The sequence below is a fragment of the Fructilactobacillus florum DSM 22689 = JCM 16035 genome (assembly GCF_001436645.1).
In the GTDB taxonomy this organism is placed as follows: Bacteria; Bacillota; Bacilli; order Lactobacillales; family Lactobacillaceae; genus Fructilactobacillus; species Fructilactobacillus florum.
In genome coordinates this window covers 1-57,671 of sequence record NZ_AYZI01000001.1, presented here as the reverse complement: position 1 = coordinate 57,671, position 57,671 = coordinate 1, and the positions used below count along the sequence as shown (strand labels likewise).

The window sequence follows — 57,671 nt, the reverse complement described above, 5'->3', positions numbered from 1 at the left end:
ACTAGTAGGCGGGCAACCGCATTCAAGCCAGTTGCTCCAATCATAATGAGATCAGTTTGCATTTGCTTAGGCAGATCCTTGGCGATAATCGTTTTAGGAGCACCATACTCAATCGAATAATCAACTTGCTGGATCCCAGCAGCATGGGCTTCTTTTACATATTTTTCTAAACGTTCTTTGCTTTCGCTAGTGACATCGTTGATAATTTCGGTGTCGAAACTAGAAATATCCTGAAAAGTTCTTGTATCGATGGCATGGACAATGTGTAAATGAGCATTGTTACGTTTTGCCACGGCGATGGCTTTTTCAAAAGCAGCTTCAGCGCCGTAAGAACCATCAACAGGAACCAAGATGTTCGCGTATTCTTGTAACATGATTAATCACCTCACTATTTAATACCATCAGTGTAATGCAAATTTCGTTGCTTTACCACAATTATTTTTTGTTCATAAATTGAATAATTAAAAGTTCCGGAACCACACAACCAATACAGCCCAGGATCAAGACAATGAGAGTTAAACTGGTACTCTGCAATAGGGCAGCCAAAATTCCAATGACAGCAATCAGCAAGAGGGCACTGCCACTGATTTTTAAAATTTGTTGGAGGGCTGGCTGGTTCTGCGGATAGAATAATAAAAATGATTTGTTTTGGTGAGTAAGAAAAAAGATGCCGTTAGCGGCTAATAAAAATGAAAATAAAAACACAAGAGCATTTAAAGCCATCTCTCTATTCCTTTCGCTGAGCTGCTCGCAATTTTTGATATTGAAGCGCTAATGCTTGTTCAAATTTACCATTTTGTTTTGGTTTGTAGTACTGATCGTTTTTGATGCGGTCAGGTAGGTACTGTTGGGCGACCCAGTCGTTTGGAAAATCATGGGGATATTGATAACCGACATGTCCCAACTGCTTAGCGCCCTGAAAGTGCGTGTCTCGCAGATGAGCGGGAATCTCACCGTAGTCCCCATGCTTAATGCGCTCGGTGGCTGCTTGAATCGCTTGGATCCCAGAGTTTGATTTTGGTGACAAGCAGAGTTCAATAATGGTGTCTGCAATTGGAATCCGAGCTTCTGGTAATCCAATCCGATCACAGGTGGTAACTGCTGAGACGGTCCTTGCAGCCGCAGCGGGATTGGCCAGACCAATATCTTCATATGCGATCACTAACAGCCGTCTAGTAAGGGAGTTGATGTCGCCAGACTCTAATAACCGAGCGGCATAATGTAAAGCAGCATTGACATCGGAGCCGCGAATTGATTTTTGAAGAGCTGACAAAACATTATAGTGAGCATCTCCATTTTTATCTTGGGTTAGGGCTTTTTTCTGTAGGCAAGCTTCGATATCTGCCAATTGCAGATGAATTTTTCCAGTGTTTGTTTTAGGGGTTGATTTAGCCGCTAATTCAAGGGCATTTAGAGCGCTACGGAGATCGCCGTTAGTACTGTGAGTCAAAAAATTTAGAGCCGCTTGATCTAACTGGATCGGTTCTTGACCAAGCCCTTTTTCCTTATCGTGGAGGGCGCGCATGACTGCTGTTTCAATGTCGTGGCTTTCAAGCGGATGAACTTGAAAAATTTGAGTACGGGAACGAATGGCGGGACTAATATTGATGTAGGGATTTTCAGTCGTTGCGCCAATCAAGATGATTTGACCGCTTTCTAATAAGGGTAATAAAAAATCTTGCTTCGCTTTATCTAATCGATGAATTTCATCAAGCATTAAAACCACCGTACCACTGAGTTTTGCCTCTTCAGCAACGATCTGTAGATCTTTTTTAGTGTCAGTGGCAGCATTTAAGATGCGAAAGGCATACTTTGATGAACCGGCAATGGCACTAGCAATACTAGTTTTTCCCGTTCCAGGTGGTCCATACAAAATCATGGAAGACAGTAATTTAGCGGTGACCATCCGATTAATAATTTTACCAGGCGCCACTAAGTCTTTTTGACCGACGATTTCTTCTATCTTGTTAGGTCGCATGCGGTAGGCAAGGGGTTGTTGCATAAAAGTCCTTTCTTATTTATGAAATAAACGTTGCCAAATTGATTTATGGGTAGCAGGTTGCGCCGAAGCCGTTGTGGTAGCGGAAGCTTTAAAGGCAACTTCAGCTAGATTAATGGCATGATCTGCAGCAATTACAATTGCATTTTTATCAGGAGCAATTGCATAAATTTGATCAGTTTTGAGGGTGAATTTAACGTTATGCGTTGTTGCTAATTTCAGGTAGGGGGATTGCTGCTCAGGGGAAAGGTTTCCATTGATGAGCATGACATAGTCTGGATGATCATTAATTACCTGTTCAGCGGCGGCTAAGGCTTGGGGATTGGTTATCTGACTGACTGTAATTGTGAGAGCAACCCGTTCTCGAAAAGTTCCCAGATAGGTTCGCTGCTCGTCGGGATTGATTTTGGGAGTTGTCCCATTCATTGATTGTTCTAACCGATTTTGAACTTCATCTGCGTCTGCCATAATTATTAAGCTCCTTTGAGGTGGTTTTCTTAATTGTATCATTAACAACAAAAAAAGCGGACTCGATTGAGAGCCGCTTTTTTGCTGAGTTCGACTTACCGGTTGTAGAATTCAACCACTAGCGAAGTATCAATATTAGCGTTAAGTTCATCAGGCTGAGGGAAGCGAGTCAATGAACCTTCGAGCTTATCAGCATCGAAAGAAACAAAGGCAGGGCGACTAATAACGTCCTTAACTGCTTCTTGGATGATGTTAAGAGTCTTGGATTTTTCTCGAACGCCGATAACTTGGCCAATCTTCACTTCATAAGAAGGAATATCAACTCGTTGACCATCGACGGTAATGTGACCGTGGTTTACCAACTGTCGTGCTTGACGACGAGTAGTTGCTAATCCCAAACGATAGACAACGTTATCTAAACGCCGTTCCAACATAATCTCAAAGTTATCACCATGTCGGCCTTCTCGAATCTTACCAGCAGTTAAGAATAGAGAGTAAAACTGCCGTTCGGTTAAACCGTACATGTAACGCATCTTTTGCTTTTCCCGAAGTTGTAAACCGTATTCGGAAATGTTTTGGCGCCGACCTTGACCATGAACACCAGGAGCATAAGGACGACGTTGTAATTCTTTTCCAGTACCTGAAAGTGAGATACCTAATCGCCGAGAAATTCTCCAGCTTGGACCTGTATAACGAGACATAAAAAAATCCTCCAATAAATAATTTGGAGTAAAATAATCAATGTACACTTAGTATTCGTGCATATCGCTTGGGATGTTCACCACAGCAGCCGATGTGGGTACTAATCAAACTATCGGGTTGGATAGCAACGACATGTTGACGACCTTACCATGTACTGCTGCATTATTTTACACATTTATAATTTTATAATTACAAACAATAAAAGTCAAATAAGGGCTTAAAAACCGAGTTGATTTAAAACTATCCGCTGGTTGACGGCGGATTTATGATATAATCGGCATTAAAGTAGTAACTCAATATCTTTATTAAGTAAGGTTGGGAAAACATGCTAAATGTAATTATTGGGATTCTAGTGATTATTGTCATTATTTACCTAGCAGTTGTGATCTATCAGCGTCGTTCTCTGAAGCAGGTAACGGCAATGGAAGGGGAACTGAATCGGTTGCGCAAGTCACCGGTTGTTCACGCCCTTCATCATGGACAGCAACTGGGATTAACCGGTCCAGCCGCTCAACAAGTTCAACAGGAGATGGTCCGATACGAACAGCTATCAAAAAAACAGTTCCCTAAGATTAAACAAGAGCTAGCTCGCACACAGCGGGCAACGCGTGGTCTCAATATTTTGCAGACGCGTGATGACTTGGAGCTAGTTCGTGGCGACTTGGAGCAGGCAGCTCATGAATTAGACGAGATTCAGGCCACGGTTACGCAGATAGAAGCAATTCACGAAAAGCACCGCCAAGCGGTATCTGATTTAGAGCAACGCTATCAAAAGCTTCGCAAAGAGTTATTAACTAAAAATGCTGCGTTTGGTCCGGCCATTGATGCACTGGAGGGTAAACTATCGCAGCTGGAAACAGCCTTTTCTGATTTTTCCCAATTAGCTCGGGATGGTGAACAGGAGGAGGCTGAGCCCAAACTTAACACGTTGGAAACGGAGACAAGTGAGCTAGAAGAGCTTGTTAAGCAGTTGCCGGCGTTGTATCAGCTCAATCACGACCAGTTTCCCAAGCAACTAGCAGAGATTTCTGATACTTATCAGCAAATGAAGCAAGCTGGATTTGCCTTTGTGGATGATGATTTTTTGGCAACCATCCAATCACTCCGACAGTTGATTGCAGAAAACAATGAGAATATCAAGCACGTGGATCTTGAAGTGATTAAAGATCAGGATGATGAGCTTGAAAATGCAATTAATAGTCTGTACGATCGTTTGAGTGTTGAGTTGGATGCCAAACAAATAGTTGATCAGAAGTCACCAGTACTGACCGATTTTATTGATCATGCTCAAAATCAAAACCAGCTGTTGGTAGCAGAACTGGATAAACTTAGTCATAATTACACTTTAGAGCATGGGGAACAAGCAGCTGCACAAAAGTTTGCACAGCAGTTGCAAGCAATTAGTGATCAGCACCAGCAGGATTTGCAAGCAATCGCTGAAAAGCAGGCGATCTATTCGCAAATTTCAAATCGGTTGGAGCAGGCACAACAGGAGCTCACACAGATTGAAAAACAACAAATTGCCGTGAATGATTCCATTGCGGACTTGAGCCAAGAAGAACGAGATGCGCAACTGGCATTAGATCATTTGACTAATGATTTACATGGGATTCACCGGCGCATTGAAAATTATAATCTTCCGGGGATTCCAGATGATTATATTGATTATTTTACGATGGTTAGTGATGAATTACAGCAGTTAGAACAAACAATGAAGCAGGCTAAGCTCAGCATGGACGATGTTGGTAAACAACTTCAACAAATTCGTAAGGATCGGGACAGTTTACAAGAAAAGACCGATGATTTACTCGACCAAGCCCGATTAGCAGAACAGGTCATGCAGTATGCTAATCGCTACGCTACTAGCCAACCAGACATTGCAGAGGCTCTCAAGCAAGCTAAGCACTTGTTTGAAATTAATTATCGTTATCGCGATAGTTTAGCAACGATGGTAAGTGCACTTGATAAAGTAGAACCGGGAGCTTACCGGCGCTTAGAAAACAATTATTATCGCAACAAGCCAACGACCACCAATAGTTAAGCAAGCCAGGCTGATTAGCCTGGTTTCGTTTTGAAGTGAGGAAAATATGATTTATTTTGATAATAGTGCTACCACCAAAATTGCTCCCGCAGTTCTTCAAACTTATCAGCAAGTTAGTGAAAAGATTTGGGGAAATCCTTCTAGTTTACATGATTTTGGTGAACAAGCTCATCAATTGTTGCAACAGGCTCGGGCTCAGATTTTTGATCAGTTACACCTACATGCAGGTCAAGTGTATTTTACCAGTGGCGGTACGGAGGGAGATAACTGGATTATTAAGGGAACGGCGTTAGCAAAAGCTTCCTTTGGGCGTCATATCATTACAACCCAGGTCGAACATGCAGCAGTTTTAGAATCAATGCACCGATTAGAGCAGTTCGGGTTTGAAGTAACCTACCTTCCGGTTGATAAAACCGGTCGGATTCGACCAGCTGATTTGCAAGCAGCGCTTCGTTCTGACACGATTTTAGTTTCAATTATGGCGGTTAATAATGAGATGGGGGCTGTACAACCGCTACTAAGCGTTGCTAAAATTTTACAGCAGTATCCTAAAGTTCATTTTCATGTGGATGCCGTTCAAGCGCTAGGCAAGCAACTGGATCAGGTGGTCTTTAATGATCGCCTTGATTTCGCCACCTTTTCCGGACATAAGTTTCATGCGCCACGAGGGGTTGGCTTTATCTATGCTCGGAATGGACGGACTCTCGTACCATTACTTGATGGTGGTGGTCAAGAAATGGGGCAGCGCAGTGGCACAGAAAATTTGCCAGCAATTGCGGCATTATCCAAGGCGGTTCGATTGTTAAAAACGAATGAAGCTGTTAAAGTAACACAACAACAAGCAATTCGGACGTGCATTTACCGCCACCTGCAAACCTTTTCTAAAGTGGTTTTGATTTCTGGTTTGTCAGATGAATTTGCACCACACATCTTGTGTTTTGCGATTCGCGGAGTTAAGGGAGAAACGGTTGTACACGCCTTAGAAGAACAAGGTATTTATCTCTCAACCACTAGCGCTTGTTCTTCGAAAAAAGGTCTTCCTTCCACTACCTTAGCAGCAATGCATTTGGATCCGGATGTGATTAACGGTGCCGTTCGGATCTCTCTAAGTGATCAAAATGAACTGGAAGAAGCCCACCAATTTAATCGAGTCTTTGATGGATTGTACCAGCGGTTCGCAGCATTAAGTTAACTAAAAGAAAGGAAGAATTGATTTGAAATACAGTGAGATCATGGTTCGCTACGGTGAATTATCGACGAAGGGAAAAAATCGGCGTGACTTTATTCGGCAGCTGGGTAAAAATACACACCTAGTTTTGCGAAGCTTCCCTACTCTAGAAATCCAACCACGGCGTGACCGTATGCACATTATTTTGCATGATGAACCGGTTAAACCAGTTATGCAAGCCGTAAGCAAAATTTTTGGAATTGAAACATTTTCACCAGTGGTAAAGCTAACTGCGAATGCTTCTTTAGCGCAAATTCAACAAACGGCATTGGAGTTGGTGCAAGCAGAATTTAAACCTGGGAAAACATTTAAGGTTGCTACGATTCGGCAAAATAAAAAATACCCACTAAATACCTATGGGGTCGACGATGGGGTCGGCGGCTACCTAACCGATCAGATTTCCGGATTAAAGGTTGATTTGCACGATCCAGATATTACTGTACGAATCGAAATTCGTTTAAATGGAGTTTACTTATCTTGTCAAACCATTGCTGGAGCGCTAGGATTGCCAGTTGGAACTGGTGGGCGGGGCACCATGATGATGTCTGGTGGCATCGACTCTCCCGTTGCGGCATATATGGCCATGAAGCGGGGCGTTAAGATTGATATGATTCATTTCTATAGCCCGCCGTATACCAGTCCCCAAGCACTAGCTAAAGCTAAAGATTTAACAGTCAAACTAGCCGAATTTGGTGGGACCATTGATTTTATTCAAGTACCATTTACGAAAATTCAAGAAGAGGTTAAAAAAGCAGTTCCAGCCGGGTATCTGATGACCATTCAAAGACGGTTAATGTTAAAGCTAGCAGCAGCTATTACAATTGATCGCCATTGTAATGCAGTTTTTACTGGTGAGTCACTAGGACAAGTTGCTTCTCAAACGATTGAGAGCATGCGGGTAATTAATGAGGTTACTAATCTACCAGTGTTGCGACCATTGCTGTCGTTAGATAAAACAGAAATCATAAAAATTGCTCGAACAATCGATACGTATGATTTATCCATTCTTCCATTTGAAGACTGTTGTACAATTTTCACGCCACCAGCCCCCAAAACCAAGCCAGATTTAACTAAGACTTTGGAATATGAGCAACGGTTAGATCTTGATGGACTGCTTTCTGAGGCGTTAGCTGGGATTGAAATCAAAAAAATCAACGTGGGTGATGACTATTTGAATGGTGAACAGGATGTTTTTGCAGAACTCTTATAGTAGTTGACACTGAACGTTAATTTGCGTATATTTAGAACAGATTAATGGCTTTGATCAAGAGGGTTGACTGGTTGATTTTTAGCGAAAGGGTGATGGTGAGAGACCCTGATTTCAGTCTGAAACTGGTTACTTGGGAGCTGTCAAACAATCGTTTTGCTTTGACCGGGTTTCGACCGTTATTCGAACTAGAGTTGGGATTAGCTGATAATCCAATTTAGGTGGTACCGCGAGCATTCGTCCTATTCTTAGGAAGAATGCTTTTTATTTTTTACGAGGTGAATGAAATGACAAAACCAGATGAGATGGCAACTAAGTTTGATCCCCAAACAGTTGAAGCGGGGATGTATCAGCATTGGCTTGATGAAGACGTTTTTAAACCAAGTGGTAATCCAGCAGCCAAACCATATTCAATTGTGTTGCCACCCCCTAATGTAACCGGCAAACTGCACTTAGGTCACGCTTGGGATACGACTTTGCAGGACATGTTGATTCGGCAAAAACGGATGGAAGGTTATGACACCCTCTGGATTCCAGGAATGGATCATGCTGGAATTGCCACCCAAGCAAAGGTGGAAGCAATGTTACATGAGCAGGGGATCTCTCGGTATGATCTCGGGCGGACTGACTTCATTAAACAAGTTTGGGCATGGAAGGATAAATTTGCACAAACGATTCATGAGCAGTGGGCTAAATTAGGATTATCGCTGGACTACCAACGAGAGACCTTTACCTTGGATGAGCAAGTTTCCGCAGCAGTTCGCAAAGTTTTTGTTACGTTATACAATCAGGGGCTGATTTATCGCGCCAAATATATTATTAATTGGGATCCACAGGCTCAAACCGCGTTATCAGATATTGAAGTGTTACATCAAGATGACCAAGGGGCCTTTTACCATGTGAAATATCCATTTACAGATGGAACTACTTTTAACGGCAAACCCTACATTGAGATTGCTACCACGCGACCAGAGACAATGTTTGGTGATACTGCTGTTGCAGTTAATCCAAGTGACTCCCGGTATCAAGAGTTGGTGGGCAAGGAAGTAATGGTGCCACTAGTCAATCGGAAGATTCCGATTATTGCAGATCACTATGTTGATCCTGAATTTGGTACAGGAATGGTTAAAATTACGCCAGCCCATGATCCAAATGACTTTAAAGTTGGAAAACGTCATCAACTCGCAGAAATTAACACCATGAATCCAGATGCAACTTTGAATGAAGCTGCTGGAAAATATGAAGGGATGGAACGGTTTGCTGCCCGAAAAGCGATTGTTGCTGACTTGCAAGCTGCTCATGTGCTATTATCCGTTGATCCGTTGGTTCATTCGGTGGGGCATTCTGAACGAACGGGAGTTCAAGTTGAAGCACGACTTTCAACGCAATGGTTCGTTAAAATGAAGCCGTTAGCGGAGGCAGCACTTGCTAATCAAAAGACGGATGATGCAGTAAACTTTGTTCCAGAGCGTTTTGAAAACGTTTTTAATCAATGGATGGAAAACGTGCATGATTGGGTTATTTCCAGACAACTCTGGTGGGGACATCGGATCCCGGCTTGGTATCATAAGAAAACGCACGAAATTTATGTGGGGGAACAGGCCCCCGATGATCCAGAAAATTGGGAGCAAGATCCCGATGTTTTAGATACGTGGTTTTCATCAGCACTCTGGCCGTTTACGACCCTAGGCTGGCCTGATAGCAGTTCTGATTTTGAACGGTATTTCCCCACAGAAACGATGGTTACCGGTTATGACATCGTGTTCTTCTGGGTTTCTCGGATGATTTTTCAAAGTCTTCATTTTACAGGAAAGCGACCATTTAAGAATGTGTTACTGCATGGGTTGATTCGTGATGAACAGGGACGCAAAATGAGTAAGTCCCTTGGTAATGGGATCGATCCGATGGATGTAATTGAAAAGTACGGAGCGGACGCCTTGCGTTGGTCGTTGTCGACAGGAACTACGCCTGGTCAAGACGAGCGGTTTAGTTACGATAAGATGGATGCTTCGTGGAAATTTGTCAATAAAATCTGGAATGCCAGTCGTTATGTGATTATGAATCTCGGAGATTTGCAACAACCACAGCTCCCAGCTGCATCAGATTGGAATCTTGCGGATCGTTGGATTTTAGCACGACTTAACCGAGTAATTGGATTAGTTATAACCAATTACGATAAATTTAATTTTGGTGAGGCGAACCGAGCTCTTTACGATTTCATTTGGAATGATTTTTGTGATTGGTATATCGAGATGAGCAAGGAAACGTTGACTGGTGACGATGAACAAGCTAAGCAAAATACTAGAAATCTGCTGGCTTATATTTTGGATCAAACGTTGCGTTTGTTACATCCAGTGATGCCTTTTGTCACAGAAAAAATCTGGTTAAGTATGCCCCACACCGGTCGTTCATTGGTGGTAGCTGCTTATCCAGATCAGCAGCAACGATTTGTTAATCAAACAGCTGAGGATGATATGGAACACTTGATTGAGGTCATTAAAGCGATTAGAAACATTCGTGCTGAGGCCAATGCCCCACTGAAGCGTCCCGTTGACATTTTGATTAAAACTGATAATGCTAAGTTACGTGAGGTTTTACAAACAAATCGTGAGTATTTGGATCGCTTCGGTCACCCTCAAAAGTTAGTCATTGCAGATCAGGTAACGGTGCCAGACTTAGCAATGACTGCCGTGGTTACTGATGCAGAAATTAGTATTCCGCTAGCTGAACTGGTAGATTTAAAGGAAGAAGCTACGCGGATGCAAAAGGAAGTTGCTGAATTTACAGCCGAAGTGCAGCGCTCCAAACGAAAATTGGGCAATCAGCATTTTGTCGAGAATGCGCCGGCAGATCTTGTGGCGGAGGAACGTCAAAAACAGACCATCAATCAAAATAAATTGGTGGCTGCTGAGCAACGGTTAGCTAAGATTAAGGCTGCCATTGCGAACTAGTCGACAGACCATTACAATAAGCCTAGCAGAAAGTTGCTAGGCTTATTTTTAGTATCAGGAGGATTTGCTCATGATTAATGATTACCAAGCAGCGCTTGCTTATATTCATGGGCGTCCGCGATTACAAAAAGACAGCAGTCAGCGGCGGATTGAACACTTGCTAGCGCAACTGGGACATCCAGAACATAATGTTCGGACTGTCCACGTCGTGGGTACTAATGGGAAAGGTTCAGCGACGGCCTATTTATCCCGCTTACTGGCAGCAGTTTCGTTGCGGGTGGGTATGTATACCTCTCCTTTTTTACATCGATTTAACGAACGAATTGTTTTAAATGGGCAACCGATTCGTGATGACCAACTGGTAACACTGGTGCAAAAAATCAAGCCAATGATTGACGAAACCGAACAGACTGAGCAAACCTTGATACCCACTGAGTTTGAAGTGATTACGGCGCTGATGTATGAATATTTTGCTGAGCAGCGGGTTGATGTAGCCGTGGTTGAAGCTGGGATTGGTGGTCGTTCGGATTCGACAAATGTCGCTGATCAAGCAATCTTGACGATGATTACAACGATTGGAAAAGATCATATGAACTTACTTGGCCAGCACCTGGAGACGATTGCTGCCAACAAGGCTGGGATGATTCGTCCCAACGTTCCAACGGTTTGTGGTCAGCTTCCCCAAGCAGCGCTTGCGCCGATTATTAAGCAAGCGACAAGTTGTCGGAGTCGGTTGTTTTTTGCGCAACGTGATTTTTTGGTTCAGCCCCTAGGGTTACATCAGTTTCGATTTCAGAACCGCTCCGTCTGTTTAAGCGAGCTTGACACTAAGATGTTAGGCGATTTTGAAATGGAAGATACAGGGATGGCTATCCAGGCTTTTTGGGTATTGAATGAACAATATCAATGGTTAGAGCGAGCACAGGCTGCTGCTTTGATTTATCAAGAAGTTCCAAAAGTGCGCTGGGGTGGAAGGCTTGAATTGGTACAAACTGATCCGCCAGTCCTGATTGACGGTGCTCATAATGTGCCGGCAATCAAGCGGGTTATTCAAGCTGTACAGCAATTTAATTACCAAAGCTATGAAGTAGTTTTTTCGGCATATGCTGACAAAGAAGCTAGTAAAATGTTGGAAGTGGTTCAAAAATTGCCAGCGGTTCATATTACCGTTACTAATTTGACGGATACCGAGCGGGCCACGGCTCCACTTAAATCTCAGCATGGGATAACGTATCAGGCCAACTGGCAGGCAGCCCTTAAATTAGCCCTGGTTAATGCTGATCATCGTCGTGATTGCGTGGTCTTAGTAACCGGCTCACTGCATTTTATTTCTCAAGTACGAACCTGGTTTTTGGGGTAAAGACCGCTGATCTGGCGACTGAAAAACAACCTAGCGTGATAAACATAATCAATAGCAATATGGTATACTGAAATTAATCATATGAAATTTAATAATTAAAGATAAAGGGATGAAAGCTTTGTTTGGATTAGGGACTAAAAATATCGGGATTGACTTGGGGACTGCCAATACACTGGTATATGTGGACGGCAAGGGAATCGTCTTGCGGGAGCCATCGGTTGTTGCTCGGAACAATCACAGTGATGAGATCGTTGCAGTTGGTGATGAAGCAGAAGCAATGATTGGCAGAGCACCTGCCAGCATTGACGTAATTCGACCTATGCGTGACGGAGTAATCGCCGATTACGATACTACCGTGGCCATGTTGAAGTACTACATTGAAAAAGCACTCGGGGGACGTGGAAGCAAGCCATATGTAATGGTTTGTGTTCCCAGTGGGATCACAACGGTGGAAAAACGGGCGGTAATTGATGCCACCCGAGTAGCTGGGGCTCGTGATGCTTATGTGATTGAAGAACCGTTTGCCGCTGCGATCGGTGCCGGACTGCCCGTCATGGATCCGACCGGAAGCATGGTTGTTGATATTGGCGGAGGGACGACCGATGTAGCTACCATCTCGTTAGGTGGCATTGTTTCTTCTCGCTCGGTGCGAATGGCCGGAGATAAATTAGATGATTCGATTGTTTCTTACATTCGTAAAAATTACAATCTATTAATCGGAACGCCAACGGCTGAAAAATTAAAAGTTAAGATCGGTTCAGCTTCAATGGACGCCGCTAAAAAGCTGGGTAATGAAACTGTGCGAGGTCGTGATCTATTGACCGGCTTACCACGAGCAGCAGAGGTCTCTGCTGAAGCAGTTGCTGCTGCAATTCATGACGATCTACAAGAAATTATTACGACAATTAAAGAAACTTTGGAATCTACCTCTCCAGAAATTTCAGCTGATGTGGTTGATCATGGAATCGTTCTGACTGGCGGCGGTGCGTTGATCCAAAATCTAGCTGATATTATTTCAGATGAGACGCAAGTGCCGGTGACGGTAGCGCAAGACCCGTTAGACTGTGTTGCTAAAGGAACTGGTGAATCGCTCAAGAGCATTGAAGTAATGCAGAAAAAATAGTTTTAAATAGGCGGGGGATCCCCGCTTATTTGTTTTATTATCGATTGTCAGGGGATGCTTATGCGTAAGTTTTTTTCGAGCCGGAACCTAGTTATTTTAGTAATTTGCTTGGTGTTGAGTATTGGATTAATTAGTGCGACGGCCGCAATGCGCTCTAGACGGGCGCGACCAACGTTGATTCAGCGAGTTAGCAATGACGTTGCTGGGTTTGGTAATACCGTGTTGAGTGTGCCTGCTAATGGAGTGGGAGGCTTCTTTTCCTCCGTTAGAGATTTATTGAATACCTATCAGGAAAATAATTATTTAAAATCACGGGTGCATCGACTAAATTCTACAGAAGTTCAGAATCAAGCTTTAAAAAGTGAAAATCAACAGTTAAAAAAGCAATTAAAATTAAATGCCACACTAACCGATTACAATAAAATTAACGCAACAGTGCTTAATCGGACTCCTTCAAATTGGCAACAGCAGTTAATCATTAATAAGGGTTCACTAGCTGGAGTGAAGAAAAACATGTCAGTAGTAGTTGATCAAGGGTTAGTTGGTCGGATTAGTGAAGTAAATGCTACAAACAGTAAAGTTGAATTAATTACCGATAGTGGTGATGACGCAAGTCGGTTTGCTGTTCAGGTAGCTGGCGAAAAGCAGACCATTAACGGGCTGATTTCCGGTTACAACAATGCGAACAGCGAGTTGGAAATGGGGAATCTGACCGCTAACGACAAGATTAAAAAAGGAACCCCGGTTATGACGAGTGGCTTGGGAGGAATTACTCCAAAGGGACTCTACGTTGGAAAAGTTACCAGTGTTTCTGGAACAGCTGGCGGGACTGCTTCCCAGATTAATATTAAACCAGCCGCTGACACGAAAACCATTACCGCTGTTACCGTGATTGAAAAGAAATAAGAGGGATAGTAAATGAAGAAGCAGATTAGGCAACAACTGTTATTTCCAAGCGGTTTGATCCTCGCCTTCTTTTTGGAAGGAATCATTATGAAACTGTTTTCGTCCAGTTTAGCGGGAACGTTCCCAATGGTTCCCTACTTAACGTTACTGTGGTTGATTGACGGAACTTTGTTTTGGGGTAGTCAACACGCTCGCATGTTATACTGGGCGGCTTTTTTGATGGGAGCTTGGTATGATTCCTACTTTATTGGGGTTATCGGAATTTACATGTTTATTTTCCCTTTGGTAGTTTATGTAACACGGTTGTTGTTGGTCTATGTTGATGAAAATTTGATTGGTGCTACGATGATTTATCTAATCGATATCATCATTGTGTTACTATTGGGATATGCAGGTGGTCGCATTGGTCATCTAGTTTATTTTTCTGGGATTCATTTTATGGCTTTTGCCTTTGGGCCGACGCTCGGCTTAAATCTGATCCTCTTTTTAGTGCTGTATTATCCAATCAAAAGATTGTTTGAATTCATTAATAATAGGAGTTAGAACCAATGAAAAGTGTTGTATTGAAGGGAACACAAACGGGTTTTCAGGTGACGATTAACGATGAGGCCGATTTTAAGGTGGCCAAAGCAGAGCTGGATGAACTCCTACAACAATTGTCACAAGCAAACGATTTTAAGCCGGGGCAACAAGTAGTTTTTGATATTCTAACTGGTAATCGGGCGCTTTCAGCTGACCAAAAGCAGGCTCTACGCGACTTAGTACAACAGCATGGTGATTTTATAATCAATCAGTTTACTGCTAACGTAATGTTAAACGATGAGGCCTACCATCTTCGTGATGAAAATCGGGTAACAATCATTGATCAAACCATCCGAAATGGCCAAGATTTGCGAATTAAGGGCGATGTCTTATTTTTGGGTCACATTCATCAAGGTGGTAAGCTGATTACTAACGGTAATCTCTTTAATATGGGAAAAGTTGAGGGGATTGTGCAGGCCGGTTTTCCGGTTGATGAAAGCAAGCTGTTGATTGGTCGGTTCCAAGATGCCCAACAGGTGCGAATTGGCGAGCAAATTGAAATCTTGGCTGATGAGGCAACCGCTGTGGCGACAGATGAGCAAACGGTTATTTATGTTAGTGATTTGCACAATATTGCTTATAGCAATTTAAATCATATTAAAGAAATTAGTCCCAAATTCTTTAGTCGCATTGGAGGAATTTAATAATGGGTGAAGCAATTGTAATTACTTCCGGTAAGGGCGGGGTTGGTAAAACCACAACTTCAGCAAACGTTGGTACAGCGCTGGCATTGATGGGTAAAAAAGTCTGTTTGATGGATTTGGATATTGGACTACGTAACCTAGACGTCGTATTAGGGCTAGATAACCGGATTATGTATGATATTGTGGATGTTGCCAACGAACAAGTGCCTTTATTTAAAGCACTAGTTAAAGATAAACGCTTTGATGACAATCTCTATTTATTACCGGCAGCGCAAAATACTGATAAAACAGCCTTATCCGAAGAACAGGTCAAAGAAATTGTGGCAGAATTGAAGCCAAAATTTGACTTTGTGTTAATTGATTGTCCAGCTGGAATTGAACAAGGATTCTTGAACTCGGTAGCGGGAGCAGATAGTGCGATTATCGTGACCACCCCCGAGATTTCAGCTGTTCGTGATGCGGATCGAATCGTTGGTCTGTTAGAAAAGCATCCCCTTCAAGAAGCGCCCAAGTTAATTATTAACCGGATTCGTCCAAATATGATGACGAGCGGAGATGTAATGGATATTGATGAAATTACTCATCATTTGGGCGTCGAACTGCTGGGGATTGTGATTGATGATGATAGCGTAATTGCAACTTCCAACCATGGAGAACCAATTGTGTTGGATCCCAATAACCAAGCTTCTCAGGGTTATCGAAATATTGCTCGTCGGCTGGTTGGTGAGACGGTTCCGTTAATGCAAATTAAGGAAAGTCATGCTGGCCTGTGGACGCGGATCAAACAGATTTTTAAATAATAATTGTTACTTTGATTCCTTTGGATTTTTCCGAGGAATTTTTTAATGGAGGTTTTTATGGAATCCCCGCAAACCTTGACTACGCATCTTGCCTTTAAAAATATCCCAAAATTTAAAAATATAACCATCATGGTTGATTTGGTTGCCCCGCTGGCAGTTGGAGAATTAGCGCCCCGGGCTGTTTTGGCCGAAATGCTGGATAATTATACGGCTATTTATGATTCAAAGCTTAAGGTAGCTCGGCATTTGGCGGAGTTATTTGGAGCGCAGTTCGGCGTGTCCGTTTTAAAAATGGGAGCACTGGCAGTAATTCGATGTTATTTTGTGGTGGCAAATGACGCTTATTTACCACAAAAAATTGATAGCTTAAACCAAGCAATCGCTTTTTTACAAACTGATATTACGGAGCCGCTTTTAGACCACAGTACTTTTCCCGCCCCTTTGATTCGCCTACACCGTCAAAACTTAGCTGCTGAAGTAGCGACCCTGACTGATCAAAAACGTTTGTATGCGAAATATCGTTTGTTACAGCTCTACTATGGAGCTACTACGGGGCAAGCGCACTTAATTACGGGAACTCCGGCTGAACTAGCCGCTCAGACGAGTATAACGGTCATGACAGCCTATCAACAAATGCGCCAACGGGATGCCAGTTATGTTTCAATTGTCGGACCACTGACTATTTCGCAACAACGCCAGTTACGGCAGCAATTTGCTTTTTTGGATCATGCCCAACCAGTTATGCATCCCTACGCAGCTCGAACAATTACAAAGGTGGTAGAACAAACGGAAACTGCCAAACAAGAGCAGTCACAGTTGGATTTAGCGTTTGCATTCCCAGTTCAAGTCGGAGATTTCGACTATCGAGCAGCGTTGGTTGCTAGCATGTTACTCGGGGGCTCGTCTTCAGCACTTTTGTTTCGAGAGGTTCGTGAGCGAGCCAGTCGGGCTTATTATATCAATAGTCAATTTCAGGTTTTACAGCAAGTTTTGTTAGTTGAAAGCGGAATTGATGCTGAGCATGTCGCTGAAGTCCGCCAATTAATCGAAGAACAGGTCGAGCGACTTAAAACGGGGAACTATCCCGAAGAATTATTACAGCAGGCGCAACAAAATTTGTTGGCAGAACGACAGAGTGGTGATGATAGTAAACGAGTGTTGGCGAATCGCCTATTTTTACAGAGTTTATTAGCAACGAAGCAAACTACTTCTGATTTTGAAAGCGAAATCAAACAGGTTGATAAGGCTGCAATTGCGGCTGTTGCCCAAAAAGTAACCTTGCAGACCGTCTATTTCTTAAGGGGTGAGGGACATGGTTAGCCATTTTTATCCAGAATTTAACACCACGGTGGTTAGAAAAACTCTGACTAATGGGCTGACGGTAATTTTAAATAATAAGCCGGGCTTTGCTACGACTTATGCCATGGTCACGGCCAATTTTGGAGCTGCTGATCGCTGGATTAATAGCGATGATGGACTGAAACGGGTGCCAGCCGGACTAGCTCATTTCATTGAACATAAATTATTCGACAAACAGCAGTACGATGTGGGAAACCGTTTTGCAGAATCAGGGGCTGACAATAATGCCTTTACTAGTTTTTCGCAAACGAGCTATTTGTTTTCTGCTACGTCAGCCATTAACGAAAACCTGGCCATTTTGGCTGATCTGACCTTGAATCCTTATTTTGATGAAGGCAAGGTTGCTAAGGAACAAGGAATTATTACCCAAGAAATTTTAATGTATCAGGATGATCCTAATTCACGGCTATACTTTGAAACGATTGCCGGACTTTATCCAGAGACGGCTTTAAGTGATGATATTGCTGGAACTTCCGCTTCAATCCAAAAATTAACGCCCGCGTTGTTATATCAGACGTATGCGCAGTACTATCAACCGCGCAATCTGCAGTTAACCATTGTGGGTGATTTTGCTGAAAATAAGCTAGAATTAGCGCCTTTTGCCGTGCACAGAGCTGAAAATCCAGTGATTGACCAACACCAAAACCAGCAGTTACGGCAAGCTAGACGAGCGGAATTTGCTAGCGGAACAACGTTGGCCAAACAGAAATTCACCATGAAACTTCAGCGGCAAAAGGTGGCCCTTGGATTTCGTGGGCGTCAGCCCAAGCTTGCTAAACCTGAACTAGTTCGCCAAGATTTAAAGCTCAATTTCTTTTTAGATGCCGTTTTTTCTGAGGATAGTGCGATTTATCAGCAGCTTTATCAAACTGGGGTAATCGATGATACCTTCGATTATCAATTTGTAATCGAACCAGACTATCAATTTGTATGGTTAGCTGCAGATACTAATCAACCCCAGGTGGTAGTTAAAGAGTTAACCAAAGTATTGCAGCGAGCACTCCAGCATCCAGAGCTATTGACAAAAGAATTTGCGTTATTAAAACGAGAAGCTTTTGGAGAGCAGCTAACGCAGATGGATTCTGTGGCGGCGCTTGCTAACCAATTAGGAAGTTTTACTGATGGATATTTAAACATCTATGACGAAACCCGCTTGATTGGTGAACTTTCTTTTGCCGAAATGATTACAAGTGCTCAAGAATTTTTTGCAAATGCGCAAACTTCACAAACAATTATTGCTTAGATTATTTTTTTGCCTCTGATTGATATGTTATACTGATAATAAATAAGAGGCGGAGGTTTTTGGATGGCTGAAGATAAGCAACAAGCACAAGTCAGTGTTGGAGCTGAATTAAAAGCAGCTCGTACTAAAGCAAACCTATCAATTGACGATGTACAAAAACAAACGAAAATTCAAAAGAAATATCTAGTTGCAATGGAAAACGACGATTTAGAGGCCTTACCTGGGAAGTTTTATGTCCGGGCGTTTGTACGCCAATTTGCCAATGCAGTTGGACTTTCTGGTGATGAGTTAGTTAATCGTTATCAATCAACCGAACAAGCTCCGGTTCGAGTTGATGAACGAGTGACCCCGCCACGACCTGAAACAGAGCAACACGGAGGTAGTTCAACTGCGTCAAGGGTTAAGCCGGCTGCGTTAAAAGATCAAAAAAATCAACAGCAGCGTCGCCATTACCTACCCCTAGTTGGGGTAGTAATCATCATCATACTTGTCGTTGGAATTGTGTGGGTGGCAGTTGGGCAAACTCGACAAGAAAATAGTAATTCGATTCCTTCAAATTCAAAGGTGAAGGTTACAAACGATAACCAAAAAAAGAAACAGCGACCCCAGAAGGTTGCGAAGGCAACTAATGCCGATACAAAAGTTACTTTAGTACCAAATAGCACGAGTGATTTTAATGTGCAAGTTAATAATAAGTCATCCGAGTTAGAATTAGCGGCTTCGCAACCAACGACCGCCACGGTGATGGTTGATGGAAAACAAGCTTTTCAGGGGAATTTAGCACCAAATGCTGGACATAATGTTGAGTTACCAATCAAAACGAAGACGGTAAACATCTCCATGGATAACGCCCCAGTTTCATCGATTAAATTAAATGATCAGCAGATTGTTTTGCCAAGCCCTGCAGCGGGAACTGATGCTACAAAACGAGTAATGAATCTTAATTTTAATAAATAATTAATTGAATAACAATCTGATGGAATCGGATTGTTATTTTTTCTGAAGTGGAGGAAGCCCAAATGAATTTACCGAATAAATTAACCGTTTTTCGGATGGTTTTAATTCCGGTCTTTTTGCTTTTAATGTTATTGCAGATGGGAAGTGTAGTAATAGCAGGGACACGGTTACCAATTAATCAAGGATTAGCTGCAATTGTTTTTATTGTGGCAGCACTCACTGACTTTTTAGACGGGCAGATTGCCCGACGTCAACATTTAATCACTAATTTCGGCAAGTTTGCTGACCCACTGGCTGATAAGCTGTTGGTTTTAACGGCACTAATTATGTTGATTGGTCCGACGACTAATCGTGTACCTGCTTGGATTGCCGCTGTGATTGTTTGTCGCGAGCTGGCCGTTACCGGATTACGCTTAATTATTGTTGAAAATAACGGTCAAGTGGTGGCAGCAGCTTGGCCAGGAAAGATAAAAACTTTTTTTGAAATGATTGCGGTCGTTATCTTACTGTTAAACAATGTGATCTTTAATAATATTGGAGTTCCGGCGGGGACGATTTGCTTATACATTGCTTTAATTGCGGCAATCTACTCTGGGATTGATTACTTTGTTAAAAACCGATCGGTGTTTGCTGATTCATTTTAGCGAGAAGGGTTAGCAATGAAAGCAGAAATGATTAGTGTAGGAACAGAACTACTATTAGGGCAGATTATCGATACCAATAGTCAATTTTTAGCGCGGCTTTGTGCCGAACTTGGAATTGATTTGTATTTTGAAACCACCGTAGGTGATAATCCTACTCGGCTACAGCAAGTGATTAATCAGGCTTCCCAGCGCAGTGACTTGGTAATTTTAATTGGAGGACTGGGTCCAACTGCTGATGATTTGACGAAACAAGTGATGGCAACTGAGCTAAATTGTCAGTTGGTAACTGATCAGGTAGCTCAGGATAAAATCAATCATTTTTACCAGGAAAGTACTAAAGAAAAACCACATGATGCTGATCGAATGGCGCAGTATTTAGCAGGTTCACAGGTTTTTCCAAATGACCAAGGGTTTGCGGTGGGGATGCTGAAAGAAACCAAGAAAACAGCTTATTTAGTCTTACCCGGGCCGCCAGCTGAGTTACAGCCGATGGTTACTAATTATGCTCAAACGGCATTAGCTCAATTAAACGGTTCCCAGCGTTTAATTAAGTCTAAGGTAATGCGCTTTTTTGGAATTGGCGAACCCGCCCTTGAAGACCGTTTACAGGTTTTAATCCAAGCGCAAACCAACCCCACCTTGGCGGCCTATGCTAAACAAAATGAGGTTACACTACGACTGACGGCAACTGGTAGCGATCCTGATCAAGTTGATGCGATGTTACAAACTCTGTCTCAGCAAGTTTTAGATCTTGCTGGCTCCTACTTCTATGGATTTGGTGATCAAAATTCATTGCCAGCGGTAGTAGTCGCAGGTCTACGGCAGCACCAGTTGACAGTCACGGCAGCAGAATCCTTAACGGGTGGCTTATTTCAAAGTCAACTAACCGGAATTTCACATGCTTCTGATGTTTTTCCAGGTGGGTTTGTGACATATGCACCACGGGCTAAGGAAGCTTTAGTTGGGGTTGCTTCAGACATCATTGCTAAAAACGGCGTGGTATCTGAACCAACTGCCATTGCCATGGCATTGGGAGCCCAACGGGTGTTACAGACTGATTTAGCACTTAGCTTTACAGGCGTAGCGGGTCCAGCAGCGCTTGAGGGGCATCCAGCCGGCTTTTTTTGGGTTGGATTAGCACTGCCAACTGGCAAGGTAGTTACAAAAGCAGTTACTTATCCAAAGCCGCGGAACGAAGTTCGTGATTATGCGGTCAAAGTTGGCTTAAAACTAATTTATGACTATTTAAAAGACATTTCTAATAAATAATTTTTTCATCTCCCCAGTTAGTTGACATGCTTGGGTTTTAACCTTAAAATTAAGAGGGTTAGCGGGTTTTAACTAACCATTTTTATGAGTTTAAATCAGTGATACGGAGGGAAAATGATGGTTTTTGCTATTATTACCTGCGCCGCTATCGCTATAATTGTTGGCTTTTTTGTGGGTAAACTAACTCACCAGCGTGCCATTGAAAGACGGCTGGACGCTGCGCATCAAAATGCAAATGATATTTTGCAAAGAGCTGAGCAAGAAGCGCAAAAGAATTTAAATCAAGCACTTGCTGAAGCGCGTGAGCGTGGGAATGCTTATCGGACTAAGATTGAAAAGGGCTTGAAAAAACGGCGCTCTGATATCAAGCGTCAAGAGGATTATTTGTTAAAACGAGAAGAAGCGCTGGATCGAAAGGATCGTTCGTTTGAAAAACGTGATGACAATTTAAATCGTCAAGAAGATAAGTTGAACCATGAGAAACAGTTACTAGACAAAAAGCAACAAGATGCAGAGGCACTTATTGAGAAAAGGCAAACCGAGGTTAACCGAGTGGCAGCGCTGACACAAGCAGAAGCGCGTGATTTGGTCATTTCAGAAACGAAGCAACAACTTGCTGATGTGCGAGCGCAGATGATTAAACAAAATTATGAGTCTGCTAAACAAACAGCTGCCGATGATGCTAAGAACTTGATTGTGGAAGCGCTACAACAGAGTTCGGCAGACATTGTTTCTGAAACCACGGTGTCGACTGTCTCTTTACCAAATGATGATATGAAAGGTCGTATCATCGGACGGGAAGGACGGAATATTAGAACCTTTGAAACTCTGACTGGGATTGATTTGATCATTGATGATACCCCTAATACAGTAGTTTTAAGTGGTTTTAATCCGATTAGACGGACGGTTGCCAAAATGGCACTTGAAAAATTGATTAAAGATGGAAGAATTCATCCAGCTCGAATTGAAGAAATGGTCGAAAAAAGCCAGGCAGAACTTGACCAGCAGATTCAAGAAACTGGTGAGAATGTTATTTTCGATTTGGGTATTCATTCTATGAATCCTGATTTAGTCAAATTAGTTGGTCAGTTAAAATACAAGCTTTCATACGGACAAAGTGTTTTATCGCGATCAATTCAGGTTGCTAAGTTGGCAGCGGTTTTTGCAGCAGAATTAGGTGAAGATGTTACCTTAGCAAAGCGTGCGGGGCTGTTGCATGAGATTGGAAAAGCGGTAAATGGAACCGATGAATCCTATGTGGAAGCAGGCATCGAGTTAGCCAAAAAGTATGGTGAAGATCCAGTAGTGATTGATTCCATTCGCTTGGGACAAGATGATGGCGTCCCTCATAGTATGGTTGCCGAATTAGTAGAGGTGGCCGATCGCATTTCAATCGCTCGCCCAGGAGCAAAACGGGATTCCCTGGAAAACTTTGTTCACCGTCTAGAAAAATTAGAGGCGATTAGTAATAGTTTCCCAGAAGTGAAGAAGAGCTATGCAGTTCAAGCTGGTCGCGAAATTCGAGTAATTGCGCAACCAACTAAGATTTCTGATTCACAGGCAATTGTGTTAGCACGAGAGATTAAAGAAAAAATTGAAGCCGATTTAAACCATCCTGGTCACGCAAAAGTAACCGTGATTCGGGAAGTTCGCTCGGTGTCATATGCTAAATAAGGAAAAAGATTAGCTTACTAGTCTTTTTCCTTATTTATTTTATCCATGGTAAAATAAAACCATCAAATCAGAAATGGCGGCAGACGAATGCAGTTTTTATTTTTAGGTGACATTGTTGGCGAACGAGGGATGGAACTAGTTTCTGAATATTTGCCACGCTTGAAGCACGATTTTAAGCCGCAGGTAACCATCGTAAATGGAGAGAATGTAACCAAGACTGGGCGAGGAATTAGTCATAAATTATTCAAACAATTAATGACAGCTGGAGCGGATGTAGTAACTTTGGGAAATCATGCTTGGAATAACGCCGAGATTTTTGATTTTATTGCGGATACTCCCCAGCTAGTTCGACCATTAAATTATCCTGGTGATCAAGTACCCGGCAAGGGCTATTCCATTTTAAACGTAAACGGTGTTCAGGTTGCCGTGGTTAACTTGCAAGGGCGAGTGTTTATGGAACTCACGGATGATCCATTTCGGGCCTTAGATAAATTACTGCAAGAACCGCAGTTGCAAGCAGTTTCCGTGATCTTTGTCGATGTTCATGCCGAAACGACTAGTGAAAAAAAGGCGCTAGCGCTTTACTTTGATGGGCGGGTAACGGCCATGATTGGGACCCATACGCATGTACAAACTACGGATGCCCAGATTTTACCGCGCGGAACTGCCTTTCTAACGGATGCGGGCATGACCGGACCAGCCGAGGGGGTAATTGGGATGACGTATGAATCAGTTATTAACAAATTCCTAACCGCTCGTCCAACTCGGTTCGCCGTGCAACAAGCAGGAAGCGGAGTGGTTTCTGGTTGTTTAGTTAGCGTGGATGCTAAAACGGGCTTAGCAAAACGAATCCGACCACTTTTAATTAGCAAAGAACATCCTTATCAAACATTGTAATGAAGGTGAGTAGATGGCAGCAAAAACAGCAATGATGGCACAATATCAAAAAATCAAGGATCAATATCCGGATGCATTTTTATTTTATCGCATTGGTGATTTTTATGAATTATTCAATGATGATGCAGTTAAAGGGGCCCAGCTCTTGGAGCTCACGCTAACTGCTAGAAATCATAATGCTGAACATCCGATTCCAATGTGTGGGGTTCCACACCAATCGGCCCAAACTTATATTGATGTGTTAGTTGACAAGGGTTATAAGGTCGCTTTGTGTGAGCAATTAGAAGATCCTAAGCAAGCTCAGGGAATGGTAAAGCGGGCAGTGGTGCAAGTAATCACTCCGGGAACTCAGCTTGAACGTAATTCGAAGACCGCTAAAAATAATAACTATCTAACTGGTCTTACCAGTGATGGGCAGCATTTTGGATTGGGGGCTTTAGATCTTTCAACTGGAGAATTACAGGTGTGTCAGCTGACGGCCACTTTTGAGGTGCTCAATGAGGTTGCTAATCTGAACTCCAAGGAGATTGTAGTAGATGAGACCGTTCCCAAGGAGCTTTTAACCCAGCTAAAACAAATGGGAGTGATGATTTCTTATGCAGATAAAGAAGCAGATCCCATCCCAGTTGAGACGTCAACGTTGCAAACTGAGTTGTTACGCCAAGCAGTTCAGGTACTACTGGCGTACGTTGCTGCGACTCAAAAGCGGAGTTTATCGCATATTCAACCAGCTGTGCAATACCAACCATCTGCTTATCTTAAAATTGATCATAATTCCCAAGCTAATCTCGAGTTAATGCATAACATTCGTACCGGTAAGAAGAGCGGTACGTTGCTCGGGGTAGTTGATGATACTAAGACCGCTATGGGAGGGCGCAAGCTGAAACAATGGTTGGAACGACCGTTACTACAACGTAAGCAAATCGAAGTGCGACAAACGCTGGTACAAGAGTTGTTAGATCACTACTATGAACGAAACGAACTTCGAGAAGCACTAGTTTCGGTCTATGATTTAGAGAGGTTAGCTGGTCGCATTTCACTTGGTGGAGTAAACGGGCGTGATTTAATTCAGCTACAGACTTCTCTGACACAAATTCCTAAAATTAAGCATGTTTTAAATGAGTTAGAGCAAGCGCAGTTTCAAAAGATTCTCCAACGGTTAGATGATTGTCACGATGTTCAGACTGCCATTCAGGTTGCCATTGTTGCAGAACCACCGATTTCTGTAACTGATGGAGGATTAATTAAACCCGGCTACTCGGAAAAACTTGATCAGTATCGTGATGCGATGCAGCATGGTCGCCAGTGGTTGGCTGAACTGGAGCAACAGGAGCGGGCGGCAACTGGGATTAACAATTTAAAAATTAAATATAATCGGGTGTTTGGTTATTTCATTGAGATTTCTAAGGTTAATTTGACCAAAGTGCCGACGGATCGCTATGAGCGAGTACAAACATTAACCAATGCAGAACGGTTTACTACGCCAGCATTAAAAGAAAAAGAAAGTTTAATTTTAGAGGCGCAAGAAAAATCACGTACGCTTGAATATGACTTGTTTACTAAATTACGTGATCAAATCAAACTAGAAATTCCGCGTGTTCAAAAATTAGCGGGCGCGGTTAGTGAGCTGGACGTATTACAAAGTTTTGCGACGATTAGTGAGCAACATCAGTTTGCGCGTCCCCAGTTTAACGACCAAGAAACTTTGCAAATTAATAATGGACGTCATCCCGTGGTGGAAGAAGTTTTAGGGGCGCAACAGTATGTTCCAAACGATGTCGTGATGGGACCAGAGACCGCAATTTTATTAATTACCGGCCCAAATATGTCGGGTAAAAGCACGTATATGCGGCAACTGGCTTTGATAGTAATCTTGGCACAGGTGGGTTGCTTTGTACCGGCAGAAACTGCTACTTTACCGATATTTGACCAAGTTTTCACCAGAATTGGGGCCGCCGATGATTTGATTTCTGGCAAAAGTACTTTTATGGTTGAAATGAAAGAAGCCAATCAAGCTATCCAACTGGCTACGCGGCATAGCCTCATTCTTTTTGATGAACTGGGACGTGGGACGTCAACTTATGATGGGGTCGCCTTAGCCCAAGCAATCATTGAATACATTCATAACCATGTGCATGCAAAGACGCTGTTTTCAACGCATTATCACGAGCTCATCGACCTTGCGAACCACCTGCCTCAATTGCAAAACGTGCATGTAGGAGCAGTTGAAAAGGATGATCAGCTTGTGTTTTTGCATAAAATATTACCAGGGCCCGCTGACAAATCTTATGGGATCAACGTGGCGAAGCTTGCTGGCTTGCCATCACCACTTTTACAACGGGCGCAGGTTATCTTGAATCAACTAGAACAGGAGCAACCGGGCGTAGCCCAAGCAGCAAATCAGGCTCCAGCTAGTGATCAACAATTGCCCCTGTTTGAGATTGGTGATCAACAAGTTAACCCAGCTGTGCAGCAAGTGGTGCAGCAACTCAAACAATTGGATTTGATGGCAAAAAGTCCGCTTTTTGTGATGCAGCAGGTTCACGAGTGGCAGCAACAGTTGCAAAAAAAGGATGGTGATTAACCATGGTGACGGCAATTCATGAACTATCGACAAGGTTAGCCGATCAAATCTCAGCTGGAGAAGTGATTGAAAGACCAGCCTCGGTCGTGAAAGAATTGGTAGAAAATTCGATTGATGCGCAGAGTACTAAGATTGATGTGGTAATTGAAGATACTAATCACCAAGTGATCAAAGTGATTGATAATGGAACAGGAATTGTTCCCGAGCAGGTTGAGTTAGCTTTTCGAAGGTACGCAACAAGTAAGATTAGTCAGTCGGAGGATTTAACCAGAATCCATTCATTGGGATTTCGTGGCGAGGCGCTTCCAAGTATTGCTTCGATTGCAAAAGTAACGATGCAAACTTCTGACGGGATTCATCCCGGAGTTCAGTTGCAGGTGATGGGTGGTCAGTTGGGAACAAAACAGCCAGCTGCCAGTCGACGAGGAACCACGGTGGTAGTTTCTGATTTGTTTTATAATACGCCACATCGGCGTCGTTATTTAAAATCAGCCAATACGGAACTTGCCAAAATCACTGAAACTATTAATCAGCTAGCACTCGGGCATCCGCAAATTGCCATTTCGCTTCGGCATAATCAAAAAGAAGTATTACAAACCGCTGGTCGAGGTAATTTACAACAAGTTATTGGTGGCATTTATAATAATCAGATCTTAAAGCAGCTGCTTGCCGTAGATCGGTCTACGGATGATTTCATCGTTCATGGTTATATTGGCAAACCGGAATTAACGAGAGCTAGTCGAAATTATATCTCTTTGATTATTAATGGTCGTTATGTGCGCAATGCTGATTTGAGTAAAGCTGTGATTGCTGGATATGGCTCTAAGTTGATGGTGGGACGTTTTCCCATGGTGATTTTGGAACTGACAATTGACCCAAGTCGTTTAGATGTAAATGTCCAGCCAACCAAGCAGGCGGTTCGATTGCTTGACCATCAGGAGTTGGGCTTATTTTTAACCGAGACGATTAGTCAGCGATTACAAAAACAAAATCTAATTCCCCAAGCTTTGGATAATAAGGTAGTAAGGACAACGGTCTCTGCGCATAATCAAATGGAAGTCGCTTTAAACCTTACCGAAGCGACACCACCAATCGCTCAGCTACCAGCTACTCCTCAACCAGACCAGCCAGTAAAATCGACACAGAGAAGCGTTGTGGGCGCTCCGATCTTGGTAAAAACCAGTGATGATTTGCAACAACCGGCAGTGCGGGCTTTTCAACAGCGCTACGCTCAAGAACCAGCTGGGGCACCATTTGAAAATCAGCCCACGGCGCTAAAAACCTTTCCCAGTCTGCGTTACTTGGCACAGGTTCATGGAACTTACTTGGTGGCAGAAGGGGACGAAGGCTTGTATTTAATTGATCAGCACGCGGCGCAGGAACGGATTAATTACGAGCGACTCCGCGTTGCAGTGGGCAAAGTGGAAAATTCTGAGCAACCCTTGTTAGTACCCCTAATTTTTGATTATTCTGCAGCTGAAGCGCTTACGATCCAGCAAAATTTAGCGACTTTGGCTAGCATTGGACTGCAGTTAGAGCCCTTTGGTTCTAATAGTTTTGTAGTTCATCAGCATCCAACCTGGATTAAAGCTGGTCAGGAAGAAAGTACGATCCGCGAATTAATTGATTGGGTCTTGGTTCACCGTCAGGTTTCTATAGCAGATTTTCGTGAACAAACGGCCATCATGGCAAGTTGTAAACAGGCCATTAAAGCGAATCACCATTTGGATCAAAAACAGGCAGTGGCATTGTTACAAAGATTGGCTCAGTGTGAGAATCCATACAACTGTCCTCATGGTCGCCCCGTGCTAGTACACTTCTCAAACACTGATTTAGAGACAATGTTTAAGCGCATTCAAGATACACACGATAGTAAAGAAAGTGAATTTTAAAGAAACTGAGGAATCAGCATGTATGAATATTTAGATGGGATTATCACTAGCGTTACGCCAACCTATCTTTCCTTAGAAGTGGCAGGAGTTGGTTATCTGGTTCATGTGGCTAATCCTTATCAGTATGAGGTTGGAGATGCAAAACAACGTTTGTATATTCATCAGAGCGTTTCTGATACAAATATTGCATTATATGGGTTTGCAACCCTTGAAGATAAGCATTTATATGAGCAGTTGCTAAATGTTTCTGGAATCGGGGCCAAAAGTGGCTTAGCAATCATGGCGGGGAATGACAATGATGGGCTGGTTCAGGCCATTCAAACTAGTGATGTTAAGTTTCTGACGAAGTTTCCAGGAATCGGTAAAAAAACGGCGCAACAGTTAATTTTAGATTTGAAAGATAAATTAGCGATTGAGTCAGCTACCGCGGAGCACCCACTCGAGAGTCAACCGGCAAATACTAATCCACAGTTGCAAGACGCACTGAGTGCGCTACAAGCGTTAGGCTTCAAAGATAAACAGCTCGAAATGGTGCAAACTCGGTTATTAGATTTGTCAGAGGTGCAGACGACGGAAGCATATTTACGTGCTGGTCTAAAATTGTTAACAAAGTAAGGTGATAAGATGGCTGATGAACGAATTATTTCTCAAACTGGTGATACTACTGATCAAAATTTAGAGCAGACGTTGCGTCCCCAGTCATTTGCAACCTATATCGGGCAAAATAAGATTAAGGAAGCTTTGCAGGTTTATATTGCCGCCGCCAAACAACGGCAAGAGTCATTAGATCACGTTCTTCTCTATGGGCCACCGGGACTGGGGAAAACGACCATGGCGAGCGTGATTGCGAATGAGATGGGGGTTAAATTGCGAGTTACCAGTGGCCCAGCAATTGAAAAAAGTGGGGATCTGGCGGCTCTTTTAAACGAACTTGCGCCGGGGGATCTTCTCTTTATTGATGAGATTCACCGGCTCCCCAAGGTAGTTGAAGAAATGCTGTATTCGGCGATGGAAGATTTCTACATTGACATTGTTGTAGGTCAGGGACCGGGATCGCATCCAGTTCATTTTTCGCTACCACCATTTACCTTGATCGGGGCGACAACCAGGGCTGGTTTGTTGGATGCTCCGTTTCGAAATCGCTTTGGGATTGTTGAACACATGCAATATTATGCTACCGAGGAGCTTGAACGAATCGTCAGACGTTCTGCTCAGATTTTTAACATCAAGATTACGCTGGATAGTGCGCATGAAATTGCCTTACGATCGCGGGGGACGCCTAGAATTGCCAACCGGCTTTTAAAGCGAATTCGCGACTTTGCGCAGGTTCAGCATAAGCAAGAAATTGATGTGGCAAGCGTTCGTCAGGCGCTCACCGCTTTAGGGGTTGATCCAGCTGGTTTAGATCGAACCGATCTACATTTGTTGGAGACGATGATTGATTTGTATCATGGCGGTCCAGTAGGATTAAATACCTTAGCAGCTAATCTAGGCGAAGAGACTGAAACGATTACAGAAATGGTTGAACCCTACTTGTTACAGACGGGTTATCTAAAACGAACCCCACGCGGTCGGATGGTGACTGAAAAAGGATTTCGACATTTAGGAAGAAAACCACCGACAGCAACGGAATAGATGCTAGGCACTAATTTATAAATCTGTTATAATGACTAAAACGAGGTGAATAAAATGGGACAAATTAGCTCGATTATAATCTTAGTGGTTTTGTTTGGACTAATGTACTTCTTCATGATTAGACCACAAAAAAAACAGCAGCAAAAGCATCGTGAAACCCTTCAAACGATGAAAAAGGGCGATCAAGTTGTTACAATTGGTGGTCTGCACGGAACGGTTGATAGTATTGATCGCGACCAAAAATTAGTGTCTTTGGACTGTGACGGTGTTTATTTACGGTTTAATTTAGGCGCCATTGCGAAGGTCGATCGACCGGTGCCAGCTTCTGACGAAGGTCCGGCAGCCAAGCCAGCTCCTACTAAAGCTACTACTGAGCCAGCAGCAGCTCCAGCTGAAAATGAGCAACCAACAGATAAATAAAGTCTGGAAACGCTTCAGACTTTTTTTCTTAAACTAATTTAGAACATACGTTCGCAAGAAAGGTCGGCTTAGATTTAAATGCAGGTACAAAACCCCCTTCGAAAAATCATACATGTTGATATGGATGCGTTTTTTGCTTCGGTTGTCGAGCGTGAGCATCCAAGCTTGCAAACGAAACCTCTAGTGATTGCTAAAGATCCTAATTTAACCGGTGGTCGTGGAGTGGTTACTACCGCTAATTATCGAGCGCGTCAGTTTGGTATTCACTCCGCCATGCCGGCTGAACAAGCTAGACGACTGTGTCCACAAGCAGTTTTCTTTCAGCCTGATTTTACTTTATTTCGAATGGTTTCCGATCAGATTCATCAAATTTTTCATGAGTATACTGATCAAATTGAAAGCGTTGCTCTTGATGAAGCCTATCTCGACATAACTGACAATCGAATGAACGTTGACAATCCGGTCTGGTTGGCCCATCTCTTGCAAAGTGAGATTTGGGAAAAGACCCATTTAACTTGTTCAACGGGGATTTCATACTGTAAGTTTTTAGCAAAAGAAGCATCTGACTATCAAAAACCTGCGGGAATGACCATGATTAGCGAGCAGGAGGCGCTACCATTTTTGAAGCGATTACCAATTCAGCGTTTTCGTGGAGTGGGCAAACAGACTAGCATCAAAATGGAGCAACTGGGGATTAAAACAGGAGCTGATCTTTACCAGTTGTCAGAGGCGCTGTTAATTAACCAGTTTGGTAAGTTGGGTTATATTTTGTATCGGCGGGTACGTGGTATTGATGATCGGCCGGTTATCGGACAGCGTCTGCGAAAATCCTTAGGGAAGGAAGAGACCTTCCGCCATTTTTTGACGGATTTATTTACGATTCAAACGGTCTTATCAAGATTAGCGAAAGAGGTTTGCTCTGGATTACAAAAAAGCCAACTACACGGGAAAACATTAGTTTTAAAAGTTCGCTATGCTGATTTTACGATGCGCACTCGGCGGTTAACACGGAGCGATTTTTTCGCAAACGATGTTGATGAACTACAAGAAGCCGCGATGCAGATACTAACCACGCTACCGTCTAAACCGGGTGGAATTCGGTTATTGGGGCTGACGGTGACAAATTTAGCTAATTTGCATTTTACTAATTTAACCTTGCCACTAGAAGTTAAATAGAAATTGGCTAGTTTGTAAAGATGCGTTATACTGAGATATTGACATTGAAATATGAAGGGAAAACTATGAATAATATCCAAACAGCAATCTTTGCAAAAATCGAGCAGTTCGACACCATTATTATTCATCGGCATCAGCGCCCTGATCCTGATGCCATCGGTTCACAAATGGGATTGGCCGCAATTTTAAGAGCTACTTTTCCAACTAAGCAAGTATATTGTGTGGGAAAGCAGTATCCGGGATTAGCGTGGTTAGGCAAGACCGATGAGATTGATGATGAAACCTATCGCCACGCACTGGTAGTAGTTGTTGACACCGCCAACCAACCGCGAATCGATGATCAGCGCTATCGCCAGGGGGACGCTTTAATTAAAATTGATCACCACCCAAATGATGATCCTTTCGGAGATTTAATGTGGGTCAATGAACAAGCCTCTAGTGTTTCAGAAATGATTTATGATTTTTATGCAGCCATTGCTGAACTAAAAATGTCTAACCAAGCTGCGCAATTACTCTATACGGGGATTGTGGGTGATACGGGAAGATTTAAGTATCCAGCAACTACCAGCCATACTTTTCAAGTGGCCAGTGAACTGACTAAACACGATTTTTCTTTAACCGCCGTGGCTGAAAAAGAGGATGAAATCGATGTTCCTTTAGCGCACTTATCAGCCTATGTATATCAGAATTTAACGATTTCTGCTGCTGGAGCAGCTTTTGTGGTACTTACTAACCAAATAATTCAGTCACTGGAGCTTGGTGATGAAAGTACGTCAGCGGTGGTTCCGTTACCGGGCAATATTAAATCAGTAGTAGCATGGGCGATTTTTGTCCAGCAAAAAGATCAGAGTTATCGGATCCGCTTGCGGTCAAAAGAACCAGAAATTAATGAATTAGCTAAACGACACGGAGGTGGCGGACATGCTCTGGCCAGTGGGGCGGTTGCCAAAGATGAACATGAAATCAACCAGGTGATTTCAGAACTAAATCAGCTGGTAAGTGATTACCGATCAGAAAGGAATTAAACATTATGGGTGCGACATTTCAAAATTATCATTTGCAACCATTTTTACTGGAAGCCTTGCAAGACCTTGGATTTAAACGACCAACCCCGATTCAAATGAAAGTGATTCCAACCATTCAACGTGGGCAAAGTGTGGTCGGAAAGTCGGCTACGGGTAGCGGAAAAACGCACGCCTTTTTATTGCCATTAGTTAATGCAATTGAACCGGCGAACAAGCAACCGCAAGTCATTATCACAACTCCTAGTCGAGAGCTCGCATATCAGATTTATCATAACCTCCAAGAATTAGTTGGTCACAGTCCTAATCCAATTGGGATTGCTAATTATGTTGGTGGTACTGACAAGGAACGTCAGATTGAAAAACTACAGCGTGATCAACCTCAGATTGTGGTTGGGACTCCCGGACGCTTATTGGATTTAGCTCGTGGTCAACATCTGGCCCTTAATTTAGCTACCAAACTAGTGATTGATGAAGCAGACATGACGTTAGATTTGGGATTTTTGGGTGACGTTGATCAGCTAGCTGCGCGGATGCCAGCAAATTTACAAATGATGGTTTTTTCTGCGACGATCCCTCCCAAGTTGCAACCGTTTTTGCGTAAATACATGAAGAATCCAGTTATTGATGATATCCCGACGGAAACGGTGATTAATCATGACGTTTCAAACTGGTTGTTATCTGACAAAGGTCAGGATCGTAATCAGCTCTTGTACCAGTTGCTTACCATGGGACAGCCATACTTGGCTCTGATTTTTGCAAACACACGTGAGCGGGTTGATCAGCTACAGGGTTTTTTACAAGAGCAAGGGTTGCGGGTTGCCAAAGTGCACGGTGGAATGGAACCGCGGGTACGAAAACGCGTGATGAAACAGATTCAAGCACTAGATTACCAGTTTGTAGTTGCCACTGATTTGGCCGCTAGAGGTATCGACATTCCTGGGGTCTCCTTGGTAATTAACGATGAATTGCCGAGCGATTTGGAGTATTTTATTCATCGAGTCGGGCGAACAGGACGTAATGGGATGCCCGGGACCGCAATCACCATCTATGGTCCAGACGATGATTCTCAGATAACAGCCCTGGAAAAAATGGGGATTAAGTTTACGCCAAAACAGCTTAAAAATGGACAGCTCGTTGATTACTATGAACGTGATCGGCGCGCAAACTATCGTGGTCATCATGATCAATTGACCGGTGCAACGTTGGGAATGATCAAAAAGAAGCAAAAAAAAGTCAAACCCGGGTATAAGAAAAAGATTAAGCAGGCCATCAAACGAACGGATGAGCAACAACATAAAATTGCTGTGCGTAATCAGATTCGTGCCCAGAAGAAGCAAAAAAAACGTAATTCAGAGCGGTATCAGTAATTGACACTCCGGGGTGGCATCGCTATAATTAGTTGTTAATGGGACATGCCTAATGAAAAGACTAGCACTACAGGAAATTGGCTAACTGAGAACCAATGTTGCTAGGTTACGTTTTGGTGCTACCCAATTAGTTTTCGGTTTCCGCGTTATAGGATTAAAGAGGTTAACGACATGACATCGTTGCAAGCAAAGTGGTACCGCGTTTTGGCGTCTTTGCATGCAAGGGTGTTTTTTATTTTGATGGAGGCAGACAATGAAACAACTTAGTAGCGGTGAGCTTCGGCAAATGTTTCTGGATTTTTTTCACGAGAAGGGACACCAGATTGTTCCAAGTGCTTCATTAATTCCAAGAGATGATCCCACCCTGCTCTGGATTAATTCCGGAGTGGCCACGATGAAAAAATATTTTGATGGTTCTGTAGTACCTGAAAATCCAAGAATGACTAGTTCTCAAAAGAGTATTCGAACTAATGATATTGAAAATGTTGGGAAAACCGCCCGACATCAAACCCTGTTTGAAATGCTTGGCAACTTTTCGGTGGGAGACTATTTTAAAGCCGAAGCGATTCCCTGGGCCTATGAATTGTTAACAAGTGAGCGTTGGTTTGGCTGGGATCCAAAACGACTATTCGTTACGTACTACCCGAAAGATCAAGAAACAAAGGCGCTGTGGGAAAAAACAGGGGTGTCGGCTGACCACTTAATTCCAATTAAAGACAACTTCTGGGATATTGGTCAGGGACCTTCTGGCCCCGATTCAGAGATTTTTTATGATCGTGGTCCAGCTTACGATCAACTTGACCCCGATGATCCAGAAAATTATCCTGGGGGAGAAAACGAGCGTTACCTAGAGGTTTGGAACATTGTTTTTTCGCAATTTAATCACACTGCTGACGATCATTATGAACCCTTGCCACGTAAAAATATTGATACCGGGATGGGATTAGAACGAGTGCTTTCAATTTTCCAAGATGCACCGACTAATTTTGAAACTGATTTGTTTATGCCGATTATTAAGAAAACGGCAGCACTCAGCGATCAACGATTTTATGGTAAGAATCAGCAAGACGATGTTGCTTTTAAAGTGATTGCGGATCATATTAGAACCATTACCTTTGCCATTAGCGACGGGGCTTTGCCAGCTAATGAAGGTCGTGGCTATGTTATCAGGCGGCTCTTACGACGAGCAACTGTTAACGGTCGACAACTCGGAATCAAGAGCGCTTTTTTATACCAGTTAGTACCCGTCGTCGGGCAGATTATGCAGCAACATTATCCAGATGTTTTACGACAAAGTGAGTACATTCAAGGACTAATTCGTAGCGAAGAGGAACGGTTTAATGCCACATTAACTGATGGCCTAAACCTTTTGGATCAAGTAATTAATGCGGCTAAGTCACAAAATCATACTGAAATCTCGGGTGACCAGGCCTTTAAGCTTTATGATACTTACGGATTTCCCCTAGAACTAACCACTGAATATGCCAGTGATCATGGGTTACAAGTTGATGCGGCTGGATTTAATGCCGAAATGGAGCAGCAACGAACTCGGGCTCGGAAAGCGAGAAGTGACCAGGGTTCAATGAAAGTACAACGAGACCTACTGCTAGAGATTAAGCAACCTAGTGAGTACGTTGGTTATCAGCAGCTCACGGTTAAAGCGGCGAAACCAGTGGCAATCATTGCTGATGAAGCGATAGTCTCGCAAAGTACAGGAGCTGGAACAACCTGTGAAGTTGTTTTTGACCAAACGCCCTTTTATGCTGAAATGGGTGGTCAGGTAGCGGATATTGGTAAGATTTATACGCAAGCTGGGACAGAGGTCGCTGAAGTGGTGGATGTGCAGCACGCACCTAATGGACAAAATTTGCATACGGTTCGAATCAAGGAGCCGCTACAAACCGATCAAACCTACCGCTTAGAAGTGGATCGTGCCTATCACCGGGGCGTTGAACGCAATCATACAGCGACTCATCTGCTTGACCAGGCCTTGCGAACCGTCCTAGGAAACCATACCCAACAGGCGGGATCCTTGGTTAAACCGGAATATCTACGGTTTGATTTTACCCATGCGAAAGCCGTAACACAACGAGAGTTGGCACAGGTGGAACGGCTAGTTAATCAACAAATTTTTGCGAGTTTGCCTGTCGAAACGGTCGTGACCAGTCAGGCAGAAGGTCGCAAGATGGGGGCGATTGCCCTGTTTGATGATAAATATGGGGATCAGGTTCGGGTTGTTAAAGCGGGGGATTTTTCCGTTGAGTTTTGTGGAGGCGACCACGTTCAAAATACTAGCCAAATTGGCTTGTTTAAAATTACTAATGAAACGGGGATTGGAGCGGGAATTCGTCGAATCGAAGCACTCACTTCGCAACCGGCCTTTGAGTATCTTAACGAACAAGATCGCCAGTTGCATAAGGTTGCAGCTGCTGTCAAAGCACCAGTTGTTGGGCAAACGTTCGACCGAGTTTCAGAGTTACAACAGCAAATCAAGTCACTGGAAAGTAAGCAGGAGTCGTTAGAGGCTCAGTTAGCCCAACAAGCTGTTCACCAGTTGTTTTCCCAACCAGAAACTATTAATGGACGGACGTTGATTGCTGGCAGCTTAGCAGATACTAATATGAATCAGCTACGTGTACTGGCGGATCAGTGGCGCGATCAACACCTATCTGATGTGCTGGTGTTAGGCGCCACGACTGGTGACAAAGCCAATTTATTAGTTGCAGTGGCAGCAAACCAAGTTCAAGCAGGTCTGAAAGCCGGTGATTTAATCCGGGCAATCGCCCCTCAAATTGACGGTGGGGGTGGTGGTCGTCCCAATCTGGCTCAAGCTGGTGGCAAGAATCCAGCCGGGATGCCTCAAGCACTTGCTGCTACAAGACAGTGGCTGACCGAGGTAAGTACTGATTAGCAGACTGCACCAGCAGGGTTAGGATTTAAACATGAAAATTATGGGATTAGATGTCGGTTCCAAAACAGTGGGAGTTGCCATTAGCGATGCTTTAGGTTGGACGGCACAGGGGATTGAAATTATTCCCATTAATGAAGTTGATCATCAGTTTGGTTTGGATCGTGTAGGTGAATTGATAAACGACTATCAAGTTTCCAAAGTGGTCGTTGGCTTGCCAAAGAACATGAATAATACCATGGGTCCTCGAGTTAAGGCTTCTAAGCGATATGGTAAAATGATACAAGCCCGCTTTCACCTTCCGGTTGATTATGAAGATGAGCGGCTGACAACCGTGGAAGCTGAACGGATGCTGATTGAAAAAGCTGACGTTTCACGTGCAAAACGGAAAAAGGTAATTGATAAAGTGGCTGCCGAGTTGATTTTACAAGGATACTTGGATCGGAACCACCAGTAATTAGGGAGGCCTTGAGATGGCAGAAGAACCAGAACAGCTTACGCTGATTGATGAAGATGGTAACGAATTGCTCTATAACGAATTGCTAACCTTTACATCTGACGAGTACCAACGCTCATACATTTTGATGTACCCAGCTGAGGAAGAAGGGCATGATGAGTTAAATATTGAAGCGTATGCCCTACCGAAGGATGCCGATCCAACGGCTCCTTCAGATGGTGAATTAGAAGCAATCAATGATGATAAGGAATGGGAAATGGTACAAGAAACCCTCAATACTTTCCTTAATCCAGATGACGTTCGCTAGTCAACGTTAACTTTTGGGTACCAACAATCGGGTTGGTACCTTTTTAATTATTCGTGCTAAAATAAAATCATTGGCAGGAGGCGTTCTCGTGGTTGAAAAAAAACGATTTAAAACAGACATTGATGGAAAAAGCTATACGTTTATCGGAACTGCTTCAGATGAGCACATGCAATCAGTCGCTCAAATTTTGAATCACGAGTTAGCAACTATTAAACAGCAAGCATCGGATTTAAACTCCGTTGATGCAGCCCTCCTAGTGGCCTTTAATGCGATTTCTAAACAATTAGATTTGCAACTACAACTTGATGATTTGCAAACGACAACTCACGAAAAGGATAATCAAGCATGATACTTTCAATTATATTATTATTGGTAATGCTGACGGCCTTTTTTCATGGTCTTCACCGTGGCTTTGTAAGGGAGTTGGTTGGCTTTTTAGGAGTTTTGCTGGTGCTGGGCTTTGCACTACTGACGACTGATTTTTTTGCGGTTTGCTACCAAGCGATTGGCAACCTATTGGTTGTAAAACATAATCCGGTGCATTTAAGTTTTTACCGCGGTCTGGGGTTCTTTTCGGCATTGTTAATCGCAACTATTCTGGTAAGGTTGCTGGCACGCATGCTAAATGTGGTTGCGCATGTGCCCCTTATTAAACAATTTAATAGCTTGTTAGGTGGGGTGGTTGGCTTAGTAACCAGTATTATTTTGAGTAAAATACTACTCAGTGGGCTCTTGTTACTCCAACTGAGCTGGTTGATAGCTTTATATGATAACTCAACCATTGCACAACTATTGGTAACCAGTGTGCCACGGTTATTGTTACCTTAGACGAGGTTTTCATGAATAAAAAAATTTTAAAAACATTAGAATATAAAAAAATCAAAACACAAATTCGCGACTACTTAGCGACGGATTTAGGCAAATTAGAATTAGATCAACTCTTTCCGACCAGCGACCCAGACTTGATTCAGCAGCAATTGGATGAAACGGATGATGGAGTGCACTTAGATCGTTTGAATCAGCCACTGCCGTTGCCTCGCCTCGTGGCCGTTGATCAGCCACTCAAACGTTTAGAAATAGGAGCTAACCTAAACGGGAAAGAATTAGCGCAGTTTAGTCAAATTCTACAAACAGTTCAACGAATTAATCAATTTTTTACTGAACTTGAAAGTGATCACGTCGAATTATTGACACTCTATTCCTTAAACGAGCAATTGGTCGCACTTCCAGAGCTGAACCAGCGCTTGCTCCAATCAGTTGATGCTACGGGCTGGCTGTTGGATACCGCTTCTCAGCAGTTGCAACAACTGCGACATCAAATTGAGCAAACCCAGGCTACGATTAAAACAAAAATGAACGGTTATATCCATGGAAAGCGGGCAAAATATCTAAGTGATACTGTAATTACCATTCGGGATGACCGCTATGTGATTCCAGTAAAAGCTGAAGCAAAACAGCAATTTGGCGGAATCGTACACGACCAAAGTGCGTCTGGACAAACGCTGTACGTGGAACCGCAAGCAGTAGTGGAGCTTAATAACCAGCTACGGTTTCAACAAAAGGCGGCTCTGCAAGAAGAAAAACGGATTCTGGCGGAACTTTCTGATGAATTAAGACCAGAGGGGGCGCATCTAGCTGCTAATGCCACTCAGCTAGGGCATCTTGATTTGATTAATGCTAAGGCGCGTTACGCACGATTTTTGCACGCTACGAAACCGAAGTTATCGATAAGAAATGAGGTGCACTTAAAAACCGCTCGGCATCCATTGATTTCCTTAGATCGGGTGGTGGGAAATTCGATTGAACTGAATCAAGATTGCCGCCAGTTGATCATCACCGGCCCGAATACTGGTGGGAAAACCATCACGATGAAAACACTTGGTCTTTTGCAATTGATGGCACAATCGGGCCTATTCATTGCCGCAGATGAAGGGAGTCAAGTTGGGGTTTTTGATGAGGTCTTTGCTGATATTGGGGATGAACAGTCAATTGAGCAGAACTTAAGTACCTTTTCTTCTCATCTTGATAATATTATTCAGATCCTTCAGCAAACGACGGCACGCAGTTTAGTATTGATTGACGAATTAGGGGCTGGAACTGATCCGAGCGAAGGGGCAGCACTCGCAATGGCGATTTTAGATGCGATTGAGCGGTTGCACAGCACGGTTTTGGCTACAACACACTATCCAGAGCTAAAAGCCTATGCGTATAATCATGTTGCTACTGAAAATGCTTCCATGGAGTTTGACGAAGAAACTCTCCGTCCAACCTATCGATTGTTGATGGGCGTTCCGGGCCAAAGTAATGCCCTTCAGATTGCCCGCCGGCTGGGTCTTAGTGAACAGATTGTGAACCAAGCAACAGCTTACACGGATGAGACCGACCAAGATTTGAATCGAATGATTACGGAATTAACGCAACAAACCCGACTGGCGCACGAACGGTCCACCCAACTAGCGGAAAAATTGAAAGCCACCACCGAATTACAGCAAGAATTACAAGATCACTTTGGACAGTTTCAGGCACAGCGGGAACAGTTAGTAAATCAAGCCAAGCGGGAAGCTAACCAGTTAGTTACCAAGACTAAACGGGAGGCCCAAGCTGTAATTGATGATTTACACCAAAAGCAGCGCGACTTGCAAGGAGGAGTTAAAGAGAATGAGATTATTGCCGATCAGGGAAAACTTAATGCTTTAGAGCAGCAACCCGCCTTGCGAAAAAATCGTGTTTTAAAACGTTCGAAGGCCAAACAAACCCTGCGAGTTGGTGATGATGTTTTGGTTAAAAACTATGGACAGCAGGGGGTCTTACTCCGAAAGCTTGGTCAGCAAAACTGGGAAGTCCAGTTGGGTATTTTGAAAATGAAGGTTGCGGAAAGTAATTTGGAAAAGCAGGGAACTCGGCAACAACCTGCCAAAGGAACTCCAATGGTGCGGAGAACTAAGTCTGCAGCAGTTCCAACGACTTTAGATTTGCGAGGAGTTCGGTATGATGATGCGATGCACCGGCTTGATCAATATCTAGATGCAGCTTTGTTAGCTGGTTACCCCACGGTAACGATTGTTCACGGAAAAGGTACGGGTGCCTTGCGAACGGGGGTTACCAAGATACTTAGTCGCCATCGTCAGGTACAAAAATTTTCCTTTGCCCCACCGAGTGCTGGTGGTGATGGAGCAACGGTTGTGACCTTTAAATAAGGTTTTAAGCAAGATGGTTGCATTTGATGGGAATAGTCCATATACTTACAATATGTAAGTTCTAAAACAAGGAGGAATTATGATGGTGCACGAAATTAATGATGAAAACTTTGCAGCAGAAACAGCGACTGGTCTTACTGTAATTGACTTTTGGGCTCCTTGGTGTGGACCTTGTAAGATGCAAAGTCCAGTTATTGAGGAGATGGCAGAAGCAGACAATACAATTAAATTCTGCAAACTGAACGTTGATGATAATAAAGCAACGGCTAGCAGTCTTGGAATCATGAGCATTCCGACACTACTGATTAAAAAAGATGGTCAGATTGTTGATCAAGTGGTTGGCTATCATTCCAAAGAACAGTTGCAAAAGTTATTTGCTGAATATACTGCTTAATAAAAAATCCTGAAATGAAATCATTTCAGGATTTTTTTAATGCTAACGCTGTCTAGTAGGGCAGGGGTTGATTACTATCGGAAACAACCATAATTTCGATGATTCCTTTGTTGCGTAGTTTATATTCAGCTTCGGTAATCAGTCCCGTGGTTTGTTGCTGTGTTTGAGCTAGAAAACCTGTTTCTAGCATGAAGTCGGCATCTTGATCGGCAGCTAGTCGTTTTGAAATCGTAGGACCACTTAACTTCCAAGTGGTTTTGTCTGCCGTTTGCTTTGTGAGTACCAGGTTGCCAAAGTCACTGACCTCAAAAAAGTGAACCAGTGACTCGGTAGTTTGTGGGAACTTAATTGCTAAATTTTTTCCTGCCCAGTATAAAATATCATGTAAATCTCTTTCTAAGAGATTTGGTAATAGAACATCTCGTAATAACAATACTGGCCAGGCTTCGTCAGCAGCCGCTCCTTGGAAAAATTGGTCATAATCGTTTTTTGCAGGTTTGCTCATTAAATTCTCTCCAATCCAATTGTTACATGATACATTCTACCATACTGACTTCAGAAATAAATCAACTGGACGCACTTTATAGTATACTGAAATACATTAGGAGGGAAGAACTATGCAATCAGCACCAATTGCAATGATGGATTCCGGCGTCGGAGGGCTGACAGTTTTAAAAACAGCTCTAAGGACCTTTCCGCAGGAACAATTTTTATTTTTAGGCGACGAACAGCATTTACCTTACGGTGAAAAATCACCAACGGCAGTTCGTGCCTATAGTAGTGCAATCGGTTCTTTTTTTGTCCGCCAGCAGGCCAAATTGATGATTGTGGCTTGTAACACAGCGACTTCGGTTGCCTTAGCTTCACTGCAAAATACGTTGCCGATCCCGGTTATCGGTGTAATTGAACCAGGGAGTCGCGCCGCTGTTCAGGCAACTAGGAACCATCAAATTGGCGTAATTGCAACGCGCGGAACAGTTGCTAGTCATGCTTATCGAGATGCTATTCATCAGTTAGATCCCACTTGTGAGGTAGTTGAGCTGGCTTGTCCTAAACTAATTCCACTGGTTGAAGCGGGCAATTATCAGACTAGCATTGACCAAAAAATTGTGCGAGAAAGTCTAGCACCACTTTTACAAAGTAAAATTGATACTTTGATCCTTGGCTGCACCCATTTCCCAATCATCTCCTCTTTAATCCAGCAAGCGGTTGCTCCTCAGGTACGGCTGATTGATCCTGGGATTGCAACGATTGCAACGGCGCAGCAATTATTGGACAATGAAAATCAATTGGAGAAAACTGGGTCTGGTAGTTGTCGTTTTTATACCACAGCTAATCCTAACAGATTTGCTCAGGTAGCCTCACAGTGGCTCAACAGAAAGGTGGTGGCGCAACTGATTGATTATCAACAGTTGCAAACCAATGACAAATAAAGTGATTGTAATTGCTTCACAAAATGCAAATAAAATTCGTGAGTTTCAAGAGATGCTCGTTCCAAAAGGTTATGAAGTCCATGGAGCCGGTGATTTTGAAGACTTAGCTCCCGTTGTGGAAACTGGGCAGTCTTTTGCTGAAAATGCGCAAATCAAAGCCCAAGCAGTTAGTCAGCAATTGCAGCAACCGGTAATTGCGGATGATTCAGGACTGGTGGTACCAGCAATTAACGGTGAGCCAGGGATTTATTCGGCCCGTTACGCTGGGGATCATGATGATGTTGCAAATAATGCTAAATTATTAAAAAAGTTGGCGCACGCGGATGATCGAAATGCTTATTTTCATACTACTTTAGTAGTGATGAAACCGACCGGGGAATCGTTAGCTGTTTCTGGAACGCTTGCCGGTGAAATTTTAACCGAACCACGCGGTCAAAACGGGTTTGGTTATGATCCCTTGTTTTTTGTTCCGGCCAAACAAAAGACCTTGGCAGAAATGTCAGCAGCAGAAAAAAATGAGATTAGCCATCGCGCCCAGGCACTGCGAAAGCTAGCGACTAAGCTTGATCAATGGTGGTAAGCCAGTCAAAAAGGAAGCTGATTACAGCTTCCTTTTTGATTAATGTTTGAGTGGATTCGTGGTAGGCGCCTGAGGTTGGTTAGCTACATTTGCTGGACTAGCTGGAACCGGAACCGACTGGGGCGAGAGGGGGAGCTCGATACCGGCCTGAGTTAGCGCTTCTAGGTAGGCGGCTAGATAGGTTGCCTGCACCAAACTTTCTGTTCCACTTTTAGTAGTTACGTTAGTCTGAATTGCTAGAGAACCATCATTGAGATACACAGGGCCAAGAATAACGGGTTGTTCAAGCACAGCTGCCTGTTGTCCCTTTAATTTTTCATTGGTCTGTTGAATGATTTTTTCAACGGCTTTCAAATTTGTTTCGGGAGTGATGCGAACATTAATACTGGTTTGAATGCTACTGCGGGAGAGATTTGCAATCGTAGTAATATTTCGATTGGGGATGAAGTTGAGGGTTCCATTATCGGTTTTAATTTGCGTTGTGCGTAACCCCACCGCACTAACAGTTCCATCAATATTATTAATGATGACATGTTCACCGACTGCGAGTTGTTGTTCTGAAATGATAAAAAAGCCACTTACAATGTCACTCACAAATCCCTGGGCGCCTAAACCAACGGCTAAACTGAAGATTCCGGCTCCGGCAATCAACGTTCCCACGGGAATCCCGATAATTGACAGAATTGAGTAAAGCCAGAAAAAAACTACCAAGTAGTAGTAGGCATTCTCAACCAAGCTATAAAAGGTCTGATTACGACGTTTCGACTTGACGATCGTAGTTTGGGGATTTTTTGCGACTAATTTTTGTTGATTTTTTTGAAAGACGCGGGCAATTAAATGGCGACCACCTTGGGCAATAATCAAAAAGAGAATTGAAATCAGTACAATACTGATGATTTTTGAAAGAAGCACCCCAATAAGTTGGTCCCAATCAAATTTAGCTAAAAAATTAGTTAGCTGTTGCTGGGTAACAGCAGCGGCGGTATTAATCGTTTCAATAATTGAATTCATAACGGAGCTCCATTCAGTCTAAGTTGAATTAATTCTACCAAAAGTAGAGGTCTTTAAACAATTAAAACGGGGATAAATTGTCACCAGGGGCGATTAATGATATTCTTAGTTTGTTAACAACATATAGGAGGGGAAACTAATGACTTTTGGAGAAATTGCAGCCTTAATTGCAGCAATTGCATTTGCGGTATTAGTAATTTTTATGTGCGTCTGCTTAGTTAGGCTCGTCAAAGTATTGGATGGCGTTGACCAGAGTCTATCGGATGTAACTAAAAACATTGATCAACTTACTAACGATACTAACCAGCTTCTACAAAACTTTAACGAGCGAATTGACCAGCTCGACCCTGTTTTTCAGGCAGCAGCAGAGGTTGGTACCTCGGTTTCCAAAGTTAACCATACGGTTCAAACAGCGACTGATCGATTGAATCAGCGCATGGAGATGATGGCTAAACGTTCGATGGTTAAATCGATTTCAAGAAAGATTTCTGGATTGTTTAGTCGAAAAAAGAAACAGCCAGGGCAAGCAAATAATAACAGGAGAGCTTAGAAATCATGAAAATAAAAACAGGTTTGTTAATGGGTGGTTTGTTAACTTCAACTGCTGCTTATCTGGCATTTCGGATGCTTGATGAAGAAAAACAGCGGAAACTAAAGATTGATGCCTTAGAAACTGTTGAGGATGCTAAAGATCGGGCCGTTGACTATGCTTTGTATGCTGCGGACACCCTTGCAGATACCCGCGACTCATTGACTGAAACGATGGGTAACTATAAAGATTCACTGAATGTAACTTCTCAAAAAGTTAACGATAAGTTAAACGATTTGAAGGACGATCTGAGCCAATTACAAGCTTATTTACGAGTACGAACAACTGATGATAGTGGTCAACCTGAGACCGATGAAAATGATGATATTACCGTGAAAATTGATGATCAGTTCACTAATGACGCCAAGGGTATCAATACCTTAGATGATCACGGCGATCAAACAGAAGAATAGTTTCTGAATGAGAGGGGGTTTGAAGCTTTGCTTCAAATCTTTTTTTATCTTGACAATCTTTTGTGAAAACGGTTACTCTATAGTCCTAAAAGCTAAGCGATAAATTTGAGTAAGAAAAGAGTGAGGACTTGAGAAAAAAACAATCAGTTACAATTTATGACGTGGCACGAGAAGCGGGCGTGTCAATGGCAACTGTTTCTCGAGTTGTAAACCACAATCACAACGTAAGACCAGACACTAAAGAGAAGGTTTTAGCGGTTGTCAAGCGGTTAAATTATCGACCCAATGACGTGGCACGTGGATTGGCTAGTAAGAAGACGACGACGGTTGGAGTGATCATTCCCAACGTGACCAATGATTATTTTGCGGCGCTAGCAAGAGGAATTGACGACATTGCGGAGATGTATGAATATAATATCATTTTGACTAATTCTGATGGGAATTCACAAAAGGAGATTCAGGCCCTCAATACGTTGTTTTCGAAGCAAGTTGACGGTTTGATTTTTATGACGAATCAGTTGTCTGAGATGGTTCGCAAGGAATTACAAACTGAGCACTTACCCGTTGTTTTAGCCGGATCGGTTGATGCAGAGCAACAACTGCCAAGTGTTAACATTGATTATCAAAAGGCCGTTTATGCCCAGGTAAATCAATTAATTGCAACGGGCAACGAACGAATTGCTTTCGTTGCTGATGATTTGGAGCTCGCCATTAATAAAAGTTTCCGCATTCAGGGTTATCGTGATGCATTGGCGCATGCAGGAATTCCGTTTCGTAAAGAACTCTTGATCGAAGCACGGGATGGCAACTATCAAGCTGGTTACCGTCTCAGACACCGCCTAGTACAACAACAGGCCACGGCGGCCATGGTTAGCAATGATGAGCTGGCTGCAGGAGTCGTTAATTCACTGACCGATCATGGGATACAGGTGCCAGATCAATTTGAAGTTGTGACTAGTAACGATACCAAATTAACAGAGATTACTAGGCCCAGCTTGTCAAGTATTACGCAACCGCTCTATGACATTGGAGCAGTCGCCATGCGGATGTTGACAAAGTTAATGGATAACGAACAACTAACTACTAATAATGTTTTGTTATCATTTGGTTTAAAAGCACGGCAGTCGACTAAATCTCGTGAAGTTTGATTCGCTTTGGTTTATTTGTTATAGTTAGTTTGTTTAATTTTCGCTAGAGAGAGGAGTGCTGAATTATGTCTGGACATTCAAAATGGCATAATATTCAGGGCCGTAAAAACGCCCAGGATGCAAAACGGGGCAAGATTTTCCAAAAAATCTCACGTAATTTATATCAGGCAGCTAAGGTTGGAGGAGTCGATGCAGAAAGTAACCCCCAACTACGGTTAGAACTGGAAAAAGCACGGGCAGCTAATATGCCCAAAGATAACGTCCAGCGGGCTTTAGATAAAGCCTCTGGTGTTGGTGGTGCTAAGTTTGAAGAAGTGACTTATGAAGGCTACGGTCCTGGAGGAACTGCAGTTATGGTTTCTGCCTTAACAGACAATAAGAACCGAACCGCAGCAGCCATTCGTTCCGCCTTTACCCATCATGGTGGTTCACTTGGAACCAATGGATCGGTTTCGTATATGTTTGATCGGAAGGGGTTTGTTTCTGTATTGCGAGACACAACCACAGATGATGAAGATACGATGTTATTATCAGCGCTTGATGCAGGTGCCGATGACATGAAAGCCACCGATAGTGAATATCAAATTTTCACTGCACCAGCTAGTATGACAGCGGTTCGGGATGCTTTACAGCAGGCCGGGTATCAGTTAGATACTGCTGAAGTTCGGTTATTTCCAGAGACAACGACTGAAGTTCCGGAAGATAAAGTTGATCAATACAGTGCGCTAATTGACGAATTATCCGAAGATGATGATGTGCAAGACGTTTATGAAGCAGCTGTTTTACCCGCTAATTCAAATAATTAAGTTAAACCAAAAGGGGCACGATTACAATCGTAATCGCGCTCCTTTTTAGTTTGGCAAGCAGTGGTAGCGTTATTTAGGCGTCTGCTTCAACTGACAATCAAGCGGGATTGTCGCAAGCTAGGGAAAATCTTTGGGAGCTTACTAAATAAAAACTCGAAATAAATTAAAGAGTTCTTGTCCTGAACGGGACTTGTTTAGCGTATTTAAACTGAAAGGATGTGAAGTGATGGAAATTACTAATTTATTCGCTGAAATTATGCGCTTAGCCGTTGCGCAAACAGCATCAGATATTTATTTTTTACCTAAGGCAGCAAACTACGAAGTACGGATGCACACTAGTAAGGGGGTTATCCAGTTATCAGAACTATCCTTCACGGTGGCCCAACGTTTGATTACCTATTGTAAATACCAAAGTGGGATGGCAATCTCTGAAAAGCGGCGACCACAGCTTGGAACGATGACCTATTCCCTGCAAAAAGAACGGTTGCGATTACGGCTTTCAACGGTAGGAAATTTTAATGGGCACGAGTCGTTAGTACTTCGAGTTATTTATCAGCTTGATCAGCAGCAAGTACATTTTTTTGCTGGCAATCAGCAACAACATTTGCAGCAGTTGATGCAACGGCGCGGTTTGTTTTTATTTGCTGGGCCAACGGGCGCTGGCAAGACCACCACAATTTATCAATTAGCTCGTTCATTGCCAACGACCCAGGTAGTCTTAGCAATTGAAGATCCAGTTGAAATCTATGAAGAACGCTTTCTACAACTAGAGGTAAATCCACCTGCGGATATGTCGTTTGAAAGTCTCTTAAAAATCGGCTTACGGGAACGTCCGGATGTTTTTATTATTGGTGAAATTCGGGATCGGGTTTCTGCTAATATTGCGGTTCGTGCTGCTCTTTCTGGGCATTTAGTGTTTAGTACGGTTCACGCTCGTAGTCCCTTAAAAAGTATGCAGCGACTACTAGAATTAGGCGTTAAGCAATCACAATTAGAAGCGGCAGTTTCGGCCATCGTGTATCAACGATTGCTTCCCACCACTACCAATCAACAAAAAGCTTTACTGACCGTAATTGATCATAATTTTTTTAAGCAACCAGCAGCTGATTTAACCGATTGGCGCAAACAGTTGTTGCAATTAGAAGAACAGGGAGTGATTAGTCGTGCGACGCAAATGGCATATCATTTTGGGTAGAAAACCGCACTTTAGGATTGCCCACCAAGCATTTTTCTTTGCAACATTATCCGAGTTAGTAACAGTAGGCTTTTCAATCCGAGCAGGTTTAGATTTTGTTGCGACGGTTTCAGCCTCACAACAAACCATTGTTAAACAAATTCAGGATAAATTAATCCAGGGCGCCTCCCTTCCGGCAGCACTACAGCAGCATTTGCCAGTCCCCACCTACCAGCAACTAAAATTGGCTGATGAACACGGGGATCTTGTGCAAGGCATGACTGCTTTAAGTCGCTTTTTACAACTGCGTCAGCAACAACGGCAAAAATTACTAGCTGCTTCATTATATCCACTGTGTTTGTTAGCAATCTTAGGTGGGGTGTTCATATTAATTAAAACGGTGCTATTACCCCAGACCACTACGTTATTAGCGAAACCGGCTCCTGCAACTCATTGGGGGATGATTTTGTTCCTTGGAATGTTTGGTATTGGTGGGTTGGTCATGGGGCTTAGGTGGTGGCGACGGCAAACCCGCTTAAGTCAAGCTAATCTACTGATTCGGATCCCATTGTTGGGAGGCCTGTTTCGCAGTTACTATGCTTACTATTTAACTGCGAATCTAGCACTTCTATTTCAGAGTGGTTTAGAAATGCGGGAAATGGTAAAGATTTTAACTAGTTTTGAAGCGATGACCTTTTTAGCAGAAATCGGGCACCAGCTAAAACGAGGTCTACAGCAGGGGGAATCGCTAAGCGAGATTTTAAGTGCCAATCAATTTGTGGGAGTGGAGTTGTGTACCTTTTTCGATAACGGTAGTTCGCAAACGGCGTTAGCCAATAATTTGAGTGCCTACAGTGAACTTTGCTTTCAAAAACTAATTCGTCGTTCTAATCAACTAATTGGAATGATTCAACCGATTGCGTTTGTCATAATTGGTGGATTGATTGGGTTGACTTACTTACAAATGCTGTTGCCGATGTATCAGTCATTGAAAGGAGTTTATTGATGAAACGAAGTGGTTTTACGTTGATAGAAATGGCCGTGGTGCTCTTTATCATTTCGCTCTTAATATTGATTATTATTCCAAATTTAGGAGCTCAAAAGAAACATGCGCATTCTGTGCACGGGGCGGCAATGACGACGGTTGTTCAGACCCAAGTAGATGCCTATTACGATGAATTTGATGACCCACAGATTAGCTTTGATAAACTAGTTTCATTTAGATATATGTAATAACAAACACTGTTATATCAACGTTTGAGAACTATTTTATATAAAATTACCGCAAAAGTTACCACAGTTCGTTAAATTTGTCAGCTAAGTTTACATCATCGTCAGGATTTCGTTCAGTATAAATCGATAACGTCATTTGTGGAGATGAGTGTCCGAGAGAAGCAGATACTTCAGAAACAGGAATGCCTGAATTTAGCAAATAACTTGCGTACATGTGCCTAAAAGTGTGTGGGGTAAAGTGACCCACTAAATAGTCTAAGCCCGCTCTCTTGAGAGTACGACGAAGCCTAAGAGATATAACACTATTAACCAACGGATTAAGGAACTCACTTTGTATTACAAATGTTTTTTCGTTGAATTTCAAACCTTTTTGAATAAATTGCTGTGATACCTTTAATCGATACTTTTTTAAGAGACTAGCTAACTTTTGAGATATTCTGATAGTACGTTTACTATCTTTAGTCTTAGGATCACGTACTCCATTAAAATCACGGGTGCGATTAATACTGATAGATAGGTCATCGAAGTCAATATCACGCCATTGTAGTCCACAAAGTTCTCCACGACGCATACCAGTCTGTTCTAGCGTATACATAATTACCTGAGTCAATATAGACTCACGTTCCACTTGAGCATTAAATTGTTTGAGCTCATCTTTAGTCATAATTCGTTTTTTTGTTTTCCCAGTGTCGGGAATCTGAACACGAGATAGCTTATTACGTTCAATAAATTCATTGTCAACTGCATCATACATGATTGTCATCATACGATGATGACAATTTAGAATTGTGTTGCGTAAATATCCTTTTTCTACCATCGGATTAATTAGTTTGTTAGTATAGTTAATCTTATTTAAATTACTTAATTTAATATCTCCAATAGCTGGAATTATATGCTTATTAAAAACATTCCAATAGGAAGAAATAGTGGATTTTTTTATGTTATTTTTGTGATTATCCATATAAATTTTAATATATTGCTGGACAGTGATATTTTGATTTTTAACAATATTGACGTCATTGCTTGCAAGCTTAGCTTGATCGGCTAGCATAGCACGATTAGCATCGTTCTCAGACTCAAAGCCACGCTTTTGTTTCTCATGCCTATTATGTAACTCATCATAGTAAGATAGGCGATAGCCCCACATAACGTCTGATTTTGCTTTATATTGAAAAATGTGCGGATGCCTTTTTGAATACTTCAATTTATACATATTGTCTCCCAGAACGTATGTTTTTAATTGTTTAAAATAAAAAGCTCTTACGAGCTTATTTAAGTATTATTTTATTTGCTCCAAACATTTGCTCATACTCACTATTAGGATATGTGTATACTCCCTTGTTGCTATATTTTTGTAAATCCCAAGTATTTCCAAAAGTTACTGAATATTTAGTGTATCCAGGATAATCTAGTGGATCAACTTTAACAGTTTTATTTTTTCCATTTTTTTGTATTTCATTTTTAATGTATTGATATCTTCTACTTATAGAATTATTTGTTTGCTTAGAGTCAATAAATCCTGTACTTAATGATATTAAAGTGATTATTGATAATGATATTATTGAAAATGCCATTATTGATTTAATAATAGGGCTATCAATATTTTTAGGTATTAAACTAATAGTTGCAATTATAAGAAAAACGAATCCATTAAAGAATACTCTATCCTGATTATCTGTTAGTTCAGGAGATAACGCCATAGCATAAATCATTGCAAAGCTACTAATAAACCAAACCAATGAATACATAACGATCTCTTTATTTTTAAATATAAAAATATTCAAACAAGCAAGAGCTACAAATACTAATATAATCCATATTAAATATTGGGAAATAAATACATTGATTTGTGGAATTCTTATCTCAATCCTATTTATAAAATTCTTGTTTATAAAATCTTTGTCTAAAACTTTTGCTCTCTTTTCATTTCCGGGAGCTAAGATTAACGCTAGATATGAAAAAATATATATAACAATCAATAAACATTTTTTAATATTAATTGTAAAATTACGTTTATAAAAATAATTCAGTAAATACATACCAATTAATAATAATATAACGCCTCCACCAGTATTTTCATTTGACCAACCTGAAACTATTGCTAAAGGAATCATCAAAATGTAAAGAATTGTTTTATTTATAATTTTTACTTTGTCTATATTAATAAACAACCAAACAAATACTAAATTTGCAGTTAGTGTCCATAAATAGTTACCACTGCCGCTTGTCCATAAAAATACTTGTCCAAAAGTAGGGGTCAAAAGAAATAATGAAATAATAATAAAAAAGTAACTAATGAATGACTCTTTTGTACTTTGCAATTTATTTTTGGAAAGCCTTAGCATTAAAATGCTAAGTAAAATAAATACCAAAGAATTTAAAATTCCAAAAATAGGTCTTGGCAATGTAACAAGTAACCGTGATATGCCTTCTCCAAAAACACGTCCAGACCAATTGTTATATGCAATTATTTGTGTATTTATTATTTGAGAAAAATTAAGCCCGACGCCATTAACAATGGAACGCCAATCATCAGTCCATAAAGGAGTTATGGTTGACCAATAAGCCATAAATAGAAATATAAAGAAGATGAATATATATATATAATTTTTCTTCAAATAATTTACCAATGTTTTCCTCCAAATATTTAAAGATTGATCTAAATACTAGATCTCAATGTATCGTCTTTATCGCAAGCAATCCATTTACATCTACAATTTTTATGTAAGTTTTTACTTATTTTTTGAGCTTCATCAATAGAGTAAGGATTATTTTCCCACAATTTATCGCAAATATCACATACGTTTTCATCGCCTTCAGTTATGAAATGTACATAGTCAATTTCAGTATTTTTAAATTTGTTTAATGTATTTTTATCCATATTTTCCTCCTAGAACATCTTCATTTCCATTTTAACAATACCAATAATTTTCCCAGGCTTATCTTCATTAAGCACAATTGGCTCATACTTAGGATTGTCAGGAATTAGAAAAACGCTGTCTTTAATATGCTTAATCCGTTTCAGCGTTGCCGTCGTATCATCGTCCAGTAGTACCGCAGCGATCTGCCCATCATCAGCGTCAGGCTGTTCACGTATCAAAACATTAGATCCGTTAGTAATCGTTGGTTCCATGCTATCGCCACGACACTTTAAAACAAAATAGTTGCCATCTTTAACACTATCTTGTGGAATTGGTAAATACCCATCGATGTTTTGCTCAGCGATGATAGGTTCTCCGCAAGCAATTTCTCCGATGATAGGGACGTTGACTAGATCATCGTTAGAAATTCTTGTTACATTTTTTGGCAAAAGAGTTGTTATTCCTGCCAATTCGAACATTTCATCTTCAGATATTCTCAATCCTTTAGCTAATTTTCTTAAAGTTTCGGGCTTAGGAATATTTCTATTACCATTTTCTAATTTAGAAATAAAAGTAAAAGAAATACCCGATCTCTGTTCAACTTTCCTGAGAGAAAACCCTTTATCCTTTCGTATTTTTCGTATTTCGTTTCCAAATAATTTGGTATCCATTTTATTACTCCGTGTCTTAGTGTTTCCATAATGATAACAACTAAACTTAAATGCGTGTACAAAAAAATAAAAAAATAATAAAAAATAGTTGCCAAAAGTATACGATGTGTTATTATTAGTTATGTAGAAAGGAGGCAAGAAAATGAATAACAGACTTTTAATCGATAATTCCAAACTAGACAAAATACTAATTTCGAAAGGAATGAATAAAGCAATGCTTGCAAACGCTGCTGGAATAACATCGAATTATCTCTACAGAATTACTGGCGGATATAGAAGCCCAAGCAACGTTGTCGCTAAAAAAATCGCTGATGTTTTGGATGTCGATGTATTGGATATTTTTTTTGAAAAAGATGTATCCAAAAGTATAACTTAATTGAAAGGAGGCAATAACAATGAGAATGCCAAATAACATTAGGGTTTATGGAATTGTTTACCACGTAAATATTGTGAGTAATCCACATGATCCAGAATTTCCAGAAGATGAAAATACATGGGGATATACAGATTTAAATAGAGCAAATATTTTTATCAATAGTGAATTAGATAAGAATCACCAAAAGCAAACACTTATCCATGAATTAATCCACATCATGCTTTGGGAAAGTGGGAAAACGTCACTATATAACGATGAAAATTTGGTAACAAGTTTGGCTAACTCAATCTTTGAACTAATTCAGGGCAACTCACTTTTTGTTAATTAAATTTCAAGGAGAGAACGAATGGACGACACAGCAATCTTAGAACTTCATCGCAAAGTTGCGGAAGAAGTTGCGGAACAGCTATTAGTGCCAATTGCCAAGAATTTAAAACTCAAATACGCAGTTATCGATACAAAGCTAGCTCAAGAAATATCTAGGCAATCGACGACAGGTTGGTCTGAGATTGCTGGATCTCCTGAACTGCGGGCAATCGAGCATCACAAGAAAAATAAGAATGGTAACTACGGTAGGTCTATCTACTACTATCCTGACGAGTTCTACAAAGCTTTAAAGGATTATACAGAAAGGGTGTGGGACTAATGGTTGACCTAATCACTAAAGCAATTTGTTTCTTCATCATTAATTTCAGGGCGATTTTGCTAACGATCATTGCTATACCAATCGTTATAACTATCATTCAGATAATTATCAGTTGTTTCAACGGAACTATTAAAGACTTCAAACTTAAAGATTTTTTCGAATAAAAAGGAGATAAGAAAATGAAAAAGGAAGAATTACAGACACAGCTAATCGTTGATGAATATGTAAAGGAAGCAAATAAATCAGGTGCTTATCTAAGTGATAAAGCGATGGAATTACGTGACCGATTGGTCGAAGCGTTTGGATTTAACTCAGACGAAGAAATTGATTTAGACACGATTATTAATTTTCAAGGTTACGGATATGCTTACAACTTCGAAACTGATAAGTATGAAAGGGTGGCTTAAATATGGCTCAAACAAAAAAAGACTACTTGCGTACAACAAGTAGTCGAGAAAACTTAATTTTTTTAAATATTCAACATTTCAATTCTAGCGCAAGAACGTACAGAAAGCAACCGACTATCTTGCAAAGAATTGTTAGAAAGGCGGTGCGCTAATGGCTTGTGACTACTGTGCGTCAAGAAACGCAATTCCAAAGCAAGAGTACGGACTAGGATACTTTTCAATCGATCGATATAACCACGAAATTCAATACTGGAATATCTTCGATATTCGAGATGAGTACGACCTTGAATTCCCCGAAGATCCAACTTATGAGCAAGTGAAAGATTATACAGATAAGTACAATCCTGATGACTCTATCAAAGTCAATTTTTGCCCTTTTTGTAGAGATTTTATAGGAGAAACAGACGATGACTAACAAGGAACTTTTTATCGATGAAGAAACCACGATCACTTACAAGCCACAGCCTATCAACATTAGAAACTTTGATACTTTGCAAGCCAAAATTGAAGAGATTAGAGCTAAATACGATGGCTTAGTCGTTACTGCTGACTCTTACCAAACCGACAAGAAAACTAAGCAGGAGCTTAACAAACTGTTCAATCGTCTTGATGAGCAACGACGCAAGGTTAAACGTGACTACATGGCTCAAATTAAGCCCATTGAAGATGCTATCAAACCACTTGAAGATGATATTAAAGAAACCAGTGTCAACATCGACAAGCAACTAAAAACTTATGACGAGAAGTGGAAAGAAGCTAAACGTACACAAATTCAGCAGTTTATTAATGACGTTTCTCCAAATTACGGAGTTAGTGCTGAAACTATCACAATCGACTCACGCTTTTTGAACAAATCTACGTCAAAAAAGCAGTGGCAGGATGCAATTGTTGAACAAATTAAGATGGCAAAAGCTGATGAACTGCGTCGGCAACAAAACGTTGAAGTGCTTACAAAATATGCACATAAAGCAGGCGTTGACCCAGTCCCATACGTCCATCTGCTTGCTAATGGCGGTACTGTTCTAGAAATTCAAGATATCATCGACGGCGACATCAAGCGTGCTGAAGAAGAGAAAAAACGTCGTGAAAAAGACGAAGTTAAAGTCAGTGAGACTAAATCGGTTGATAAGTCGACTGGCGAAGTCATTGACAAAGTCGCAGTTAGCTATGAATTGACTGGAACTAAGGAACAAATTCAAGCACTAGAAAATTACATGGATAACTTAGGAATCCTTTACAGAAAGCGTGGCTAATCATGGCAGAAGAAAACAGCACTAATAATATTAATGCGATTTATTCCAAAATTTCACAATTGTCATCAGTTTTTAAGCAACCAAAAAAGAATGCAATTAACCCATTTACACAGTCAAAATACGCAGACTTAAGCGCAATTATCGAGTCACTAAAGCCAGCACTTGCTAGCGTCGGGCTTGGCTTTGTGCAAGTCCCAGTAACTGATATGAATGCAAATGGTCAAACTAGCGTCGGAATCAAGACAATTGTTTTTGACAAAGATAATCAAGTCGAATTTAAAGCTTTTTCCTTGCCACTACTAAAGACTGACCCGCAATCAGCTGGCTCAGCACTAACATATCTACGCAGATACACGCTATCAGCTATTTTTGGTATCGCTGCCGACGATGATGACGGTAATCAATCTAGCGGACGCACTCAGCAGTCTCAGCAACGGCAACGACCAGCGCAACGGCAACAACGTAGCCAACCAGCACAACGGCAACAAAACAGCCGTCCTGCGCAACAGCAACAACCAGCTAAGCAGACTGACAGTTCTCCGGCTAGCGACAAAGCCAAGCAACTCATCAAAGATCTCAACGCCAAGTACAGCAAGCTAATCAACGAAGATGAGAGTAAGTCGATGGAAGAACAGCTCAATATCTGTAAGATTACCGATCCTAGAAAAATGACTGTTAAGCAAGCACGTGAGCTATATCAAAGTCTAAAGATTTTCTACGAAAACGCAGTGAAAGCAGGCGAAAACTTTGATTAATACAGTAGCGCTAACAGGACGTCTCACAAGAGATATCGACCTAAAATACACGCAAGCAGGTAAAGCGGTCGGCAACTTCAACTTGGCTGTTAATCGCAACTTTAAAAACGCAAATGGCGACGTTGAAGCAGACTTCATTAGTTGCACAATATGGGGCAAGTCAGCTGAGAACTTAGCTAACTTTGCTCACAAAGGCACTCTGATCGGCGTGGAGGGAAGTATCCAAACCCGTAACTACGAAAATAAACAAGGTCAGAAAGTCTACGTTACTGAAGTAAGAGTCCAGACTTTCTCACTGTTAGAGACAAGGAATAGTCAGAACAATGGTGGTTATCAGAATAACAACGGTTATCAAAATAACGGCTATCAGAATCAACAGAACAGTGGCTGGGGTAATAGCCAAGATGGAATTAACATCACTGATGATGACTTACCGTTCTAGGAGATAAACAATGAGTAAACTTCAAAAGAAATATTCTAATAAATATACGGTCACAGATAATTTAGTTATAAAAGATGAAAAATTAAGCTGGAAAGCTCGTGGTATCTTCGTTTATTTGTGGGCAATGCCTGATAACTGGATCTTTCACGAAACAGAAGTATCTAAACATGCTACTGATGGACGGGATTCATTAAGAAGTGGATTAGCAGAGCTTGAAAGATATGGTTATTTAAAGAGAAAACGAGAAACAAACAGTAATGGTAAATTTTCTGGATGGTCTTGGATTATAACAGATTTTCCGATGTTGGATAATCCCAACTCGGTAAATCCGAACTCGGGAAACTCCACACTACAAAGTACTAAAGAACTAAGTACTAATAGACAAAGTAAAAATAATAGAGAAGCATTGTCGAGTTCTAACGAACCCGACGGTGCAATTACTGAAATTATCAATTAC

At 41.8% G+C, this 57,671-nt stretch carries 60 protein-coding genes and 1 pseudogene (1 of these 61 running past the window's edge); 50 read left to right on the top strand and 11 right to left on the bottom strand.

Features of this window, described 5'->3' with window-relative positions:
- The 5 genes from FC87_RS00305 to rpsD form a co-directional block, all read right to left on the bottom strand.
- Positions 1-374, bottom strand: the 5' portion of a protein-coding gene (locus FC87_RS00305) for a universal stress protein (protein WP_056961283.1). 115 nt of this gene lie to the left of the window's left edge; the window shows 374 of its 489 coding nt (coding positions 1-374); its start codon is at positions 372-374; its stop codon lies beyond the left edge, outside the window.
- A gap of 61 nt (positions 375-435) precedes the next feature.
- Complete coding sequence (locus FC87_RS00300) at positions 436-723, bottom strand: hypothetical protein (RefSeq protein WP_009166531.1); 288 nt, start codon at positions 721-723, stop codon at positions 436-438.
- A 4-nt stretch (positions 724-727) separates the two neighbouring features.
- Positions 728-2,002: a replication-associated recombination protein A gene (locus FC87_RS00295; RefSeq protein WP_056961281.1), complete on the bottom strand. Its 1,275-nt coding sequence runs from the start codon at positions 2,000-2,002 to the stop codon at positions 728-730.
- Positions 2,003-2,014: 12 nt separating this feature from the next.
- Positions 2,015-2,467 carry a YueI family protein gene (locus FC87_RS00290; RefSeq protein ID WP_009166533.1) on the bottom strand — a complete coding sequence of 151 codons (453 nt, stop codon included), beginning with the start codon at positions 2,465-2,467 and terminating at the stop codon, positions 2,015-2,017.
- Between the two features lie 95 nt (positions 2,468-2,562).
- Positions 2,563-3,168 (bottom strand): 30S ribosomal protein S4, encoded by a 606-nt coding sequence (gene rpsD / locus FC87_RS00285; protein WP_054689974.1) that lies wholly within the window; start codon positions 3,166-3,168, stop codon positions 2,563-2,565.
- A gap of 326 nt (positions 3,169-3,494) precedes the next feature.
- Between rpsD and ezrA the strand changes: the two genes are divergently transcribed.
- The 32 genes from ezrA to trxA all read left to right on the top strand — a co-directional run bounded on the left by ezrA (position 3,495) and on the right by trxA (position 41,416).
- Positions 3,495-5,210, top strand: coding sequence for a septation ring formation regulator EzrA (ezrA, locus tag FC87_RS00280; protein WP_054689977.1), 1,716 nt, complete (start codon positions 3,495-3,497; stop codon positions 5,208-5,210).
- Between the two features lie 46 nt (positions 5,211-5,256).
- Positions 5,257-6,402, top strand: a complete 1,146-nt coding sequence (locus FC87_RS00275) for a cysteine desulfurase family protein (protein ID WP_054689980.1) — start codon at positions 5,257-5,259, stop codon at positions 6,400-6,402.
- Between the two features lie 22 nt (positions 6,403-6,424).
- A complete protein-coding gene (thiI, locus tag FC87_RS00270; protein WP_009166537.1) occupies positions 6,425-7,648 on the top strand; it encodes a tRNA uracil 4-sulfurtransferase ThiI in 1,224 nt (407 codons plus the stop codon).
- 284 nt (positions 7,649-7,932) lie between these two features.
- Complete coding sequence (locus FC87_RS00265) at positions 7,933-10,596, top strand: valine--tRNA ligase (RefSeq protein ID WP_056961279.1); 2,664 nt, start codon at positions 7,933-7,935, stop codon at positions 10,594-10,596.
- Positions 10,597-10,666: 70 nt separating this feature from the next.
- Complete coding sequence (locus FC87_RS00260) at positions 10,667-11,956, top strand: bifunctional folylpolyglutamate synthase/dihydrofolate synthase (RefSeq protein WP_056961278.1); 1,290 nt, start codon at positions 10,667-10,669, stop codon at positions 11,954-11,956.
- Positions 11,957-12,074: 118 nt separating this feature from the next.
- Complete coding sequence (locus tag FC87_RS00255; RefSeq protein WP_035422537.1) at positions 12,075-13,079, top strand: rod shape-determining protein; 1,005 nt, start codon at positions 12,075-12,077, stop codon at positions 13,077-13,079.
- 60 nt (positions 13,080-13,139) lie between these two features.
- A complete protein-coding gene (mreC, locus tag FC87_RS00250) occupies positions 13,140-13,985 on the top strand; it encodes a rod shape-determining protein MreC (protein ID WP_009166542.1) in 846 nt (281 codons plus the stop codon).
- A 12-nt stretch (positions 13,986-13,997) separates the two neighbouring features.
- Positions 13,998-14,528: a rod shape-determining protein MreD gene (gene mreD / locus FC87_RS00245; protein ID WP_009166543.1), complete on the top strand. Its 531-nt coding sequence runs from the start codon at positions 13,998-14,000 to the stop codon at positions 14,526-14,528.
- A 5-nt stretch (positions 14,529-14,533) separates the two neighbouring features.
- A complete protein-coding gene (locus FC87_RS00240; protein ID WP_009166544.1) occupies positions 14,534-15,211 on the top strand; it encodes a septum site-determining protein MinC in 678 nt (225 codons plus the stop codon).
- 2 nt (positions 15,212-15,213) lie between these two features.
- Positions 15,214-16,011, top strand: coding sequence for a septum site-determining protein MinD (gene minD / locus FC87_RS00235; RefSeq protein WP_009166545.1), 798 nt, complete (start codon positions 15,214-15,216; stop codon positions 16,009-16,011).
- 57 nt (positions 16,012-16,068) lie between these two features.
- Positions 16,069-17,331 (top strand): EF-P 5-aminopentanol modification-associated protein YfmF, encoded by a 1,263-nt coding sequence (yfmF, locus tag FC87_RS00230; RefSeq protein ID WP_056961276.1) that lies wholly within the window; start codon positions 16,069-16,071, stop codon positions 17,329-17,331.
- Positions 17,324-18,613 (top strand): EF-P 5-aminopentanol modification-associated protein YfmH, encoded by a 1,290-nt coding sequence (yfmH, locus tag FC87_RS00225; RefSeq protein ID WP_056961274.1) that lies wholly within the window; start codon positions 17,324-17,326, stop codon positions 18,611-18,613. Before yfmF ends, yfmH begins: the two co-directional genes overlap by 8 nt.
- Before the next feature lie 63 nt (positions 18,614-18,676).
- The gene (locus FC87_RS00220) at positions 18,677-19,570 is read left to right on the top strand and encodes a helix-turn-helix domain-containing protein (protein ID WP_054690010.1); all 894 of its coding nucleotides are present in this window, start codon (positions 18,677-18,679) and stop codon (positions 19,568-19,570) included.
- A 62-nt stretch (positions 19,571-19,632) separates the two neighbouring features.
- On the top strand, positions 19,633-20,214 hold the full coding sequence (gene pgsA, locus FC87_RS00215; protein ID WP_054690012.1) for a CDP-diacylglycerol--glycerol-3-phosphate 3-phosphatidyltransferase: 582 nt from the start codon (positions 19,633-19,635) through the stop codon (positions 20,212-20,214).
- Positions 20,215-20,229: 15 nt separating this feature from the next.
- On the top strand, positions 20,230-21,483 hold the full coding sequence (locus FC87_RS00210; RefSeq protein ID WP_054690015.1) for a competence/damage-inducible protein A: 1,254 nt from the start codon (positions 20,230-20,232) through the stop codon (positions 21,481-21,483).
- 117 nt (positions 21,484-21,600) lie between these two features.
- Complete coding sequence (gene rny / locus FC87_RS00205) at positions 21,601-23,157, top strand: ribonuclease Y (protein WP_035422505.1); 1,557 nt, start codon at positions 21,601-21,603, stop codon at positions 23,155-23,157.
- Positions 23,158-23,244: 87 nt separating this feature from the next.
- Positions 23,245-24,054 carry a TIGR00282 family metallophosphoesterase gene (locus FC87_RS00200; protein WP_009166552.1) on the top strand — a complete coding sequence of 270 codons (810 nt, stop codon included), beginning with the start codon at positions 23,245-23,247 and terminating at the stop codon, positions 24,052-24,054.
- Positions 24,055-24,067: 13 nt separating this feature from the next.
- Positions 24,068-26,638 carry a DNA mismatch repair protein MutS gene (gene mutS / locus FC87_RS00195; RefSeq protein WP_056961272.1) on the top strand — a complete coding sequence of 857 codons (2,571 nt, stop codon included), beginning with the start codon at positions 24,068-24,070 and terminating at the stop codon, positions 26,636-26,638.
- 2 nt (positions 26,639-26,640) lie between these two features.
- On the top strand, positions 26,641-28,530 hold the full coding sequence (mutL, locus tag FC87_RS00190; protein WP_009166554.1) for a DNA mismatch repair endonuclease MutL: 1,890 nt from the start codon (positions 26,641-26,643) through the stop codon (positions 28,528-28,530).
- An 18-nt stretch (positions 28,531-28,548) separates the two neighbouring features.
- Positions 28,549-29,145: a Holliday junction branch migration protein RuvA gene (gene ruvA, locus FC87_RS00185; RefSeq protein WP_009166555.1), complete on the top strand. Its 597-nt coding sequence runs from the start codon at positions 28,549-28,551 to the stop codon at positions 29,143-29,145.
- Positions 29,146-29,154: 9 nt separating this feature from the next.
- The gene (gene ruvB / locus FC87_RS00180) at positions 29,155-30,165 is read left to right on the top strand and encodes a Holliday junction branch migration DNA helicase RuvB (protein ID WP_009166556.1); all 1,011 of its coding nucleotides are present in this window, start codon (positions 29,155-29,157) and stop codon (positions 30,163-30,165) included.
- Positions 30,166-30,219: 54 nt separating this feature from the next.
- Positions 30,220-30,585, top strand: coding sequence for a preprotein translocase subunit YajC (yajC, locus tag FC87_RS00175; protein WP_054690019.1), 366 nt, complete (start codon positions 30,220-30,222; stop codon positions 30,583-30,585).
- Between the two features lie 78 nt (positions 30,586-30,663).
- Complete coding sequence (gene dinB / locus FC87_RS00170) at positions 30,664-31,761, top strand: DNA polymerase IV (RefSeq protein WP_056961270.1); 1,098 nt, start codon at positions 30,664-30,666, stop codon at positions 31,759-31,761.
- A gap of 65 nt (positions 31,762-31,826) precedes the next feature.
- Positions 31,827-32,786, top strand: a complete 960-nt coding sequence (locus tag FC87_RS00165; RefSeq protein ID WP_009166559.1) for a DHH family phosphoesterase — start codon at positions 31,827-31,829, stop codon at positions 32,784-32,786.
- Positions 32,787-32,791: 5 nt separating this feature from the next.
- Positions 32,792-34,153 carry a DEAD/DEAH box helicase gene (locus FC87_RS00160; RefSeq protein WP_009166560.1) on the top strand — a complete coding sequence of 454 codons (1,362 nt, stop codon included), beginning with the start codon at positions 32,792-32,794 and terminating at the stop codon, positions 34,151-34,153.
- 253 nt (positions 34,154-34,406) lie between these two features.
- Positions 34,407-37,064: an alanine--tRNA ligase gene (gene alaS, locus FC87_RS00155; RefSeq protein WP_056961268.1), complete on the top strand. Its 2,658-nt coding sequence runs from the start codon at positions 34,407-34,409 to the stop codon at positions 37,062-37,064.
- A 31-nt stretch (positions 37,065-37,095) separates the two neighbouring features.
- Positions 37,096-37,518, top strand: a complete 423-nt coding sequence (gene ruvX / locus FC87_RS00150) for a Holliday junction resolvase RuvX (protein WP_009166562.1) — start codon at positions 37,096-37,098, stop codon at positions 37,516-37,518.
- 16 nt (positions 37,519-37,534) lie between these two features.
- Positions 37,535-37,825 carry a DUF1292 domain-containing protein gene (locus FC87_RS00145; RefSeq protein ID WP_009166563.1) on the top strand — a complete coding sequence of 97 codons (291 nt, stop codon included), beginning with the start codon at positions 37,535-37,537 and terminating at the stop codon, positions 37,823-37,825.
- An 88-nt stretch (positions 37,826-37,913) separates the two neighbouring features.
- Positions 37,914-38,174 carry a cell division protein ZapA gene (locus tag FC87_RS00140; protein WP_009166564.1) on the top strand — a complete coding sequence of 87 codons (261 nt, stop codon included), beginning with the start codon at positions 37,914-37,916 and terminating at the stop codon, positions 38,172-38,174.
- Positions 38,171-38,653: a CvpA family protein gene (locus FC87_RS00135; protein WP_009166565.1), complete on the top strand. Its 483-nt coding sequence runs from the start codon at positions 38,171-38,173 to the stop codon at positions 38,651-38,653. Before FC87_RS00140 ends, FC87_RS00135 begins: the two co-directional genes overlap by 4 nt.
- 11 nt (positions 38,654-38,664) lie before the next feature.
- Positions 38,665-41,022 carry an endonuclease MutS2 gene (locus FC87_RS00130; RefSeq protein WP_009166566.1) on the top strand — a complete coding sequence of 786 codons (2,358 nt, stop codon included), beginning with the start codon at positions 38,665-38,667 and terminating at the stop codon, positions 41,020-41,022.
- 82 nt (positions 41,023-41,104) lie between these two features.
- Positions 41,105-41,416 carry a thioredoxin gene (gene trxA, locus FC87_RS00125; RefSeq protein ID WP_040473183.1) on the top strand — a complete coding sequence of 104 codons (312 nt, stop codon included), beginning with the start codon at positions 41,105-41,107 and terminating at the stop codon, positions 41,414-41,416.
- Positions 41,417-41,468: 52 nt separating this feature from the next.
- Here trxA and FC87_RS00120 read toward each other — a convergent pair whose 3' ends face one another.
- Positions 41,469-41,921, bottom strand: coding sequence for a DUF2507 domain-containing protein (locus FC87_RS00120; RefSeq protein ID WP_009166568.1), 453 nt, complete (start codon positions 41,919-41,921; stop codon positions 41,469-41,471).
- A gap of 112 nt (positions 41,922-42,033) precedes the next feature.
- On the opposite strand from FC87_RS00120, the gene murI reads away from it, so the two are divergent.
- Both murI and FC87_RS00110 read left to right on the top strand, forming a co-directional pair.
- Positions 42,034-42,849, top strand: a complete 816-nt coding sequence (gene murI, locus FC87_RS00115) for a glutamate racemase (RefSeq protein ID WP_056961266.1) — start codon at positions 42,034-42,036, stop codon at positions 42,847-42,849.
- Entirely contained in the window at positions 42,839-43,429 is a 591-nt protein-coding gene (locus FC87_RS00110) for an XTP/dITP diphosphatase (RefSeq protein ID WP_054690031.1), read from the top strand. Before murI ends, FC87_RS00110 begins: the two co-directional genes overlap by 11 nt.
- A gap of 39 nt (positions 43,430-43,468) precedes the next feature.
- Here the strand turns inward: FC87_RS00110 and FC87_RS00105 are convergent, their stop codons facing one another.
- On the bottom strand, positions 43,469-44,440 hold the full coding sequence (locus FC87_RS00105; protein WP_056961264.1) for a mechanosensitive ion channel family protein: 972 nt from the start codon (positions 44,438-44,440) through the stop codon (positions 43,469-43,471).
- Between the two features lie 139 nt (positions 44,441-44,579).
- Here FC87_RS00105 and FC87_RS00100 point away from each other — a divergent pair, with 139 nt between their 5' ends.
- The 7 genes from FC87_RS00100 (at position 44,580) to FC87_RS00070 (ending at position 49,803) form a co-directional block, all read left to right on the top strand.
- A complete protein-coding gene (locus FC87_RS00100) occupies positions 44,580-44,990 on the top strand; it encodes a DUF948 domain-containing protein (protein WP_009166572.1) in 411 nt (136 codons plus the stop codon).
- A 5-nt stretch (positions 44,991-44,995) separates the two neighbouring features.
- A complete protein-coding gene (locus tag FC87_RS00095) occupies positions 44,996-45,442 on the top strand; it encodes a YtxH domain-containing protein (protein WP_009166573.1) in 447 nt (148 codons plus the stop codon).
- 128 nt (positions 45,443-45,570) lie between these two features.
- Entirely contained in the window at positions 45,571-46,590 is a 1,020-nt protein-coding gene (gene ccpA, locus FC87_RS00090) for a catabolite control protein A (RefSeq protein WP_009166574.1), read from the top strand.
- A 65-nt stretch (positions 46,591-46,655) separates the two neighbouring features.
- Entirely contained in the window at positions 46,656-47,396 is a 741-nt protein-coding gene (locus FC87_RS00085) for a YebC/PmpR family DNA-binding transcriptional regulator (protein ID WP_009166575.1), read from the top strand.
- 226 nt (positions 47,397-47,622) lie between these two features.
- Positions 47,623-48,591, top strand: a complete 969-nt coding sequence (comGA, locus tag FC87_RS00080) for a competence type IV pilus ATPase ComGA (protein WP_009166576.1) — start codon at positions 47,623-47,625, stop codon at positions 48,589-48,591.
- Positions 48,560-49,576, top strand: a complete 1,017-nt coding sequence (locus FC87_RS00075; RefSeq protein WP_009166577.1) for a type II secretion system F family protein — start codon at positions 48,560-48,562, stop codon at positions 49,574-49,576. Before comGA ends, FC87_RS00075 begins: the two co-directional genes overlap by 32 nt.
- Positions 49,576-49,803, top strand: coding sequence for a prepilin-type N-terminal cleavage/methylation domain-containing protein (locus FC87_RS00070; protein WP_156656507.1), 228 nt, complete (start codon positions 49,576-49,578; stop codon positions 49,801-49,803). The genes FC87_RS00075 and FC87_RS00070 overlap by 1 nt, the downstream gene beginning before the upstream one ends.
- Positions 49,804-49,861: 58 nt before the next feature.
- Here FC87_RS00070 and FC87_RS00065 read toward each other — a convergent pair whose 3' ends face one another.
- From FC87_RS00065 to FC87_RS00050, 4 genes are read right to left on the bottom strand one after another with little or no spacing between them, the layout of a single operon-like run.
- The gene (locus FC87_RS00065) at positions 49,862-51,016 is read right to left on the bottom strand and encodes a tyrosine-type recombinase/integrase (RefSeq protein WP_056961261.1); all 1,155 of its coding nucleotides are present in this window, start codon (positions 51,014-51,016) and stop codon (positions 49,862-49,864) included.
- A 55-nt stretch (positions 51,017-51,071) separates the two neighbouring features.
- Positions 51,072-52,433, bottom strand: coding sequence for a DUF3329 domain-containing protein (locus tag FC87_RS00060; protein WP_056961259.1), 1,362 nt, complete (start codon positions 52,431-52,433; stop codon positions 51,072-51,074).
- Positions 52,434-52,462: 29 nt separating this feature from the next.
- Positions 52,463-52,684 (bottom strand): hypothetical protein, encoded by a 222-nt coding sequence (locus FC87_RS00055; RefSeq protein ID WP_035422408.1) that lies wholly within the window; start codon positions 52,682-52,684, stop codon positions 52,463-52,465.
- 9 nt (positions 52,685-52,693) lie between these two features.
- The gene (locus FC87_RS00050) at positions 52,694-53,335 is read right to left on the bottom strand and encodes a helix-turn-helix domain-containing protein (protein WP_054691182.1); all 642 of its coding nucleotides are present in this window, start codon (positions 53,333-53,335) and stop codon (positions 52,694-52,696) included.
- A gap of 142 nt (positions 53,336-53,477) precedes the next feature.
- Between FC87_RS00050 and FC87_RS00045 the strand changes: the two genes are divergently transcribed.
- From FC87_RS00045 to FC87_RS00005, 9 genes and pseudogenes are all read left to right on the top strand, one after another.
- A complete protein-coding gene (locus FC87_RS00045; protein WP_054691180.1) occupies positions 53,478-53,711 on the top strand; it encodes a helix-turn-helix transcriptional regulator in 234 nt (77 codons plus the stop codon).
- A gap of 19 nt (positions 53,712-53,730) precedes the next feature.
- Positions 53,731-54,039, top strand: coding sequence for an ImmA/IrrE family metallo-endopeptidase (locus FC87_RS00040; RefSeq protein ID WP_054691178.1), 309 nt, complete (start codon positions 53,731-53,733; stop codon positions 54,037-54,039).
- 18 nt (positions 54,040-54,057) lie between these two features.
- Entirely contained in the window at positions 54,058-54,357 is a 300-nt protein-coding gene (locus FC87_RS00035; protein WP_054691176.1) for a hypothetical protein, read from the top strand.
- Between the two features lie 179 nt (positions 54,358-54,536).
- The gene (locus tag FC87_RS00030; protein ID WP_054691174.1) at positions 54,537-54,764 is read left to right on the top strand and encodes a hypothetical protein; all 228 of its coding nucleotides are present in this window, start codon (positions 54,537-54,539) and stop codon (positions 54,762-54,764) included.
- Between the two features lie 151 nt (positions 54,765-54,915).
- Positions 54,916-55,179 carry a hypothetical protein gene (locus tag FC87_RS00025; protein ID WP_054691172.1) on the top strand — a complete coding sequence of 88 codons (264 nt, stop codon included), beginning with the start codon at positions 54,916-54,918 and terminating at the stop codon, positions 55,177-55,179.
- Complete coding sequence (locus FC87_RS00020; RefSeq protein WP_056961257.1) at positions 55,172-56,017, top strand: DUF1351 domain-containing protein; 846 nt, start codon at positions 55,172-55,174, stop codon at positions 56,015-56,017. The genes FC87_RS00025 and FC87_RS00020 overlap by 8 nt, the downstream gene beginning before the upstream one ends.
- A 2-nt stretch (positions 56,018-56,019) precedes the next feature.
- Positions 56,020-56,772: an ERF family protein gene (locus FC87_RS00015; protein WP_056961255.1), complete on the top strand. Its 753-nt coding sequence runs from the start codon at positions 56,020-56,022 to the stop codon at positions 56,770-56,772.
- On the top strand, positions 56,765-57,214 hold the full coding sequence (ssb, locus tag FC87_RS00010) for a single-stranded DNA-binding protein (protein ID WP_056961251.1): 450 nt from the start codon (positions 56,765-56,767) through the stop codon (positions 57,212-57,214). Before FC87_RS00015 ends, ssb begins: the two co-directional genes overlap by 8 nt.
- Before the next feature lie 10 nt (positions 57,215-57,224).
- Positions 57,225-57,671: pseudogene (locus FC87_RS00005) on the top strand (hypothetical protein); the annotation flags it as partial.

Excerpts from the sequence above, each read along its gene's own strand:
- FC87_RS00300 (WP_009166531.1), bottom strand. The coding sequence starts at position 723 with ATGGCTTTAAATGCTCTTGTGTTTTTATTTTCATTTTTATTAGCCGCT.
- FC87_RS00295 (WP_056961281.1), bottom strand. The coding sequence starts at position 2,002 with ATGCAACAACCCCTTGCCTACCGCATGCGACCTAACAAGATAGAAGAA.
- FC87_RS00290 (WP_009166533.1), bottom strand. The coding sequence starts at position 2,467 with ATGGCAGACGCAGATGAAGTTCAAAATCGGTTAGAACAATCAATGAAT.
- rpsD (WP_054689974.1), bottom strand. The coding sequence starts at position 3,168 with ATGTCTCGTTATACAGGTCCAAGCTGGAGAATTTCTCGGCGATTAGGT.
- ezrA (WP_054689977.1), top strand. The coding sequence starts at position 3,495 with ATGCTAAATGTAATTATTGGGATTCTAGTGATTATTGTCATTATTTAC.
- FC87_RS00275 (WP_054689980.1), top strand. The coding sequence starts at position 5,257 with ATGATTTATTTTGATAATAGTGCTACCACCAAAATTGCTCCCGCAGTT.
- FC87_RS00265 (WP_056961279.1), top strand. The coding sequence starts at position 7,933 with ATGACAAAACCAGATGAGATGGCAACTAAGTTTGATCCCCAAACAGTT.
- FC87_RS00260 (WP_056961278.1), top strand. The coding sequence starts at position 10,667 with ATGATTAATGATTACCAAGCAGCGCTTGCTTATATTCATGGGCGTCCG.
- mreC (WP_009166542.1), top strand. The coding sequence starts at position 13,140 with ATGCGTAAGTTTTTTTCGAGCCGGAACCTAGTTATTTTAGTAATTTGC.
- mreD (WP_009166543.1), top strand. The coding sequence starts at position 13,998 with ATGAAGAAGCAGATTAGGCAACAACTGTTATTTCCAAGCGGTTTGATC.
- FC87_RS00240 (WP_009166544.1), top strand. The coding sequence starts at position 14,534 with ATGAAAAGTGTTGTATTGAAGGGAACACAAACGGGTTTTCAGGTGACG.
- minD (WP_009166545.1), top strand. The coding sequence starts at position 15,214 with ATGGGTGAAGCAATTGTAATTACTTCCGGTAAGGGCGGGGTTGGTAAA.
- yfmF (WP_056961276.1), top strand. The coding sequence starts at position 16,069 with ATGGAATCCCCGCAAACCTTGACTACGCATCTTGCCTTTAAAAATATC.
- yfmH (WP_056961274.1), top strand. The coding sequence starts at position 17,324 with ATGGTTAGCCATTTTTATCCAGAATTTAACACCACGGTGGTTAGAAAA.
- FC87_RS00220 (WP_054690010.1), top strand. The coding sequence starts at position 18,677 with ATGGCTGAAGATAAGCAACAAGCACAAGTCAGTGTTGGAGCTGAATTA.
- pgsA (WP_054690012.1), top strand. The coding sequence starts at position 19,633 with ATGAATTTACCGAATAAATTAACCGTTTTTCGGATGGTTTTAATTCCG.
- FC87_RS00210 (WP_054690015.1), top strand. The coding sequence starts at position 20,230 with ATGAAAGCAGAAATGATTAGTGTAGGAACAGAACTACTATTAGGGCAG.
- rny (WP_035422505.1), top strand. The coding sequence starts at position 21,601 with ATGGTTTTTGCTATTATTACCTGCGCCGCTATCGCTATAATTGTTGGC.
- FC87_RS00200 (WP_009166552.1), top strand. The coding sequence starts at position 23,245 with ATGCAGTTTTTATTTTTAGGTGACATTGTTGGCGAACGAGGGATGGAA.
- mutS (WP_056961272.1), top strand. The coding sequence starts at position 24,068 with ATGGCAGCAAAAACAGCAATGATGGCACAATATCAAAAAATCAAGGAT.
- mutL (WP_009166554.1), top strand. The coding sequence starts at position 26,641 with ATGGTGACGGCAATTCATGAACTATCGACAAGGTTAGCCGATCAAATC.
- ruvA (WP_009166555.1), top strand. The coding sequence starts at position 28,549 with ATGTATGAATATTTAGATGGGATTATCACTAGCGTTACGCCAACCTAT.
- ruvB (WP_009166556.1), top strand. The coding sequence starts at position 29,155 with ATGGCTGATGAACGAATTATTTCTCAAACTGGTGATACTACTGATCAA.
- yajC (WP_054690019.1), top strand. The coding sequence starts at position 30,220 with ATGGGACAAATTAGCTCGATTATAATCTTAGTGGTTTTGTTTGGACTA.
- dinB (WP_056961270.1), top strand. The coding sequence starts at position 30,664 with ATGCAGGTACAAAACCCCCTTCGAAAAATCATACATGTTGATATGGAT.
- FC87_RS00165 (WP_009166559.1), top strand. The coding sequence starts at position 31,827 with ATGAATAATATCCAAACAGCAATCTTTGCAAAAATCGAGCAGTTCGAC.
- FC87_RS00160 (WP_009166560.1), top strand. The coding sequence starts at position 32,792 with ATGGGTGCGACATTTCAAAATTATCATTTGCAACCATTTTTACTGGAA.
- alaS (WP_056961268.1), top strand. The coding sequence starts at position 34,407 with ATGAAACAACTTAGTAGCGGTGAGCTTCGGCAAATGTTTCTGGATTTT.
- ruvX (WP_009166562.1), top strand. The coding sequence starts at position 37,096 with ATGAAAATTATGGGATTAGATGTCGGTTCCAAAACAGTGGGAGTTGCC.
- FC87_RS00145 (WP_009166563.1), top strand. The coding sequence starts at position 37,535 with ATGGCAGAAGAACCAGAACAGCTTACGCTGATTGATGAAGATGGTAAC.
- FC87_RS00135 (WP_009166565.1), top strand. The coding sequence starts at position 38,171 with ATGATACTTTCAATTATATTATTATTGGTAATGCTGACGGCCTTTTTT.
- FC87_RS00130 (WP_009166566.1), top strand. The coding sequence starts at position 38,665 with ATGAATAAAAAAATTTTAAAAACATTAGAATATAAAAAAATCAAAACA.
- trxA (WP_040473183.1), top strand. The coding sequence starts at position 41,105 with ATGGTGCACGAAATTAATGATGAAAACTTTGCAGCAGAAACAGCGACT.
- FC87_RS00120 (WP_009166568.1), bottom strand. The coding sequence starts at position 41,921 with ATGAGCAAACCTGCAAAAAACGATTATGACCAATTTTTCCAAGGAGCG.
- murI (WP_056961266.1), top strand. The coding sequence starts at position 42,034 with ATGCAATCAGCACCAATTGCAATGATGGATTCCGGCGTCGGAGGGCTG.
- FC87_RS00110 (WP_054690031.1), top strand. The coding sequence starts at position 42,839 with ATGACAAATAAAGTGATTGTAATTGCTTCACAAAATGCAAATAAAATT.
- FC87_RS00105 (WP_056961264.1), bottom strand. The coding sequence starts at position 44,440 with ATGAATTCAATTATTGAAACGATTAATACCGCCGCTGCTGTTACCCAG.
- FC87_RS00100 (WP_009166572.1), top strand. The coding sequence starts at position 44,580 with ATGACTTTTGGAGAAATTGCAGCCTTAATTGCAGCAATTGCATTTGCG.
- FC87_RS00095 (WP_009166573.1), top strand. The coding sequence starts at position 44,996 with ATGAAAATAAAAACAGGTTTGTTAATGGGTGGTTTGTTAACTTCAACT.
- FC87_RS00085 (WP_009166575.1), top strand. The coding sequence starts at position 46,656 with ATGTCTGGACATTCAAAATGGCATAATATTCAGGGCCGTAAAAACGCC.
- comGA (WP_009166576.1), top strand. The coding sequence starts at position 47,623 with ATGGAAATTACTAATTTATTCGCTGAAATTATGCGCTTAGCCGTTGCG.
- FC87_RS00070 (WP_156656507.1), top strand. The coding sequence starts at position 49,576 with ATGAAACGAAGTGGTTTTACGTTGATAGAAATGGCCGTGGTGCTCTTT.
- FC87_RS00065 (WP_056961261.1), bottom strand. The coding sequence starts at position 51,016 with ATGTATAAATTGAAGTATTCAAAAAGGCATCCGCACATTTTTCAATAT.
- FC87_RS00055 (WP_035422408.1), bottom strand. The coding sequence starts at position 52,684 with ATGGATAAAAATACATTAAACAAATTTAAAAATACTGAAATTGACTAT.
- FC87_RS00050 (WP_054691182.1), bottom strand. The coding sequence starts at position 53,335 with ATGGATACCAAATTATTTGGAAACGAAATACGAAAAATACGAAAGGAT.
- FC87_RS00045 (WP_054691180.1), top strand. The coding sequence starts at position 53,478 with ATGAATAACAGACTTTTAATCGATAATTCCAAACTAGACAAAATACTA.
- FC87_RS00040 (WP_054691178.1), top strand. The coding sequence starts at position 53,731 with ATGAGAATGCCAAATAACATTAGGGTTTATGGAATTGTTTACCACGTA.
- FC87_RS00035 (WP_054691176.1), top strand. The coding sequence starts at position 54,058 with ATGGACGACACAGCAATCTTAGAACTTCATCGCAAAGTTGCGGAAGAA.
- FC87_RS00030 (WP_054691174.1), top strand. The coding sequence starts at position 54,537 with ATGAAAAAGGAAGAATTACAGACACAGCTAATCGTTGATGAATATGTA.
- FC87_RS00025 (WP_054691172.1), top strand. The coding sequence starts at position 54,916 with ATGGCTTGTGACTACTGTGCGTCAAGAAACGCAATTCCAAAGCAAGAG.
- FC87_RS00020 (WP_056961257.1), top strand. The coding sequence starts at position 55,172 with ATGACTAACAAGGAACTTTTTATCGATGAAGAAACCACGATCACTTAC.
- FC87_RS00015 (WP_056961255.1), top strand. The coding sequence starts at position 56,020 with ATGGCAGAAGAAAACAGCACTAATAATATTAATGCGATTTATTCCAAA.